Raw genomic sequence first — 56112 nt, 5'->3', positions numbered from 1 at the left:
ATTGAGCAGATGCGCACTGTTCGCCCGGATCAGCTCCTCCCGAGGCACCAACGCCGGCACCAACGTCGACGAAGCCGTCTCAGACAACAACGAAAGCACACCGGCAAGCACAGCTACGACGTACAACTGCCACAGCTGCAACACACCAACGACCGCCGCCACCGGGATGCATCCGAGCACCAGCGCACGCCCGACGTCCGTCATCACCAGCACTCGCCGGAGCGACCACCGATCCACCCACACCCCCGCCGGCAGTCCGAAGACAAGGTGTGGCAACACCGTCAGTGCCGCGAGCACTCCCATCTGCACAGCTGATGCCTGCAACGTCACCACCGCGACCAACGGCAACGCGACAGTCGTGATCGCACTCCCCGACGCCGACACCAGTTGCCCGACCCACAGCTTCCTGAACTCACCGCGAACGACCCACGCCATGTCCAGCAACCTGTCACCGAGCAGAGTCGCCCGGCTACACCTGTTCGCCCGGGGCCGATGCTGTTCACTGCACGCGAAACACCGGGCCGCGAGCAGTGAAGGGAAGCGTTGCGCCGGCAGGGATCAGCCACGCGTGCTCCCGCCGCACCCGCACCACGTCGCATTGGCCGTCCGTGATCAGCAGAATCGGCCCGTCCACCGGGAAGTCGTCAGCACGCTCCAGCAGCTCCACACCCGGCTGCAGCGCAGTCCCGCCCCGCCCACGCACCTGCACTCGCCCGGCTATCGCCTCAACCGGTACGTACCCCGCGTCGTACGCGGCAGCATCGCAGAACACCACCCGCGCCGCAGGCACGTCCCGAGCGACCGAGTACGACGCGATCGCGCCGAGTGCCTTACCGAGCAGCACCCGGTCCATCGACCCTGAGGTGTCGAGCACTACGCCGTACGTCGGCAATCGATCCACCTCGACCGGTCGGATCCACCCGGGCCGCGGGATGTCCGGCGTACTGGACTGGCGACGGGAGGCCCGAGCGTAGGTCCGCACCCGGGACCTGGCCGGCACGTGCTCCTCGAACCACCTGGCGAGCTGAGCGTCCCAACCGAGCGCGGGGTGGTCCAGAGCCCGGATCTCCTCGACAAGCCCCGCCGGTAGCAGACCACGTGCCGGGTCGTGGTACGCCAGCCCAGTGCTCAGTGCACGCCGGTAGATGTCGTCCAGTCCGGCGCCACGCTGCGACTCGCCTACATGCGGCAGCGGTTGGCCCAGTACGTCGCCGAGTCCGGCACCGCGCAACGTCGCCAACTTCCGGTAGCGGCGCAGGTCCGTCGCGATCCGGTCGTAGACAGTCTCGACGGACAACCCCTTCAGGACCGGGTCGTGCAGAGCCCCCGCCGGCATCATGCCGACGCCCATCTCCAGCAGCCAGCCGTTGATCACCAGGTCTGCCGCGACATTCCAGAGGTACGGGTCACGCCCGCTCACCCGGTCCCCGTGCCGCAGAGCGGCGTGGAGCATCTCGTGGGCAATCACGAACCGCCACTCGTTCTCGGTCAGCTGCACCAGGGGGTTCACGTAGATCTCGCCGGTTGCCGCGTTCACCGCCGCCACCTGGATGTCCCAGCCACGCGCCAGCTCCGCCTCGGCGACGACCGTCATACTCGACGCGATCGCACCCAGCAGCGGGTACGACGACACGAACCAGCCCAGCGCCAGGTCCCAGGCGTCTCGTCCGCCCCGCGCGTCCGACAGCGACGACCGAGCGCCACCGGCGACGTCCACGGCGGCCGCCGCTGCCGCGGAGAGTCCGGCCGCGAACAGCTCACTCCAGTTCGGCGGTGGACCCCATCCGTTCCACCGAGCCGTGAGTACGTCGGTAGCGGGGCCTGCCACGCCCAGACCGTCGTACTCCGCGGGTACGCCGGCTCCACGCCAGAGTCGCGCGAGTGCCTCCTCGCCGGTCCCGGGAAACGTGGGCGGCAACTCCACCACGGGTATGCCGAGCTTCAAGGACTGCAGATAGCGGTTGACCGCGACGTCACAGGCCGCAGCGAAGGCTCGGTCGGACTCCGGCCGGTCGCTGTCAGCGTGCCCGAGGCCGAGGTGGATGAGGAGATGAGCGAATACCCACGTCCACTCCTCCGGCGTCGCACGGCGCGTCGGATGGGTGATGATCTGCCCGTTGGAGTTGATCGTCGCCCAGCCGTCGGGCGGGCAGCTCTCACTCCGGTTCGGCGTACTGCCCCAGTGCACCATGGGTGCGAACAGCGGGTGCCGGGCGATCCGCTCCCACGCGACCTGGATCGCCTCCCACGCCGGGTCCTTGTGCGCTTTCCGCCTGGCCATCAGGCTGCCTAGGCGCGGGCCGCGACCAGACGCGGCAGATCGCGGCTGACCTCGACCAGGAACCAGGACGGCAGCACCGGACGCCCGTCCTGGTCGGCCGCGATCACCAATTGCGCGACCTCGAGCGAGATCTCGGCCAGCTCGACCAACAGCGCCTTGCCGCGATGGGCCAACTGCCGTGCCGCCGGGCTCGCCGATGTCTTGTCCGCGGACAGCTCCTTCACCAACCGCGCCCGGAAGGTCTCCGCCAGGAAGTACAGCAGGTCGCGGTCTTCCGGCGCGGCGGGCCATCCGGCCTCGCCCTTCAGGACTGCGTCCAGCCCGAAGGCGTTCCGCACCGTCTTCACGAACGCGCGGAACGCCGACGCGTGTGCCGCGGTCAACGTGCCGGAGGCGAGAACACGCACGGTCTCGTCGGTGATGCCGTTGCCGTAGGAGTGCAACGCGTCCGACAGCATGTGCCAGCTGCGGGGGGTCGAGAACGGCTCCTCCGTCTTCGGCGGCGCCGTCCAGAGGTGGTCCGGCCGGTTGCGCAGGTAGTCGAGCACCCACGGATGGATACCCGCCGTACCCGCCCAGCTCAGCCAGTCACGAGCCGACGCCCGCAGGTGGACGTGCACCAGCCGGTTGACCAGTGCGCTCGCCATCGGCCTCGCCAGGGCGTTGTCGGTCGCACGGTTGCCGGCGCCGATCACCACGGAACCCGCAGGCAGTTCGTACTCGCCGATCCGGCGATCCAGAATCAGCGAGTAGAACGCCTTCTGCACCTCGGCGGATGACGCGTTCAGCTCGTCGAGGAACAGGCAGTACGGCTCGTCCCGGGCGATTGCGACCGGCGGCGCGAACCGGCTCCGCCCGTCGACGATCTGCGGTACGCCGATGAGGTCCTCCGGCGCGAGCTGGGTGCCGAGCAGCGTCACGCACTCCAGATCGAGCGAGTCGGCGAAAGCTCGCACCAGGCTGCTCTTCCCGATGCCGGGTGCGCCCCACAAGAACACCGGTCGCACCACCGCGACGTGCAACAGCACCTCCGGCAGTTCCCCCGCCGACACCGTGATTCCCGCCTGCATCAGTCCCTTTCGCCGTTCGACCTGACCCCCGAGGGTCCTCCTCGACTGCCGTGCTGTCATCCGGTTTTCGACCGGTCCATACCGGTAAGCGCTTCCGTTGCCGCGCGTTACTGGCTAAGGTGCCGCCCTGTGTCGAAGGCGCCCTGGGGCGGGGTGTCGAGGGGGTTCTGTGGTGAGGTTGCGGGTCAGGGTGGCTGTGGCAGCCGTGGCCGCCTGTGCGTTCTTGCTCGTGCTGGCGGTCGCGAGTCACGTGATGGCGGCCGATCCGCCGGAGCATCTGGGCGAGGGCGTGCTGGTCACCGGTCGAACAGCCACGGCTCAGGTCGGCGAGGTCGGCCTGTCCGGTGCGCGGGTGGTGACGACGGACGAGACCGACCACACGCTTTGGGAGACCAGCAACAACGGCACCACTTGGACCGCGACCGGCGGGTCGAGCGACGCCAAGCCCTTCCAGCTCGAAGGGTCCAGTTTGCTCACCTTCGAAGGCACCACGGCCAAGGTCGGTGGCCTCACCTTCCCCGCGGCCGACGAGGTGATTCTGGGGAAGGGCGGGAAGCTCGTCTCCCACCGCATCCCGAACGGCGCCAGCGCCGAGGTGTACGACGTAGCGACCAACACCAAGCTGGCCGACTACGCACCGCCGTTCGCGATGTCCGACTCGACTGTCTGGAAGGTCACCGAGCCCGGCCGGCTGACCGGCAAGGACCTGGCCACCGGCACTGTCAAAACCATCCTGGTTGCCAGCAACTGCACGGTCGGACCGGACCGCGTCAACGGCCGCTGGGCACTGCTCAGCGGCTGCAATCAGGTCGTCGACGTGAGAGGTCCGGGGGCTCCGCGCAACCTGACCGTCGCGGCCGACTCCCAGCTCGGCAACGGCTTCACCGTCCAGATCACGCCCGAGCAGGACGTGCTCGTCACCGACCTGAACGATCATGGACTGGGCCAGCGCCGCTACGGACCGGTCCGCGGCGAGCCCACCAGCTTCCGTGCCGACGGATCGGGTCTGGCAAAGATCGTGTACGCCGACCCGGACTCGAAGCCGCGCGTAATCACTTTGAGCTGGCTCACCGCCGACCCGCAGCAGCGCCCGGACACCGTCGCACCTGTGCTCACCAGCGCCTCTGCGGGGGACCGGATCCGTGACAACACCAGCTTGTCGTTCGAGTGGGCGTTCACCGACCCGCAGGACCCCAACTCCCCCGCGACCGGAGTCGCCACCTACGACCTGCGTATCCAGCAGCGGCCCAACCGCACCTCGCCGTACGGCGCTTGGAACCAGGTCCCGGTGTGGCAGGGGCTGAAGGGGACCGCCGCCAGCACCACCGCGCCCATCGGCACCGACACCTGCTGGCAGGTCCGGGCCCGGGACTACGCGGGCAACCTGAGCGCATGGAGTACGTCGTACTGCAGTGAGGTCGACGGAACGGCGCCGAAGCTGGTCACCCTGCGGATCGGCGACCGGGTCGCCGTGACCGCGCCGGTCACCTTCCGCTGGGCGTACACCGAGGACACCGAGGTCGCGTCGTACGACGTCGTCTACAAGGTCGCCGCGCCAGGCGCTGCCCTGGGCAAATGGATGTACCCGCCTGCCTGGCAGAACACGCGAATCAGGTCGATCACCTGGACGCCGCGGCTGGGCTGGGACGAGTGCTTCCTGGTTCGGGCTCGCGATTACCTCGGCAACCTGTCCGCCTGGTCGCCGCAGATCTGTGCGGTCGCACCGCAGGACGACCGCGCGCTGACCTCGGCGGGATCCGTCACGCGTTCCACGAGCTCGCTCGCGTTCCAAGGCACCACGTCGATCCTCAAGGCGAACGGCGCCTACCTGACCAAAACGACGGAGGCCGGAGCCCGGATCGCCCTGGTCGCGATCCACGGCCCAGGTCAGGGACGGGTCGACATCTACCACGCGAACCTCAAGATCGGCACGGTCTCACTGGCAGCCGGCACCACGTCCCGGAAGGTGACCTACCTGCCGATCACGCCGTTCCGGACCGGCGCCGTGAAGATCGTCTCCACCTCGACCGCCCCGGCGATCGTCGACGGCATCGCGTTCCTCCGGGTGAACCCGTAGACCTATCACGAGTCGCTATCACTGTGAGCCTCGTCACCGCGTGGTGACGGGGCTCGCCTATTGCAACAAGAGGTAATTCATCACCAAGGAATGGAATTCGAGGGACAAGCGCTTACCCGTACGCGATACTGGAAAGTGCGCCGTTTTCCGGTCGCGACCCCAAAGACACGAGCATGATGGGAAGTGCGCCCGTCCAGATGCCCTCAGAGAGACCTGCCTCCGCGCCGTCGATCGCAGCCCCTACCACCAGAGCACCCGAACGCAGCCGCAACCTCTGGCGGCTCCGACCCTATCTCCGACCCCATCGATGGCGTCTGGCGGTGATGTTCTCCACCGCGATGCTGGGCGTCGGCGTCAGCCTCACCGTCCCTCTCGTCACCCGGGCCATCATCGACGGCCCCGTCACGCGTCGCGAGCTCGACCTGCTGGTTCCGCTCGCCTTCCTCGCCCTCGGTCTCAGCATCGGTGAGGTGCTGCTGGTCTGGATGCGCCGTTGGGCCCAGTCCCGGACCGTCAGCGACCTCGAGGCCACGCTCCGGCACGACCTGTACGTCCGGTTGCAGTCCCTCCCGATGGAGTTCCACACCCGCTGGCAGAGCGGCCAGCTGCTGTCCCGCGTCACCACCGACCTGTCCACGATCCGCCGGTTCATGGGCTTCGGCCTGCTGTTCCTGGTGATGAACATCCTGCAACTGGTGGTCGTCACCGCTCTGCTGCTGCAGCTGTACTGGCCCCTCGGTCTCGTCGTCCTGCTGGCGGCGGTACCGATCATCCTGCTGTCGCTGCGGTTCGAGAAGAAGTACCTGGTGATCTCTCGCGAGGTCCAGGACCAGCAGGGTGACCTGGCCACCCGGATCGAGGAGTCCGCGCTCGGGTTCCGGGTGATCAAGGCCTTCGGCCGGCGTCAGCACGTCCAGCAGCAGTTCGACGACGGCGCGGTCACCCTGTTCAACACCTCGGTCGACAAGGTCCGGCTGGCGTCGAGGTTCTGGAGCTTCCTCGGCGTGATCCCGAACCTGACCCTGGTCGTCGTCCTCCTGCTCGGCGCACTCGCCGTCGGCCGGGAGTCCATCACCCTGGGCACACTGGTCGCGTTCATCACGCTGATGCTGTCGCTGATCTGGCCGGTCACCTCGCTCGGCGCCATCCTGGCGATGGCGCAGGAGTCGATGACCGCGGCGGACCGGATCAGCGAGATCCTCGACACCTGGTCCACCATCCGGTCCGGCGAGGAGGAGCTGCCGAGCCCGCGCGGCCACCTGCGGTTCGAGAACGTCAGCTTCCGCTTCTCCCCCGACTCCCCCGAGATCCTGCACGACGTCAACCTCGACCTCACCCCGGGTACGACGCTCGCCCTCGTCGGCGCCACCGGGTCCGGCAAGACCACGCTCACGGCTCTGGTTCCCCGGCTGTACGACGTGACCGGCGGCCGGATCATGCTCGACGGGCACGACATCCGCGATCTGACCCTGCAGTCGCTGCGCGGTGCGGTCGCCTCCGCCTTCGACGACCCGACGCTGTTCTCGATGAGCGTCCGGGAGAACCTCGCCCTCGGCCGGCCGGACGCGACCGAGGCAGACATCCAGCAGGCCCTCCAGGTCGCCCAGGCCGAGTTCGTCAACGACCTGCCGTGGGGTCTGGACACCCGCGTCGGCGAGCAGGGGATGTCGCTGTCCGGTGGCCAGCGGCAACGACTCGCACTGGCACGGGCGGTGATCGCCAAGCCCGCCGTCCTGGTGCTCGACGACACCCTGTCGGCTCTCGACGTGCACACCGAGGCGCTCGTCGAGGAGGCGCTGCGCAACGTGCTCGCCGACACCACCGGCATCGTGGTGGCGCACCGTGCGTCGACGGTGATGCTGGCCGACAAGGTCGCTCTGCTCGAGAACGGGACGATCACCCACGTCGGCACCCACCACGAACTGCTCACCGACGTCCCGGCGTACCGGCTGCTGCTCGCGGCCGAGGAAGAGGAGGTGCACGCATGAGCACGACGCAGCAGACACCTCCGGAGTCCGAGGCCGAGGAGGGGAAGAATTCGCCGGAGGCCTCCTGGCGGGGGTACTTCGAGGACGAGGGCGACCGGGAGTTGTCGAGGGCGACGACCATCCGCCTGAAAGAGGACTCCCGCAGGCTCCTCGGCGAGTTGCTCCGGCCGTACCACAAGCTGATCTGGATTCTGGTCGTGATCGTGGTGGTCGAGAACGGCGCGCGGCTCGCGGTGCCGTACCTGGTCCACCTCGGCATCGACAACGGCATCCCCCCGATCCTGGCCGGTGAGGGCGCGTCGACGCTGATCACCGTCGTGATCACCCTGTTCGCGATGGCGTTGCTGCAGGCTTTCGCGCGGCAACTGTTCCTGATGCGGTCCGGACGGCTCGGTCAGACCATTCTGCTCGGCCTGCGCCGCCGCGTGTTCGACCACTTCCAGCGGCTCAGCCCCTCGTTTCACGACAAGTACACGTCCGGCCGGGTGATCTCCCGGCTGACCTCGGACGTCGGCGTGATCGACGAGATGCTGGCGAACGGCTTCGACAGCCTGGTCACGGCGCTGCTGACGCTGATCGGTACGGCGGTCCTGCTGCTGACGCTGGACTTCAAGCTCGGCCTGCTGGCCCTGCTGTCGTTCCCGGCGCTGATCCTGATCACGGCCTGGTTCCGGAAGCGGTCCGCCGTCGTCTACCGGCAGACCCGTGAGGCCGTCGTACTCGTCATCGTGCACTTCGTCGAGTCGATGACCGGGATCCGTGCGGTCCAGGCGTTCCGCCGGGAGCCGCGCAACGAGGAGATCTTCCACGGCGTCAACGACCGCTACCGGGCGGCCAACCTGGAGTCGTTCCGGCTGAACGCGATCTTCATGCCGTCGATCAAGGGCGTCGGCAACATCACCATCGTCGCGATCCTGGCGTACGGCGGTTACCAGGCGTACCACGGGCACGTGACCGTCGGCGTACTGACCGCGTTCCTGCTGTACCTGCGGCAGTTCTTCGAGCCGCTGCAGGACATCTCGCAGTTCTACAACACCTTCCTGTCCGCGAGCGCCGCGCTGGAGAAGCTGTCCGGTGTGCTCAACGAGAAGCCCGACGTACCGGAGCCGGTCAAGCCGGTCCGTCCCGGCAAGAGCCGCGGGCACCTCGAGCTGCGCAACGTGCGGTTCCAGTACGTCGACGGCGTACCGGTCCTGCCCGGACTCGACCTCGACGTGCCGGCCGGGCAGACACTCGCCCTGGTCGGTACGACGGGTGCCGGCAAGACCACGATCGCCAAACTGGTCGCCCGGTTCTACGACCCGACCAGCGGTCACGTCCTCCTCGACGGGACCGACCTGCGCGACCTGACCGAGGACGACCTGCGCGAGCGGGTCGTGATGGTGACGCAGGAGAACTTCCTCTTCACCGGCACGGTCGCCGACAACATCCGCTTCGGCAAGCCCAGCGCCACCGTCGACGAGGTCGTCGAAGCGGCCAAGGTGATCGGCGCGCACGACTTCATCATGGCGCTTCCGAACGGGTACGAGACCCAGGTGGAGAAGCGGGGCAGCCGGCTGTCGGCCGGTCAGCGCCAACTCATCGCCTTCGCGCGGGCGTTCCTGGCGGACCCCGGCGTACTGATCCTGGACGAGGCGACGTCCAGTCTCGACATCCCGAGCGAGCGGCTCGTCCAGCGCGCGCTCCGGACCATCCTGGCCGACCGTACGGCGATCGTGATCGCCCACCGGTTGTCCACGGTCGAGACGGCCGACCGGGTCCTCGTGCTCGAGCACGGCCGGATCATGGAGGACGGCTCACCGGACGACCTGATCACCACAGGCGGTCGGTACGCCGGTCTGCACCAGGCGTGGGAGGAGTCCCTGGCCTGAGTCTCGGGTCGATTGCGGGCGCGTGGGGTCCTCCCGGCGCGCCCGCTTTCGCGTGCTCTCGTGCCGCCGTGCCGGGGTGGCGAGAACCTGGTGCCGGCGTTTCAGGGAGTGTTGCCGATGTCAAGGATGTTGCCGCCGTGGGTGAGCCGGTCGTCGATGGCTCGCGCACAAGCCCGCGTCGGTTCGCGCTCGGTCAGGACCTGGACGAAGCCGGATCACGCTGGGGAGGGCGGCTTGTCGGTGCCCGGACCTAGGATGCGGAGCATGACGCGATATGTCGACGAGGACCTGCAGGGTGCGGAGTTCCGCGAATGCGATCTGACCGGCGCCCGCCTGATCGGCGTCGTCATGCAGGATGCCGTCATCGACGGGCTCGTCACCAACCTCGTGGTGAACGGTGTCGAGGTCACCGGGTACGTCGAGGCAGAGCTCGACCGGCGTCATCCGGTGCGGGTGCTGATCCGCTCCGGGGACCTTGCCGATCTGCGCGAGGCATCGCGTCAGCTCCATGCCGGCTGGGCCGCCACGATCGAGCGAATCCGCCGTACGCCCGGCATCGAGCGCCGCAGCGTGAACGACGAGTGGTCGGCGGTGCAGACGATGCGCCACCTGGTCTTCGTCCACGACTCGTGGTTCCGCCGCTGCTGCCTGGGCTCGACGGAGCTGTTCACGCCGATGGGCGTCGGGCCGACCGTCGAGCCCTACCGTGGCGCGCACGGGCTCGACCTCTCGCTGGATCCTTCCCTCGACGAGATCGTGAGCGTGCGTGACGCCCAGACCGCCGAGCTGGAGGCCTGGCTCGACGAGGTCACCGCTGTGCGGCTCGCAGCGCGAGCGCCGGTGCCCGACGACGATGTCTGGCCGCCGTACGCCCGGGGCCGCTCGGTGCGGCAGTGCCTCAGCACGGTGCTCAACGAGACCTTCGAGCACCACGGCTTCTGCGTCCGCGACCTCGACCTGATCGAGGCACAGGACACTCAGTAGGGCCGGCGACGGTTCTCGCGATTCGCGGCCCGGAGCCATCGCCGGAAGTTCGCGTGCAGGGGTCTGTGTGGCATGCCAGAACCCGAACGACGACCAGCGGGGAACCCGCGGTCATCCGAGGCGCCGTAGCGCTGTCTCGACAGCGGCCTCGACCCGGGAAGTCATGCCGGGCACATCGACGGGCCGCCGCCCAGCGACCTGGCCACGGATCCACTTCGGCCCGCTGTCGTCATAGTGCAGCAGGGCATACAGGTCCCACCACGGATCGAGAGTCACCCCGGCGATCGACTCATAGAGCGACCGAAGCTGCTCCGACCACTCTGGCGAGTAGAGCGCCGCCAAGTATCGCCGACAGTGCCCGACGTCAATCGCGCGCGGCCCCCGATGGATGGAGTTCCAGTCGGTCAGCCCGGTGATCCTCCCGCGCGACCACAGCATGTTGACGGGCAGGAGATCGCAGTGCAGAAAGACGGCTGTGTCCGTCGGCGGCGGCGCCGCCATGACCCCGAACGCCGCCTTCCACACAGCCGGGTTCTGTGCGTCGACCGGCACCTGAAACCCGTCGAGAGGAGCGATCCAGGAATCCGTCCAGGGTCTGAACATCTTCGCGGGAAGATCGAGGGAATGCAGCAGTACAGCAAGCTCCGCGATTCTCGTCATCCACGACCGAGGTTCCGCCGGATCGAGGTGAACATGCCCCGGCAAGCGTGTCATCAGCAACGATGGCGCGCCCCCGGTCGAAGCACCGGCGACGTCAGCAGCCAGGATGCTCGGAGCCGGGAGCACGCTGCCCGCCACCACGCCGAGGTTGGCGATCTCCTTCTCCAAGCTCTCCTGCAGGCCGAGCCCGCCCGGGTACTGCCGCAGTACGACGAACGTTCGCACCCCACGTCGCTCGACAGTCAACCGATGCACGGCGGAGCAGACGCCACCGGTCAGTCGGCGATAGCCGACGATGCGACTGCCCCGACCCATTGACGCCGCAACCCAGGCGAGAGTCTCCACGGAGGGCCGACGCTGCCTGAACCCGCCATCCCTCCAGTCGCCGTCGGTCATGAGTGCGAGCCTATTCGCCAGGGACCTGCGGCGTTAGGGGTTTTGGCCGGCCAGAGGCAGCGACCCGGCCGTTACCATACGCAACGGTTCGCGACGGAGCAGGCGGCTCAGGTGGACTACCCGATCACCCGGAGGGACAACGAGTCCCGTCGGACGGGTGAGTCTGTCCCGAGCGGTTCTGTCGGCGCAGGTGGGTAGCGTGAGCGCATGCTGACGACGCTGGCGGTGGAGAACTACCGGTCACTGCGCCGCCTGGTCATGTCCCTGCGCGGGCTCAACGTCGTGACCGGCGCGAACGGCACGGGCAAGTCCAGCCTGTACCGCGCACTCCGCCTGCTCGCCGACGCTTCGCGCAACGGCGCCGTCGCCGCCCTCGCCCGTGAAGGCGGCCTGCAATCGACGCTGTGGGCAGGCCCTGAGCACGTGCGCAAGGACAGACCAGTGCAAGGCACCGTCCGAACCGGGCCGGTGGCGCTCCGGATGGGGTTCGCGTCGGATGACTACGGGTACGCCGTCGACTTCGGCCTACCGGTGCCGACGAGCGGCATTCGCAGCGAGCCATCGGCGTTCAACCTGGATCCGGTGATCAAGCGTGAGTCGCTCTGGGCGGGCCCTTTCCTTCGACCCGCGGCGCTGCTGATGGAACGGGGCGGCGGCGGGGCACGCATCCGCGACAACGACGGTCAGTGGCAGGACGACGGGCACGTGCTTCAGCCGTTCGACAGCATGCTGAGCGAGTTCGCGGATCCGCAGCGCGCGCCCGAGCTGCTCGCGTTGCGCGAACGGATGCGTGCCTGGCGGTTCTACGACCATCTCCGTACGGACGCCGACGCGCCGGCCCGGCGGACGCAGATCGGCACCCGTACGCCGATTCTGGACCCCGAAGGCGCCGACCTGGCCGCCGCCCTGCAGACGATTCGGGAGATCGGCGCGAAGGGTGCGCTCGACGAGGCGATCGAGTTGGCGTTCCCGGGCAGTCGGGTGGAGATCGTCAACGCCGCCGGACGCTTCGAGATCGCCTTCCGCCAGCACGGTCTTCTCCGGCCGCTGTCCGGCGCCGAGCTCTCGGACGGCACGCTCAGATACCTCCTCTGGGTCGCCGCCCTGCTCACTCCCCGCCCGCCCGAGCTCCTCGTCCTGAACGAGCCCGAGACCAGCCTCCACCCCGATCTCCTCCCGGCCCTGGCGAACCTTGTCGTCACCGCCGCGAAAGAGGCGCAGGTCATCGTCGTCACCCACTCCCGCCCGTTCCTCGCCGCCCTCGACGAACTGTCCGACGGCCTCCACACCATCGAGCTCGTCAAAGACCACGGCGCCACCACCATCGCCGGCCAAGGCCCACTGGACGAACCACCCTGGAAGTGGCCGACGCGCTAGACCTCAGAGATGGGGTACCTCGCCGGATCCGCTGATGACGGCGACGATCGTCGTACCCCGGGCGAAGGCCCGGCGGAGCGGGCGTAGCGCGGCGTGCGGAGAACCTCAATCCTTGATCGATTCGAACCGCACGAGGATGAGCGAACCGACGGCGGAGAGCACGAACCCGGCGATCGCGCCCGGCCACCAGCCGTCGCGGACGGCGTCGGAGAGAACGAAGACGCCCACCGCGGCCGGGGTGATAGTCTGGAGGGCGATCATCGGGGTGGTTGCCAGGGTGACCGACCCCCGCTGCAACGCCAGCGAGTAGAGGATGAAGGCGACTGCGCCGCTCAGAGGCAGCGTGTACGTCGTGACGCCCTTGAGGAGTTCCCCGACCGACCCGTCCTGCAGCAACCGCGCTGAGATCGCGACCCCGGCGTACCCGAGTCCGGCCAGCAGACCGAGCAACGCAGTGGAGACGCCGTGTTGCGAGCGGCTCGCGATAGCGCCGAGGACGCCGATCACCACGAGCCCGGCGATGATGCCGACGGTGAGCCCGTGGTGCCGGGCGCTGTCACCGGCATGGCCCGCGGAGACCGCGAGCAGCCCGAGCCCAACGCAGACCGCAACCACCGCGGACCACTCCAACCCGCTCAGCTGATCAGACATCAGCCGGGTCGCGAGCAGGGCTGTGACCACCAGGCTGGCCGCGATACCAGCCTGGGCGAGGTACAGCGGGAGCAGCCGGAGGGCGACGAAGTGCAGCCCGAAGCCGACCAGGTTCAGCGCGAGCGCGGCGAGGAACGCGGGCTGCTTCAGCAACGCGATGACGAAGCCGCCGAGCCGGCGCGGGTTCAGTTCCGACTCGGTCGGGACCTTGCGCGAGCCGACGGCTTGCAGGATCGCGGCGATGCCGAAGACCACCGCGGCGCCGAGCGCCGCGCCGAGACCGAGGACCACTCAGCCGACCTTGCGCCGCGGCACCCAGAACGTCAGATACAGACTGAGAACGCCGTAGTAGACAAGGTAGGCGAGCGAGACGGCGACCACGATCGCGTTCGGGTCCGGCATCTGGGCGAGCAGTACGGCGTACGACGCGAGCCAGATCGCCGTCGTGAGCAGGTTCAGCGACCGGAACGCCTTCGTCCGGGACGGGTAGACGTACTTGACCGGGACGAACACCAGGATCGAGCAGACGACCAGGATGACGCCGGTCGCGACCGGGCCGAGGCCGAGGACGACGACGTAGAACGCGACCACGTTCCAGTAGCTGGGGAAGCCGAGGAAGAAGTGGTCGTCGGTCTTCGCGTCGACCCGGCAGAACTGGTAGCTGGAGGCAAGCAACGGCAGCGCGGCCAGGACCGCCCCCCAGGCGCCGGACGGCAGGTAGTCGCCGGTCCAGAGCAGCACGATCGGGGCGAACGCGTAGGTCAGGTAGTCGACGATGTTGTCCAGCATCGCGCCGTCGAACCACGGGATGGTTTCCTTCACCCGTAGCCGGCGGGCGAGCATCCCGTCGGTGCCGTCGATCACCAGGGCGGCCAGGCCGAGCCAGAGCGCGCGGACGGCGTCGCCGTCGATCGCGGCGATGACGATGAGCAGCGCGAGCACCGTTCCGCTCGCGGTATAGGCGTGCAGTGCCAGTCCGGCCAGACGCAACCGCGTCGACCCGACGAACGGTTCCCGCACCGCGTCGTGTGTGGTCAGGACGACTCCCAGAACTCGGTCGACGCAACGCGTCGCGCCAGGCAGATGAAACGAGGCCGAGCCCCAGCGTCTCACAACCCCTGGCCCGGCCAGGTCACCCTGTACCGTTCCGCGGTGGATCTGTTCACAGACCTTACGGACCTGGCCCAGACGTTCCCGCTGATGCGCGGCGGCCGGGCGCTGCTCGGCCCTGCGGATCCTGGCATCCCGTACCGGGTGTCGTGGGTGACCGGCGGCGCCCTGAAGATCGCCGCCGGCTCCGCGATGGTCTGGCTGACCTACTAGCCGATCGGCTCCAGGAGGAACTGCGGGATCTTGCGGGCCGTCTTCTTCTGGTACTCCGCGTACTGCGGGAAGGCGGCCACCGACCGCGGCCACCACTCGTCGTACTCCGCGCCCTCGAGCTCGCGGGCGACGTACTCCCTGGTGACCTCGCCGTCCTGCAGCGTGATCTTCGGGTCGGCCCTGAGGTTGTTGTACCAGACCGGGTGCTTCGCGGCGCCGCCGTCCGAGCCGACCGCGACGTACACACCGTTGTGCTCGACCCGCATCAGCGGGACCTTGCGGATCTTGCCCGACGTGACGCCACGCATGGTGAGCAGCACGACCGGCCGGCCCATGATGTCGACCGCCGCGGTCGTTCCGGCCGCTTCAATCTTCTCCACCTGGGTGCGGACCCACCCGGTCGGACTGGGGGCGTAGTCGTCATTGTTCGATGTCATGTCACCAACTCTAGAAGGTGACACGTCATCATCAGGAATCCTGGCGTGTCCTGTCCGCGAGCATCGCTTCCACCTGAGCGGTCTCGGCGATCTCGGCGACGATCGCCAGGCGGCGGTCCCACTGCGCCGCGACGTCCGCCATCCAGGCCGCCGTCGCGGTCAGTGCCGTCGACCGCAACTCGAATTGCACCTCGCGCCCCTCACGCCGGCTCTGCACCAGCCCGGCCGCCCGCAGGACGGCGAGATGCTGCACGACCGCCTGTCTGGTCACCGGCAACTCACTCGCCAGCGACGTCGCCGTCCGGCCACCGCCGACCGCGAGCAACTCCACCACGACCCGCCGGGTCGGATCACCCAACGCCTCCAGCACCCCGGCCACGCGGACGACGGGATGCTCGGCGCCGGTCACCTCGCTCACAGCGTCGGCGCCAGCTCCGTGAGCGCGGCCAAACCACCGTCCCAGCCCTGCGCCGATTGGTCGGCCCGCTTGACCTGCTCCTCCGCCGGCACCTCCAGCCGGTCGAACCCGCTTTCCACCACCCGCAACCGCGTGCCCTCACCTTCGGGGGTGAGGGTGAACTCCACAAGGTTCGAGTTGCCCGGCTTCGGCTCCACGTCGGGATCGACGGCGTACCGGTAGGCGAATCTCCGGCCGGGCTCGAGCTTCTCCACGAACCCGCGATACTCGCCGTGCTCGTCCCACCGCATCACCAGCCGGCCACCCGGGCGAAGGTCGATCTCCGCCCCGCCGAACGCGTACCAGCGGGCGAGGTTCTCCGGCTGGGTCACAGCCGACCACACCACCTCCGGCCGCGCCTCGACGTACACCTCACGCTCCACCGTGCTGTCCATGCCTCCACCCTGCCACTCCACCCAGCCAGGTGCAAGTGACCACTTGCACATCAGACAGGGTGCTCAGACCGCGCAGGACCGGAGCTGAGTCGCGGTGGCGATCGTCGCCTCGATCCACCGCCGCCGGAGGAAGTGCGCCTTGAGCAACCGGTGCACGCCGTCCAGGACGACCAGACGGCCCCGGTAGGCGACCAGGTTGACCGGGAGGTCGAGGTCGGCGTCCATCACCCGCTGGTAGTGGGCGCGGAAGTTCATCGGCGTCGCGGCGACCTGGTTCGGCGTGACCTTGAAGCGTTCGCCGTCGAGCTGCCACAGCGGCAGGTCGAACATCCAGACCAGGTCCGCCACCTCGACCGGCTCGACCTTCAGGTCCAGCTCCCACAGCTTCTCGAGCTGCCAGCGGTACGGCGGGAACACCTCGCGGACCGCGTCCGGCATCAGCGCGAGCAGCTCCTCGAACGACACGTCCGGCGCGGCCCGATCCGGAGCGGTCCCGAAGGAGACTTCTTTGTCGGTCGTCACGACCGTGCAGGCTACGCCATCCGGGGACCCCCGCGCCGCCGGCGGCTAACCGTGCGGCTTCCGGTGGATGATCACGATCGCGGAGTCGTCCCCCGGACCTCCGGCCGCGTCGACCAGCTCGTCGGCACCACCTTGGAAGCCCTGCGCGACCAGACGTTCCGCGTGCCCCGCGAGCCGGTCGGTTCCCCGGCCGATGTCGCGTCGCGGCGTCTCCACCATCCCGTCGCTGTACAGGAACAGCGCGTCGCCCGGCTTGAGCTGCCCGCGGTTCACCTCGAACTCCGGCGTCTCCATCAGCCCGAGCAGCGGACCGTCGGTGTCCCGGGTCTGCCACCGCCCCGACCACGCGTCGAACTGGATCGCCGGCGGGTGACCGGCCGTCCGTACGCCGAAGTCCCCGGTCTTCAGGTCGACGGCGACATGGACGACGGTGGCGAAGTCGTCGTCCCACTCCTGTCGCCGCATGTACTGGTTCGCCGACGGCAGGAACTCCTCCACCGGTACGACGCCGAGCAGCGCGCCGAACGCCCCGGACAGCAGAAGCGCCCGCGTGCCCGCGTCGATTCCCTTGCCCGAGACATCGACCAGCGCGACCTCGAGCAGGTCGTCGCGGGTCGTCGACACGACGAAGTCACCGGAGAACGTCGCCCCGCCCGCGGACCTGATCGCGGAGTCGGCCCACCACCCGGGCGGCAGGTCCGGCAGCTCGCCCTGGGCGGTGAGCGTGTCGCGCAGCTCCATCAGCATCGACTCTCCCCGGGTGCCCGGGACGCCGAGCCGGCTGCGCACCTTGGCGGAGGTGATCACGATCCAGCCGACGATGCCGAGCACCAGCACGAAGCCAGTCCTCGGCAGCTCGGGCGGCCGCGACATGATGACGTACGACCCGGCCGCCAGCGTGATCAGCGTCAGTGCGACGAGCTGCCGGAACCGCAGCAGCAGTCCGCCGAGCAGCAGCGGGATCACCAGCAGCGAGGCCGGCACCTGCGACGGCCAGGCGAGGCCGAACGCACTGCCGACCAGCGTCGTCAGCAGCAGCGCGGCGAACGCAAGCTGGTGCGATCTGCGCGCGCGTCGCACCAGCGCATCGACCCGGCGGCCGATCCGTCGTACCTCAGCGAGACCGCCGCTCGTGTTCATGGTGTGAAGAAGATAACGGCACTCCCCGGTCCGCGCATCCAGTCGTAACCCAACTGATGAATGTCAGCTCTTGCGAGCGAGCCCGGTCCGCTGGCATTTGGGGCACCAGAACAAGTTGCGTCCGGCCAGTATCTCGGTCCGGACGACCGAGTGGCAGACGTGGCAACGATGCCCCTGCCGGCGGTACACGTACACCTCGCCACCGTGGTCGTCCTGCCGAGGGTCGCGGCCCATCGCCTCGGGAGTGTGGTCGTCGGCAACGGTGTCGATCCGGCCGGTCTGGACGCCGTACTTCATCAGCTCGAGCAGGTCGTCCCACATGCCCTGCCACTCGCGCTTCTTCACCAGGTGGCCGCGCGTCATCGGGTGCAGCTTGGCCCGGAACAGCACCTCGGCGCGATAGACGTTGCCGACCCCGCTGAGCACCGCCTGGTCCATCAGCAGTTGCCCGATCGGCAGTTTGCTGCGGTGGATCCGCTTCCAGGCCAGCTCAGGATCGGCGTCGTCGCGCAACGGGTCGGGGCCGAGCCGGGCCATCAGTGTCTCGCGCTCCGGGTCGGTCAGCACCTCGCACACTATCGCTCCGCGCAGGTCGGCGTACGCCGTCTCGTTCTGCAGGCGGAGGCGGACCTGGCCGACCGGCTCGGGCACCGGCGCCGGGCCGAAGTCCACCTTGCCGATCAGGCCGAGATGGACGTGCAGCCAGCCGGCGCCCTCGAAGTCGGCGAAGAAGTGTTTGCCGTGGGCCTCGGTCTGCCGCAGCACGTGCCCGTTCAGCAGAGCGGCACCTTCGGCGAACCGGCCCTGCGGGCTGGATGCCTGGACCGGACGGCCGCCGAACGCGTCCCAGACGTCGTTCGCCAGCCGGTGCAGGGTGTGACCTTCAGGCATGATTCCTCTTATGGGTACGACAGGTGGTGCGAAAGGTGGCCGGAGCGGTCCGCCCACTCCGGCCGTCGTCGGGACCGGCCGGTCGATGCGCGCCCGCGACGTGTCCCGGCCGCGTCAGCCGGTCAACCGCCGGCCGGTGGTCCAGCCGGACCATGACAACGACCACGACAGGGACCACGACAGGGACCACGACAGGGACCACGACAGGGACACCGACAAGGCTCAGGACAACGGAGGCAGTTCACCGGTCGACTCGTAGGCGGACAGCATGTCGATCCGCCGGGTGTGCCGGTCCTCACCCGAGTAGTCGGTGGCCAGGAACGTCTCGACGAACCCGGTGGCCTCCTCCTCGGAGTGCATCCGCGCACCGACGCTGATCACGTTCGCGTTGTTGTGCTCACGGCCGAGCCTCGCGGTGTCGGTGCTCCAGGCCAGGATCGCCCGGACCCCTTTCACCTTGTTGGCCGCGATCTGCTCACCGTTGCCGGAGCCACCGATCACGATGCCGAGGCTGCCCTCGTCCTTGGCCACCCCCTCGCCCGCCCGCAGGCAGTACGGCGGGTAGTCGTCGACGGCGTCGTACACGGCCGGGCCGTGGTCGACGACGTCGTGCCCGGCAGCCGTCAGGTGCTGGACAAGGTGGTTCTTGAGTTCGAAGCCGGCATGGTCGGAGCCGATGTGCACTCGCATGGCCGAAGTCTCGCACCTCCTACCGACGGTCCCGCACGCCGGGCACGGTCAGCGACTCGGTCATCCGGGTCACCTCGGCGTACGCCTTCTCGTACGGCGTCCCGGGCGGATGCAGCGTGTACAGCGCGACGACGGTCCGGTCGGCCGGCCCGGCAGTGCCCGTGGTGTGCAGGGCATCACTGCGCAGGTCGACGGCGCTGTCCCGGGGTTCAACCCGGTCGGAGCCGTATCCGCTCGACCCGAGAAAGCCGGACCAGCCCTGCTTGATGCTGAAGTCCTCCGGGCAAGCCGACGCGATCCCGAAGAACTGGTCGAAGCCGTCGGTGCCGAGTCTGGTTGGCCGGTGCAGCAGCCCCATCACCAAAGTGCGCACTGGTGCAGGTGCTCCGTCTAGGAGGTAGCGGTAGATCCGGACCGTGTCCGCGGCCGTGATCGCGACGTACCCCCAGAAGCCCGGATGGGTGGCAGGCGGCCCGGCCGTGTGTGTCAGGCCGAGCCGCCGCACCATCCGGTCGACGATCGTGGCACCACCGAGCTCGTCCCAGTAGTAGCTCGCCGCGTCGTCGTCACTGCTGCGCAGCATCACGTCGAGCCGGGCCCGGTCCGCGGCCGGCACGTCGTACTCCGGCGCGCGGTCCCAGAGGTAGTCGAGCGCGATCAGCAGCTTGACCACGGACGCCGAACGAAACCGGTGATCGGCGTTGTGCTGCTGGACGAACCGTCCGGTACTTCGATCGAAGACGGCGTACCCGGCCGTCACTCCCGCGGGTATGGCAACGATTTCCGGCCGGTCGTCACGCAACGTCATCGGCAACCACTCACCACTCGACGGACTCTTTCGTGAGCAACCTTCACCCGCGCGCGCGGCCGGAGACAACCCCTGTACGAGAGACGGAATCAGTCGAAGACGGGCCCGCGGTCACGGGTCCGCTTGATCTCGAAGAAGCCGTCGGTGCCGGCCACCAGGCGGACGCCGTCCCAGAGTTTGCCGGCCGCCTCGCCCTTCGGGGCGGGCGTGACCACGGGACCGAAGAAGGCGGTACCCTCGACGGCGATCACCGGCGTGCCGACCTCCATGCCGACCAGGTCCATCCCGGCCTGGTGCGACTTGCGCAGCGCGTCGTCGTGGCGGTCGGTGCCGGCCGCCTCGATCAGCGACGCGGGCAGGCCGGCTTCGGCGAGCGATTCCTCGAGTACGCCGTCACCGCCGAGGCCGCGGCCTTCGACGTGGATGCGGTTGCCGAGGGCGGTGTAGAGGGGCAGCAGGACCTCGTTGCCGTGCGCCTGCTCGGCGGCGGTCAGCACCCGGACCACACCGAGTTTGCGCTGCCAGTTGGCATCGTGGTCGTCGCGGTCCGCGTTCAGAATGGCCAGGCTCATCACGTGCCAGGTCGTCGTCACGTCCCGGACCTGCTCGACCTCGAGCATCCAGCGGGACGTCATCCAGGCCCAGGGGCAGGCCGGGTCGAACCAGAAATCGGCAGAGGCAGTCATATTCACCATCATACAAAGTTGAAGAATCGTAGGTACCGGTCTGGTATCCAATACCCAATGTCGCGGGGAAACCCTCGGCGAAGCCGACAGCCAGGTGCATAGGATGCGGACATGCCTGGAACCAACCTGACGCGCGACGAGGCGCGTACCCGTGCCGGGGTGGTCAGCGACGTCGAGTACCTGATCGAGCTCGACCTGACCAACGCCCCGAGCGGCGCTCCGACCTTCCGGTCGGTCACCACGATCACCTTCGCCGCCACGGCCGGCGCGAACACCTTCGCCGACCTGATCGCGGAGCAGGTGCGGGAGGTGACCCTGAACGGCCGCTCGCTCGACCCGGACACGGTGTACGACGGCGCCCGCGTCCAGCTGGACGGTCTGGCGGAACGCAACGAGCTGACGGTGGTCGCGGACTGCACCTACTCGCGCACCGGTGAAGGGCTGCACCGCTCGGTCGACCCGGCCGACAAGGAGACCTACCTCTACACGCAGTTCGAGGTGCCGGACGCCCGCCGGGTGTTCACCACCTTCGAGCAGCCGGACCTCAAGGCCCGTTTCACTTTCACCGTGTCCGCGCCTGCCCGCTGGGTGGTCATCTCGAACGCGCCGACGCCCGAGCCCACGCCGTACACCGGGGACAACGGTGAGGAGTTCGCCCGTTGGGAGTTCCCGGCGACCGAGCGGATGTCGACGTACATCACCGCCGTCGTCGCCGGTCCGTACCACGTCGTCACCGACACCTACGAGGGACCGCACGGCAGCTACCCGCTGTCGCTGCTGTGCCGGCCGTCGCTGAAGGACGCCCTCGACGTCGACGACCTGTTCGAGGTGACCAAGCAGGGCTTCGAGCTGTTCGAGCGCGCCTTCGGGACGCCGTACCCGTTCCACAAGTACGACCAGGCGTTCGTGCCGGAGTACAACATGGGCGCGATGGAGAACGCGGGCTGCGTGACGCTGCGGGACGAGTACCTGTTCCGCAGCCGGACGACGCACGCGGAGATGGAAGCCCGCGCCAACACGGTCCTGCACGAGCTCGCCCACATGTGGTTCGGCGACCTGGTCACGATGACCTGGTGGGACGACCTCTGGCTGAACGAGTCGTTCGCGGAGTGGGCCAGCCACTGGGCCCAGGCGGTGGCCACCACCAAGTACGCCGGTGCCTGGACGACCTTCTGCAACGCGCGCAAGAACTGGGCCTACCGGCAGGACCAGCTGCCCTCGACGCACCCGATCGCGGCCGACATGGTCGACTTCCACGCGGTCGAGGTGAACTTCGACGGCATCACCTACGCCAAGGGCGCCTCCACGCTGCGGCAGCTGGTCGCGTTCGTCGGTGAGGAGACTTTCATCACCGCGCTGAAGGAGTACTTCTCCGACCACGCGTTCGGCAACACCGAGCTGGCCGACCTGCTCAAGCCGCTGGAGAAGGCGTCCGGGCGGGACCTGGACGACTGGACCGAGCGCTGGCTGCGGACGGCCGGGGTGAACACGCTGCGCGCCGACTTCTCGGTCGACGCCGAGGACGCCTTCACGTCGTTCGCGATCGAGCAGACCGCGGCCGAGAACTTCCCGGTCCTGCGGCCCCACCGGCTCGCGGTCGGTCTCTACCGCCGTACCGACGAAGGCCTCGTGCGGACCGAGCGGTTCGAGGTGGACATCGACGGACCGCGCACGGAGCTCGCCGAACTGGTCGGCGCGACCCAGCCGGACCTGGTGCTGCTGAACGACGACGACCTCACCTACGCCAAGATCCGGCTGGACGAGCGGTCCCGGGCCACACTGGTCGAGTCGATCGACCAGCTGACCGAGTCGTTGCCCCGGGCCCTTGCCTGGGGTGCGGCCTGGGACATGACCCGCGACGCGGAGATGCCGGCCAGCCAGTACGTCGGCATCGTGCTGCGCGGGATCAGGGCCGAGACCGACCTGACCGGCGTACGGTCCCTGCTGAACCAGGCGACCAGCGCGATCAACCTGTACTCCGCCCCGGAGAACCGGCCGTCCCTGCGGGCTCAGTTCGAGGAGGCAGTGGCGGAGCTGCTGGCCGCCGCCGAGCAGGGCAGTGACCACCAGCTCGCATTCGCCCGGGCGTACAGCTCCGCGGTGTACTCCGAGGCCGGCGCGGACCGGCTGGCCGCCTGGCTCGACGACCGCGACCTACCACCCGGCCTGGTGGTCGACACCGATCTCCGCTGGACGCTGATCGTCGCACTGGCCCGGCTCGGCCGGATCGGCGCCGACGAGATCGACGACGAGCTCACCCGGGACACCACCATCACCGGCCAGGAGCGGGCCGCCCAGGCGCGCGCCGCCCGACCGACCCCCGAGGCCAAGGAAGAGGCGTGGCGGATCGCGGTCGAGTCCGGCGACACCCCGAACGAGACCCAGTTCCGGACCATCCTCGGCTTCCAGCAGCCAGGCCAGGAGGAGCTCCTGCGGCCGTACGTCGAGAAGTACCTGAGCGCGGCCAAGGACGTCTACACCCGCCTCGGCTCGTCGATGGGTGAGAACGTGCTCGTCTACCTCTCGCCGCGCAACCTGGCCGAGCAGGCGACGCTCGACGCGCTCACGACCTGGCTGTCCGCGGAGGCGTCGTCGGTGGACGCTCCGACCCTGCGCTACGTCAGCGAGGCCCAGGCCGACCTGACCCGCGCGCTGGCCGCGCAGGCCCGCGACGCGAGCTGAACACGGCGCCGGCGGTCTCGTGCTGAGACCGCCGGTGTTGTGTTGGACCGGCCTGAGGTAAGACTGGTCGGGTGCCCGCTTCTGACCCCGCCCTCGCCGGTGCGGCAGCTGTTGCGCTGACCGGACTGGCTGAGGCGTACCGCCCTCGCCCCGTCACTCCCCTGATGCCTTGGCGCTACCCGCATCGCCTGGTGAAGCCGTACATCATCACCGCTCGCGGACGACAGTGGGACGACCAAATGGTCGAGGTCGCCGGGGCCACCGCGTCCCGCCAACTCGAGTTCGACGACGCGATGGGAGCTGTCGGGCTGGGCGTCGTCGTACTCCACCTCGGCGACGACGGGATCTACCTGGTCGTGCAGAGCTGGGCGAAGGACTTCCAGTCCCGGCTGAGCATCTTCAGCGGCATGGACGTCGACGACCTGCGACCCGCGCCGATCGGCGCGGCACCGTGCGTGTGGGAGCTCGAGGTGTTGAGCCACGAACGGACGTCGTACGTGAAACACATCCTCAGCGCCCAGGTCGACGTGGACGCGTGGCTGGACGACGCCCTCGACACGCGGCCCCAGCCCAAGCAGACCGGGATCCCGTCCGGCACCTAGCCAGAGCGGATTCGCGCCACCGCTCCGCGGACCCGGACCGTGCTGGCGCAAGTGCGGCCGGTAACCATCAAACGATTGTTCTCTGGCGGAAAGTGAAGCCGCGACTCCGGGGTGCGATTCCTTCTGGCGATGGGGATTCTTCATCGCGTGAGCACTACTCACCGACCGGATGGTTCGGTTTAAGCTGCACGCACTATCCGCACCAAGGGAAGCCGGGGAGGGACCCTTGCCGTGACACCCGTGGATCACCGGCGGCCGCCCACCCGCGCCGGCCGGAGCCAGCACAAAAGCCCCTCCCGAGGTCACAAGAGCACCGCCCGGCAGCGGACCGAACCTCCACACAGCCACTCACGCAAACCCCAGCGCTCGCACAGCGCGGTCGGTGCGGCGATCGTGGCCGCGGCCGCGATGATCGCCGTGTTCGCGCTCATCCTGACCCGCGGGTCGTCGGCACCGCCGACGGACGAGGGTCTGCGGATCGGCGCCGCCGTCGACGGTGGCGCGGCCGCACCGGCGCCGACCGTCCCGACCCGGAGCTCGGACCCGTCCCCCTCGGTCAACACCGCCAAGGCGGATCGCAAGCCGCCGGCCTCCTCGGCGGCGCCCAAGACCACGGCTCAGCCGACCTTGACCCCGGATACCGGCCCGGACTCACCGGTCTTCCGGCGCGGCCAATGGATCGTCGTGATGGAGAAGTATCCGACCGACGTCGGCATGGACGCCGAAGGGTTGGCCAGGGCCACCGCGGTCAGGATGATCACCGCCGGCGTCCCGGCCAAGGCGATGCTGGTCGACGGTCAGTACCCGGGAATCGCGAACAGCTCCATGGAGCCGGTCACCGACACGTGGATCGTCTACCTCGGCCCGGGCCGGTCATCGGCGCAGATGCTGGACCAGTGCTCCGCACCCAAGACCCAGGCCGCTCACAGCAACTCCGCCTGCCCCACCTTCGAGCCGGCGATCGCTCCCGCAGCGAGCCAGAACTAGCCGACCGGGTCGGTCGCCAGACGCGCGTGCAGGTGGGAGTCGTGCCGCCGGCCCGTAGGTTCGACGTAGTAGTCGCGCATCGTGCCTTCCAACGCGAACCCGGCGTACGTCGCCACGCGGCATGAGCCCTCGTTGACGAGTGCGTGATCGAGCGACAACCTGTGCAGGCCCAGTCCGTCGTTCGCGAAGGCCCAGCGGGCTGCCGCATCCAGCGCGCGAGCCGCAAGCCGGCGGCCGCGGGCGGCCGGGCTGACCCAGTACGCCACGACCGCCTGGTCGGGAACGCGGCCGACGTCGCGCACCGACACACTGCCGAGCACCTGATCGCCGTCAGCGTCCGCGACCGCGAACACCGCGCTGCCGCGGGCCCAGCCGTCGATCCGCGGCTCGAGCCACCGCTTCGCCCGCTGGTCTCCGGGCGTGCGGATCACCGCCGTACCCGCGGTCCAGCGGAGGATGTCCGGATCACGGAGCGCTTCCGCGACCGCAGGCTCGTCGGTCCAGACGAACGGGCGCAGGACGACGTCGCCCAAGTCCATGCGGTGCGGCTGGACCAGACGGCTCACTGCTTGTGCGGCTCGTTCGCGTGCAGCAGCGGCGCCTGGTGAGCGTGCTCGCCCAGCTGCTGGACGCCGGTGACCAGACCGCCGGTCAGGTCGCCGGTGGCGAACGACGTCTGCATGGACAGCGCGGCCAGCCCGGCCGCGGCGTCGGAGAGCTGACGCTTGGCGACCGCGCCGGTGACGATCTCCAGCCGGCGCCCGGCCGGGTCGACGTACACCAGGACGGTGTGGTCCGGGTCGTCGAGCTCGTTCAGCAGCTCCAGCGCGAACGGGCGCGTCTCGGAGTCGGCTCCACCGACGTACACGGAGAAGTGCAGGCCGGAGACCTCTTCGGCGTGCCGGACGGCCTTCTCGATGTCGTAGAGCTGGTCCGGGGTGAATGCGTCACCAGCTGGCACTTGCGCCTCCGGTCGAACGGGCGACGCCTGCACCGGCGCTCGCGGTGGCGCCCGGTGCGGCAGGCAGCTCGGGCAGACTGTGCTGGTCGGGGAGTTTGGCGGGGTCGGGCTTGGTGGCGGTCGGCCCGTTGATCCAGACCGGCGGCGCCCACCAGGACAGGCCCGGGCGGTAGCGCGGTCCGTTCGCGATGGACGGCGCGAAGACCAGCAGCGCCACCACCGCGAGGACCAGTGCGGGGATGCCGACGAACACCAGCAGGGTGTGGCCGGACACTTCAGTGATCACACCCAGAGCCTAGTCCCCCGGCATCCCACACCGATCAGTGCCTCGCACCACCAGCCACACTCCCCACGGAGCGCGGCTGGTCTCGTCAGCAGCCTCCGCAGTTGTAGTACAGGATGTCCCAGTGGTTGCCCTCGTTCGCGTAGATGTTGCCCGCGCCGGACCGCCACTGCTGGGCACCGTCACCGCGGTCCGCGATCCGGGTGAAGGTGTTGCGGATGTAGTTGCTGACACAGGTGTAGACCGAGATGTCGACCTTGTAGCCGTTGCGGTGGCTGTAGGTTCCGGACGCGTGCCCGACCTCGGTCCCGCCGGTGATGTTCACCGCGCACCCACTCGCCTGCTTCAGCGTGCGAACGCCGTACACGGTGCTGTCGTTGATGTTGGTGAACGACGTACAGGTCGGGTTGTTCCAGTCCGAGCACCCACCGCTGGACGACCAGGTGAGCCCGGCGGCCCGGAAGATCGACGCCGCCTGCGAGTGCGTCATCTTCGTGACCGCGGCGGCCTGTTCGACCGCGACCACACCGGGCAGCAGGCCGGCCAGGACGGCGACGACCGGGACGAGGGCCCGGCGGAGGACAGATCTCATGGGGACACTCCTTGAAAGACGGGGCGGATATTTCAAGGAGTGCACTTCCCGTGAAAAATATTGACGAAACGTCCGGTTGACTCAGAAACGAACATCCGAACACTGGTAGAAGGCGTTCGCCGTGTCGTGGATGGTCCAGACGGCGAGGATCATGTGCCGTCCGGTCCGGCCGCCCGGCACGGTGCCGGGATGGCTGACGTTGTTCGCCGGCCGCGCGCCGTTCATGGTGACGGTCAGGAACGGGTTGAGGTCGAGCGCCGACCGGGTCAGCGGGGCGTTCTGGTTCCAGCCCTGTTTGGTGATGTAGTACTTGAAGTCGGTCGTCGCGTGCGGCGCCGTCAGGTACCAGCGGAAGTTGTAGCTCTGACCGGCGGTCAACTGCTCGGCCGGCCACGCTCCCCCGCGCTGGTCGTCCAGTTCGGCGAATTGCGCCAGTCCGGCCGAGCAGAGCTTGCCGTCGGCCGGTCCGGCGGCCGGGAAGCCCTTGGGTCCTTCGACGCTCTGCGGTTCCCACTGGATCTGGCCGCAGTTCTGCACGGTGCCGTTCTGGCAGTGCTTGGCACGACTGGTCGGACCGGTCGTGTACCCGTGGCCGTACGCCAGCGGGACCGACGTGCTGACCGCGAGCGCGAGCGCGCCGACGGCGATTCCGGCCAGGCTGAGTTTGCGTAATCGGAGCATGCGGACAACTCCTTCACTTGTCGGGGCGGAAAGGCAGTGAAGGAAGGCGCCTTCTAGGCAAATAGAAAACAACCGTTCAAATCTATTGTCAACAGCTCGTGAGCGAGTGGTGACTAAATGTTGAGCGCACCGATCAGCCGGCGGAGCCGCTGGTTGTTCGGCAGGTCCTCGATTAGGATCGGCGAGCCGTCCGGTCCACTGAGCGGCACCCGCCAGTTCGGGTACTCGTCGGTGGTGCCCGGCTGGTTCTGCGTACGGCGTTCGCCGACCGCGTCGGTCAGCGCCACACCGACCAGCTTTGCCGGTGTGTGCGCGACGTACCGGTGGAGGGCCTCGACGATCCGTTCGACGTCGCCGTCGGTGTCGCTCAGCAGATGCCGCTCGCGCAGGGTGTTGAGCCAGGAGTCCCGCTCGGCCTCGTCCACCTCGAGCTCCTCGGCGACTGGTCGGGTCAGCAACCCGAGCCGGTTCCGCAGCTCGACGTGGTCGCCGGCGAGGTACCCAGCGGTCGGCGGCAGGTCATGCGTGGTCACCGTGGCCAGGCACAGCTCACGCCACCGCTCCGGCGCCAGTGGGGTGCCCTGCTGGTCCCGCTCGAACCACAGCACCGACGTACCGAGGACGCCGCGCTCGGTGAGGTAGTCACGCACCCAGGGCTCGACCGTGCCCAAGTCCTCGCCGATCACTGTCACGCCCGCCCGGGTGGCCTCCAGCACGAGGATGCCGACCAGTGCCTCGTGGTCGTACCGGACGTACGTCCCCTCGGTCGGCCGTTCCGGCGACGTCACCCACCAGAGCCGGAACATGCCGAGGATGTGGTCGATCCGCAGCCCGCCGCCGTGCCGCATCACCGCACGGACCAGGTCGCGCCAGGCGGCGTACCCGGTCTCGGCGAGCGCGTCTGGCCGCCACGGCGGCTGCGACCAGTCCTGCCCCTGCTGGTTGAACGCGTCCGGCGGCGCACCGACGTGGATACCCGATGCCAGCACGTCCTGCAGCGCCCACGCGTCCGCACCGTCCGGGTGTACGCCGACAGCCAGGTCGTGTACGACGCCGAGCGACATGCCGGCCGCCTTCGTCCGGGCCTGCGTGCGGGCGAGCTGGTCGTCCAGCTGCCACTGCAGCCAGCAGTGGAACTCCACCGCGTCCGGATTCTCGTTGCGAAAGGCCACGACGGTTGAAGAGGCCGGGTCGTGCAGTTCCTCGGGCCACTTGCTCCACTCCGGTCCGTGGACGTCGGCGATCGCGGCCCAGGTGGCGAAGTCGATGAGTCCCTGGCCCTCACGGTCGCAGTAGGCGCCGTACTCGGCGATCCGGCCGATCGACGGCCGTACGCCGAACAGGAGCTGCAGCGCCTCCCGCTTGGCCGTCCACACGGTGTCGCGGTCGAGTGCGGTCGGGTCCTCGCTCAGCGCGCGGGTCTGCAGGCTCAGCGCGCGGACCCGGTCCCGCTCCGCCGGCGCGAGGTCGCCGTACTCGTCGATGTCCTCGATGCGGAGGTAGATCGGGTTCCCGAACCGCCGCGACGCGGGCAGGTACGGTGAGGGCTCCATCCGGCCGGAGGTCTCCGCGGCGTGCAGCGGATTGACCAGCACAAACCCGGCGCTCAGGTCGGTCGCGGACCATGCGGCCAGGTCTGAGAGGTCGTGCAGGTCGCCGATCCCCCAGGACCGGCGGGAGCGAACGGAGTACAGCTGCAGCACCCAGCCCCAGGTGCGGTTCAGCTTCTCCGGCTCCAGCTTGCGCGGAGTCACGATCAGTGTGCCGGCCGACACCTCCGGACTACTGCCGATGCGCGCGCAGAGCCGGTGATAGCCGATCGGCAGGTCGCCCGGCAGCTGGAACGTCGCCTCACCGACCTGGACGCCGTCGACCCACTCCGGCTCGACCCAGCGGTCCTGCTGGGCGATGTCCCGTCGCTGGCCGCCGTCCTCCAGCTCCACCCACACCTCGACCGGCGATCCGTGCGGCAGGTGTACTGCGAACCAAGGCGTCCAGCCCACCCGCATTACCAGCGTGGCCGGCAGCGTACGACGCCAGCGCTCCTGCCGGTGCAGCTCGAGCGCCTCGGCAGCCTTCTCCGGGGTGGAGGCGTCCACACCGAGTGCCGCGAGTACGGCGGACACCACCTCGCTGGAGACGATCACATGCTCGCCCTGCCAGTTCCAGTACTCCGTCGCCACGCCATGGGCAACCGCTAGCTCGACAAGGGCCGGAGTGGGAGCTGTCACCTCAGCGAGTCTGCCGTATCAACTGCCCCAACGCGCAACGCCGCGCGCCGGACTGTTACCGGTTCGCGCGGCGGCGGATTGTCAGCGCTTCGTGCCGCGGCGGCTCAGCAGGAGTACGGCGATCAGTAGGACCGCGCTCGCGATCACCAAGCCGATGGCCACGCCGGCCATATTGTCGGTGAGCTGGTAGAGCGCGGTCGGCCAGATCACCAGCAGGATCGCGCAGCCCACCACCGCGTACGCCGACGCGTGCCGGCGGCCGTACGCGACCAGCAGCGCGGCCGGGCCGGCGGTGCCGACGGCGAGTGCCATGATCTCGCCCCGCTCCTGGATCAGCCAGCAGATCGACGAGCTGAACATCGCCGCCCCGGCCAGCGACCACGCCGTCACCTGGTCCCGGAACAGCCCGAGGATGGTCATCACGAACGCGACCAGGATGAACCCGGTCCCGGCGATCCCGGCGCTGTTCGTGGCACCGGTGTCCGGAGTCAGGACATCTGCCGTGATCACCAGCACACCGACGGCCAGGATCGCAAAGGTTGCCACGAGCAACGACGACCCGGCCAGCCACCACAGTCCGGCACCGGCGAGCGCGAGCGCGACGGCGACCCCGGCGATCCGGCCGGTCTCCCCCTCGATCGCGACGTACGTGGCGAAGCCGGCCACACAACACCCCAGCGACCCGAGCGCCGAACTGAGCTGCTCGCGGCGGCGGACAACGCCGAGGACGGCCGCGGCCCCGAGCAGGATGATCGCCGCGCTGGTGCCGGTGCTCACGCGGGCGGCACGCCCCATCTCGCCCCAGTTCGCGACCGTCAGCAGTGCGACCGCGCCGAGGAGTAGCGCCCCGCCGATGTATCCGAGCACCTCGGTCAGCGCGCTCGAGTGCGTCGCGGTCGGCGGGGTGCGCGGCTTCACGGACGCCGGCGCGGCCGGTTCCGGCGGTCGAGCCCGGCCCCGTTCGGACAGGGCCGCCGCGACCTCGGCGTCGGCCGCGTCCCGCAGTGCGTCGGCCTGGTACTGGCGCAGCACACCCGCGCTCACGAGCCTGGACAGCTCGTCATCCAGCCGGCTCGGCATGCGTCGCGTCTCCCTTGTCGGATTCACTAAGATCAGGCGGCGAGATGCCTATTCTGACCAGCTACCTTGTGTCCTTGTTCAGTCACCCCCTGTTTTCGCTGCCCGAGGCCTTCCCGACCTTCTTCCGGTACGGCAACGACGGCAAGCTGGAGGTGACCGACCAGATCGTCATGGTCCCGGCCCGGATCGCCGGGCTGATCGTGGGCTTCCTGATCCTCCGCTGGGTGCTCCACAAGGTAATCCGCCGGTTCGCCCGCCGGACGGGGAACGGCGCCGTCGCCGGAGTGCTGGCGAAGTCGAAGCTCGGCCAGGGCTTCGTCGAGAACACCCTGGCCAGCCAACGCCGGGCCCAGCGGGCGGAGACGATGGCCTCCCTGCTGTGCAGCGCGGTGACGATCGTGCTGACCGCCGTCCTGGTGGTGATGGTGCTGGCCGAGCTCGGCTTCAACATCCTCCCGGTGGTCGCGTCGGCGAGCATCATCGGCGTCGCCCTCGGCTTCGGCGCGCAGACGCTGGTGAAGGACTTCCTGGCCGGGGTCTTCATGATCTTCGAGGACCAGTACGGCGTGGGCGACCTGATCGACATGGAGAAGGCGACCGGTGTCGTCGTCGCGGTCGGACTGCGGATCACCACCCTGCGCGGCGAAGACGGCACCACGTGGTACGTCCGGAACGGCGAGGTCCTGCGGATCGGCAATCTGACCACCCGCGACCCGGACAGCTCCGCGCCGTCGGGTGTCGGCAGCGGCACCGAGAAGGCCGAGGAACCTATTCCGGCCGACGAAAATGAGGTGACCGGAACACCGGACGGAACCCGAGCCGCAGATACAGCCGCTCCGCGGCAGAGCCCTCGACCACCTGCAGGGTGAGCCGCCCGCCGGCCGCATCCCGCCGCGCCTGGCCGAGCAGCGTCGAGGCGAGACCTCGTCCCCGGTACGCCGGTTTCGTGGCCACCGCGTAGATGCCGAAGACGTCACCGGTGCGGAACACCAGCGTGATCGAGGCCGGCTCACCGTCGACCCGGATGAGGTAGAGGGACTGGTCCGGGCGGGCGTAGTTCCGCAGCGCCAGCTCACGGAGTTCCTGCCGCCACCACTCGACGTCCGGGTCGTCCTCCCCCAGGAAGGCGGCCGCCTGGACCTCGGCGAACGCGACCGCGTCCTCGGCCGTGGCGATCGGGGACAGCGGCTCCCCGGTCGCGTGCCCCGCCGGTGACTCCATGTGGACCAGCACCTCGGCTGGCTCGAACCCCGCTGCCGTCAGCCGGTTCTCCCAGCCGTCGCCGCTCCACGGCACCAACCGGACGGCAGCCGTACCGTCCGGGATGCCGGTGTCCGCGGTCAGCGGGATCCAGCAGGAGAAGAAGTCGTCCTCCCCGACCACCTCGATCCCCGCGGCCCCTCGCCGGACGACTCCCCGATGAGCAGCCAGGAACGCCAGATGGTTGTCGAGCAGCACAGCGTGATCCGCCACAGCGGCAGTATGCGCGTTCCCCCGCGACCTGTCTGGCGGTAACACGACGCCGCCCTCACAGACCAGCTGTGAAGGCGGCGTCGGAGACGGCTGTCAGGCGGTGAAGCTGACCTCGAGGGTGATCGGGGCGGACAGCGCCTGCGAGACCGGGCAGTTCTTCTTCGCCCCTTCGGCGAACTCGGCGAACTGGTCCGCGGTCAGGCCGGGGACGTTGCCGACGACCGTCAGCTTGATGCCGGTGATGCCCTCGCCCGGCTGGAAGGTGACGTCCGCCTGGGTGTCGAGCGCCGCCGGCGGGTTGCCGGCCTGGGCGAGCGCGTGCGACAACGCCATCGAGAAGCACGCCGAGTGGGCGGCACCGAGCAGTTCCTCCGGGCTGGTCCTGCCGCTGGCCTCGGGCTCGGTCCGGGCGGCCCAGGTCACGTCGAACGTGCCCAGACCGGACGACTGCAGGGCGACCTGGCCGGCCCCCTCCAGCAGCGAACCTTCCCAGTGGGCCTTGGCGGTACGGGTAGCGGCCATGCTCGTGTTTTCTCCTTCGATAGGAATTCAGCGGCCGGACACGTCGATCGCGCCCGGGTACTGCGGTTCGTCGGTGTTCACCATGCTGTGCGCCGCCATCACCATGTAGGTCCAGATCTCCTCGTCCCGATCCGGTGGCAGCGCGAGCTCGTCCAGTGCGGCCCGCATGTGGCCGAGCCAGCGGTCCCGGGCGCTCGGGGTGACGGCGAAGGGGGCGTGCCGCATCCGCAGCCGGGGGTGCCCGCGCTGCTCGGAGTACGTCCGTGGACCGCCCCAGTACTGCTCCAGGAACATCCGGAAGCGCACCTCGGCCGGGCCGAGATCCTCCTCTGGGTACATCGGGCGCAGCTTTGGGTCGGCGGCGACGCCGCGGTAGAAGGCCGCCACCAGCCGGCGGAACGCGTCCGCACCGCCGACAGCGTCGTAGAAGCTCTGTTGCTCAGTCATAACGGGACCAGTGTCTCAAGCCGTCACAACGTGCTTGCGCAGGGCGTCTCGTTCTGTGTCCGCGAGCGGCCGTTTGGCGTGTGTCTCGCCGTCCACGGTGACGATCACCGACACCGCTTTCGCGTAGACGTCCTCGCTCTCCCCGCTCCGGTCGACGATCCGCGAGCCGAGCGTGTACGACGTCGTACCGACGGACTCGACCCACACGTCGACGTCGTACGGCGGGTGCCGCAGCAGGATCGGCCGCAGGTAGTCGACGGTCTGGCTGACCAGGACACACGGGTGGTCGGCGAAGAAGTCGCCGGTCGTGCCGATGATCTGCGACAGGAAGGCGATCCGGGCCTCCTGCAGGTAGTCGAAGTACCGGACGTTGTTGACGTGGTCGTAGGAGTCGATGTCCGACCAGCGGACGAGAACCGGATGGGCGAAGGTCATGCGCCCACCAGTTTCGACAGCGCCGCGCGCTCGACCGGGCTGATCCGGCGGAGGCGGTTGGCGGCGAAGTCGAACGGGACCAGCCGGGTGCGCGCCTCGACGTACGTCCGCCGCTGCGGCTCGGCGTCCAGGATCTCGTAGTCGACGGTGAACGAGGCGGCCTTGATCTCGCTGATCCACAGCTCGATCCGGACCGGCTCGGGCCGGAAGTGCAGCGGAGCGCGGTACTGAACCTCGTGACGGGCCACCAGCAGGCCGGTCTCCAGGTCGTCGGCGCCCAACTCCTTGGCGGTCCGGAACAGGAAGTCGACCCGGGCGTCCTGCAGGTAGTCGACGTACCGTCCGTTGTTCACGTGGCCGAGAGCGTCCTGGTCACCCCAGCGCAGCGGGCAGAGGTAGACGTGGCGGTTGTGATGATCCACACGGCGATCATCGCATCCTGGGTACTTCCGGCATGACTGAGCGTGGGTAATGTCATCCCCGGCATCACCGAGCACCGAAGGAGCACGCGGATGACGCAGCAGCGGGTGGCGATCGTGACCGGGGCGGCCCGGGGAATCGGCGCGGCCGTCGCGCAGCGGCTCGCCAAGGACGGCAACGCGGTCGCGGTCCTCGACCTGGACGAGGGCGCGTGCGCGACCACGGTGAAGGCGATCACCGAGGCCGGCGGGAAGGCGGTCGCGGTCGGCTGTGACGTCAGCCGGTCCGACCAGGTGGCCGCCGCCGTCGAGCGGGTGGTGTCCGAGCTCGGCGCGCCGACCATCCTGGTGAACAACGCCGGCGTGCTCCGCGACAACCTGCTGTTCAAGATGTCCGAGGACGACTGGGACACGGTCATGTCGGTGCACCTGAAGGGCAGCTTCCTGATGTCTCGCGCCTGTCAAGCGCACATGGTCGAGGCCGGCTACGGCCGGATCGTGTTCCTGTCCTCGACCTCGGCGCTGGGCAACCGCGGCCAGGCGAACTACGCGTCCGCGAAGGCCGGCCTGCAGGGCCTGGCGAAGACGCTGGCGATCGAACTGGGCAAGTTCGGCGTGACCGCGAACGCGATCGCCCCCGGGTTCATCGAGACCGACATGACGGCAGCCACCGCGGCCCGGGTCGGCGTCGACTTCGAGGAGTTCAAGAAGGCGACCGCGGCCGCGATCCCGGTGCAGCGCACCGGCAAGCCCGAGGACATCGCCGCGGCGGCGTCGTACTTCTGCAGCGAGGAGGCCGGTTTCGTCTCCGGCCAGGTCCTGTACGTCGCCGGCGGACCGCGGAACTAGACACAGGACCGAGGGCGAAACAAGATGGCGCAGTCCTTCACCGGCATCGACCAGGTCGTGCATGCGGTCGGCACCCGGTTGGGTGAGTCCGAGTGGCTCGAGATCACCCAGGAGCAGGTGAACCAGTTCGCCGACGCGACCGGCGACCACCAGTGGATCCACGTCGACGTCGAGCGCGCGAAGACGGGCCCGTACGGCGGCACGATCGCGCACGGTTACCTCACCCTGAGCCTGATCGCGCGGTTCGGTGAGGAACTGTTCTCGGTCCGGGGCGTCACCGCCAAGCTGAACTACGGCGTCAACAAGGTCCGCTTCCCGGCCCCGGTCCCGGTCGGCTCGCGGGTCCGGGCCGGCGCCTCGATCTCGAGTACGGCGGCGACGCCGGCCGGCGTCCAGGTCTCGCTCAACTGGGTGATCGAGCTGGAGAACTCGACCAAGCCCGCCTGCGTCGCCGAAACCGTCGTACTGCTCGTTCCCTAGTGTCCCGACTCAGGACACTAGAGCGGGCAGATCAGGACGGCGTGAGTGGCGACGCGGTAGTAGCCGAGCCACTCGTTGACCGCGATCATCGGGGCGTTGCCGTCGTAGTTGGCGGTGTACGCGACCTGGACTCCCGCGTCGGCGGCCCGGTGCAGCGCCGCACACTTCACCAGCTTCGCCAGACCACGACCGCGGAACTCCGGCATCGTCCCCGTCATCGGCGACCTGATCCGCGTGTGGTCGCCGTGGCAGAGCGTGAAGCAGGCGACCTGGTCCTGGTAGACGGCGGCCATGCCGAGATCGAGCATCATCGCCGGAGAGTTCCACACTCCGGCGAGCCAGTCGTCGTACGGCCGGGTGGTGATCCTCGCGTCTCCCGGCTTCGTGCGCTGGGCGACCAGGTCGGCCTTGTAGAGGAGGCGGGGATCGACCTCGGCCAGCGACACCAGGTGCACACCTGACGGCGCTCCCGGGATGTCCGGTGCCTTCCGCGGATCGGCCCCCGCGTAGTAGACCTGCCGGGTCTGCCGGTAACCCCACCGGCCTGCCCAGCCCACCGTCGACGGGTCCGCGAACACCCGCGCGCTGGTCGCACCGGCCGACCGCAGTTCCTCGTGGGTTGCCTCCAGCAACTTGGTACCGATGCCCCGGCCGCGGTGGTCCGGCCGGACCAGCACGCCGAGCTGCCCGTCGAGCGGATCCGATCCGGCGATCAGCGCGGTCGACGCCCAGCCGACCACCTCGCCCGCCTCCACCGCGGCGAAGATGCCACGGTCCGGAACGCGACCGGCCGTGAGCTCGCGCCGGAGCGACGAGGCCGTGAGCGCCAGGTACGGCGCCTGCGCGTCGTGCAAGGCGATCGCGCTGTCGACGTCCCCCGGCTCGGCACGCCTGATCTCCATCCGGACTCCTTCGGCGAGGTTCCCCGGAAGATAACCCGCGCCGGGCACAGACCGAATGCGGGATCGATTACAGCTCTGTCTCAGCGGCGTTCTCGACGTACCTCGAAGATCAGCCCAGCGGGCGGAGCAGGCTCAGCTCGGTCTGCACCCGGCGGTAGCCGAGCCAGTTGTTGACGGCAAGCATCGGACCGTTCCCGTCGTCGTTCGACGTGTAGGCCGAGGTGATCCCGGCCGCGGCGCAGCGACGCAGCGCGACCGACTTCACCAGCTTGGCGAGCCCTCGGCCCCGGTACGCCGGGATCGTGCCGGTCATCCCCGACCAGGCCCGGTCGCCATCGGTCTCGATCGCCGTGAAACAGGCCACCTCGTCGCCGGCGACCGCGGCGACGCCGAGTACCTTGTCCAGGCCCGGTGCGTTCCACACCTGCTCGAGCCAGACGCCGTACGCGATCGCGTCGAGCGGCGAATCGCCCGGCTCGTCCAGCGAGGCGATCGAGTCGGCGGCGTACGCCTGCCGTGGGTCCAGCTCATCCATCGTCACCAGCTCGATGCCGTCCGGGGTCGGCGGCTGGTCGGGCAAGGTGCTGAGGTCGAGGCCCGCGTAGTGCATCTGCCGCGTCCCGTCGTACCCGCGGTTGCGCGCGAACTCCAGGCCGTCCGGGTGTACGAAGGTCCTGGCGCGGACGGCACCGACCTCGCTGAGGTGCTGGTGCAGCCGGTCCGCCAGTATGCTCCCGATGCCCTGCTTGCGGTGGTCCGGATGCACGTAGATCGAGGTGTCGCTCTGGCCCTGATCGGTGGTCCAGACGTTCAGCCCGGCCGATCCCCAGGCGACCACCTCGCCGCCGGCCTCCGCGACCAGAGCGAGGAAGCGTTCCTGCGGGGACGACACGGTGATCATGTGCCGGGCCGCCGCCGCGGACATCACCTTGTACGAGTAGACCGCGCGCCGGACCGCCGCCACGCCGTCGGCGTCGTCGGCTACGGCCTGCCGGATCGTCACCGGTGTCGTCATGCCCGGACCCTAACCAGCACCCGGTCCTCCCGCCACGGAATAACGACCGCGGACGAACAGCAACGCGATCGCAACAGGTGCGCGCTCACTGTGATTCTGCCGTGTACCCGACTGCCACTAGAGTGGCCCGGTGTTGTCGGACTGATCGCCCCGACCGCCGGAAGTGCCATCGTGCTGGGACACGACGTGGTCACCGGCGGCGGGCAGTCCGATACGCCTCCCCCGGCTCTTGACAGCCCCCTAGGCCGTCAGGAGTAAATAGCGGTTATGCAGATTACAGATGGGGTGGCCGCTGCTCGGGTCCTCGCCGGCTTGATGGTGTCCGAGGAGCCGCGGCCGGAGCTCGCCGACGCGTTCTCGCCGTTCGCGCCGCTGATCGGCAGCTGGGATCTCGACGTCAGCTGGTACGACGACGACGGCAACGTCACCCGGCAGACCAAGGGCGAGTGGCACTTCGCCTGGGCGCTCGACGGTCGTGCGGTCGCGGACATCTGGATCACGCCCAGCCGGGCCGTGCGCGCGACCGACGGCGACGGCGAGTGGGGGCTCACGATCCGCATCCACGACCCGGAGTTCGGCGCCTTCCGCTCCACCTGGATGGGCCCGAAGCACGCGTTCGTGATGACCTTCATCGGCACGCCCGGCGAGAACTCGATCACCCTCGATTCCCGCGAACCACTGTCGGCCAAGACCCGCTGGATCTTCACGGACACCGGCGAGACCGGCTTCCGCTGGCGCAACGAGGACGAGGACGCGGACGGCAGCATCACCGTCCGCCAGCGCTTCGTCGCCACCCGGCCGGCCGCGCCGAGCCAGACTTAGCCGACGATCCCGCCGGTGAGGGTGAGGCCGCCGTCGATCGTGATGGTCTGGCCGGTGATCCAGGACGCCTCGTCCGAGAGCAGGAACCACACCAACGAGGCCACGTCCTCCGGCGTTCCGAGCCGTTGCAGTGGGTACGTCGACGCCACCTTGTCCTCACGGCCCTCGTACAGGGCGCCGGCGAACTTGGTCTTGACCACGGCCGGAGCCACCGCGTTGACCCGGATCTCCGGGGCCAGCTCGACCGCCAGTTCGGCCGTCACCCGGGACAGCATCGCCTTGGTCGCGCCGTACCAGCCGATCCCCGGCGACGGCGCCAGGCCGGCGACCGAGGACAGGTTGACCACCGCACCGCCGTGCGCGCGCATCCACGCGTCCCGGCAGGCCTTCACCCAGGCGATCGTGGCCAGGACGTTGGTGTCGACCATCTTGGCCGCGACCGCTTGGTCGACATCGAGCAGCTTCCCGTAGATCGGGTTGATGCCGGTGTTGTTGACCAGCAGGTCGACCGACCCGTACGTCGCCACCGCAGCCGCGACGACCGTCGCCCGGTGCTCCGGGTCGGCCGCCTTCCCGGCGACCGCGAACGCGCGCTCCCGGCCGCCCAGGGACGCGACCGCCTGGTCGAGCGTCTCCTGGGTGCGGCCGGTGATGACGACGCGCGCGCCGTCGGCCACCAGGCGCCGTGCGATCGCCAGCCCGATCCCCCGGGACGCCCCGGTGATGATCGCCGTACGGCCGTGCAACGACATCAGCTGAGACGCTCGAGAACGACCGCCATCCCCTGCCCACCGCCGACGCACATGGTCTCCAGGCCGAACTGCTTGTCCTCGAACTGCAGCCCGTTCACCAGCGTCGTCATGATCCGCGCACCGGTCGACCCGAACGGGTGGCCGAGCGCGATCGCGCCGCCGTGCACGTTCAGCTTGTCCTCGTCGACGCCGAGCTCACGCGCCGAACCGATCACCTGGACCGCGAACGCCTCGTTGATCTCGACCAGGTCGATGTCGCTGATGCTCATCCCGGCCCGGGCCAGCGCCTGCTTCGACGCCTCGACCGGGCCGAGGCCCATGATCTCCGGCGACAGCCCGCTGACACCGGTCGACACGATCCGCGCGAGCGGGGTGAGGCCGAGTTCGCGCGCCTTGGTGTCGCTCATGATCACGACCGCGGCTGCACCGTCGTTCAGCGGGCAGCAGTTGCCGGCGGTGACCGTGCCGTTCTCCCGGAACACCGGCCTCAGCTCGCTGACCTTCTCCAGCGTGGTGCCGGCCCGCGGACCGTCGTCCTTGCTGACCACGGTCCCGTCCGGCAGCGTCACCGGGACGATCTCACGCTCGAAGAAGCCGTTGTGGATCGCCTTCTCGGCCAGGTTCTGCGAACGGACGCCGAACGCGTCCTGGTCGGCGCGGCTGATCCCTTTCAGCGTGGCCACGTTCTCGGCGGTCTGGCCCATGGCGATGTAGATGTCCGGGACCAGGCCGTCCTGGCGCGGGTCGTGCCAGGTCTCATTGGTCTCGGCGTACTTCTCGGTCCGCTGCACCGCGTCGGCGAAGACCTCGTTGAACGAGCTCGGGTCGCCGACCCCGGCCGAGCCGAAGTTCTTGTACCGCGACACGCACTCGACGCCGGCGCTGACGAAGATGTCGCCCTCACCGGCCTTGATCGCGTGGAAGGCCATCCGCGCGGTCTGCGTCGACGACGCGCAGAACCGGTTGACCGTGGTCGCCGGGGTGTCGTCCCAGCCGAGCTGGACGGCGATCCGGCGGGCCATGTTGCCGCCGTGCTCGTCATGCGGCTCCGCACACCCGACCGCCAGGTCCTCGATCCGGTCGCCGGTCAGACCCACCTTGCCGACCGCGGCCTGAATCATCTGGACAGCGAGGTCGTCCGGCCGGATGTCCTTGAGCGACCCTTTGTACGCGCGGCCGATCGGCGACCGGGCGGTGGACACGATGACTGCTTCAGGCACAGCTGTTCCTCTCTACAGGCCGAGGTCGCGGCCGATGAGTTCCTTCATGATCTCGTTGGATCCGGCCCAGATCTTGGTCACCCGGGCGTCCCGCCAGGCGCGCGCCACCCGATACTCGTTCATGTACCCATACCCGCCGTGCAACTGCACGCACGCGTCCAGGACCTCGTTCTGCACCTGGGCGCTCCACCACTTCACCTTCGCCGCGTCGACCGCGGACAGCCGGTCCTCGTCGTGCGCGACCACCGCGTTGTCGACGTACGCCTGGGTGACCTCGACCTTCGTCACCAGCTCGGCGATCACGAACTTGTTGTACTGGAACGAGCCGACCGGCCGGCCGAACGCTGTGCGCTGCTTCACGTAGTCGATCGTCTCGGCGAGGATCTGGGTCGCGTGCGCGATGTTCGAGACGCCCGCTCCGACGCGTTCCTGCGCCAGCCGCTCCATCATGTGCACGAAACCGCGGTCCAGCTCGCCGAGCACGTTGCCGTCCGGGACGAACAGGTCCTCGAAGAACAGCTCCGACGTACCCGACTCGGTCTGGCCGACCTTGTCCAGCTTGCGGCCGCGGGCGAAGCCCTCCATGCCATCCTCGACGACGAACAGCGTGATGCCCTTCGCCCCCTTCGACGGGTCGGTGCGCGCGGCGACGATGACCAGGTCGGCCATGTCGCCGTTGGTGATGAAGGTCTTCGACCCGTTCAGCACCCAGCCGCCGTCGGCCCGCTGCGCGGTCGTCTTCAGCGCGGCCAGGTCCGACCCGCCGGACGGCTCGGTCATCCCGATCGCGGCGACGTACTCACCGGCGCAGAACTTCGGCAGCCAGCGCTGCTTCTGCTCCTCGGTGCCGAGGTCGACGAAGTACGGCGCGCAGCAGTCGTAATGGATGCCGAAACAGCTCGACAGCGACGCGGAGACCTTCGATACCTCCTCCGCGAAGACCGCGTTGAAGCGGTAGTCGCCGACACTCGAGCCGCCGTACTCCTCGGGCACGTCCAATCCGAGGAAACCCTGCTTGCCGGCCTCGATCCAGGCGGCCCGGTCGATGGTCTTCTCCTCGAGGAACTGCTCCATCCGCGGGACCAGCGAGCGGTCGCAGTACTCCTTCGCGCTCGCCCGGAAGGCGTGGTGGTCCTCGCTGAAGATGACGCGTTCCATCGGGCCTCCCGTGGAGTGAGACAACTGGCTAAGCGCTTGCTTAGCTTCGCCAATCTGAGGCAGGGTGTCAACGTGTCCGCAGTCACCAGCCCGCTCGTGTGGGAGCACGTCCAGCCGGCCGCCGCGCGCCGCCTGCTGACGGGTGCCATCGACGCGTTCGCCGAGCGGGGGTTCCAGGCCACCACCACCCGCGACATCGCCTCTCGCGCTGGGATGAGCCCGGCGGCGCTCTACGTGCACTACCCGTCGAAGGAACGCCTGCTGTTCGAGATCAGCCTGTACGGCCACAAGGCCGCCCTCGACGTACTGCGCTCCGCCGACACCGGCCCGACTCCCGCGGATCGCCTCCGCTCGCTCGTGTCCGCGTTCACGGCGTGGCACGCCCGGCACCACACCATCGCGCGGGTGGTCCAATACGAACTCGCCGCCCTCTCCCCGGAGCACTTCGCCGAGGTCGCGACCATCCGCCGCGCCATCTCGGCCCAGATCGAACAGGTCCTCACCGACGGCGCGACCACCGGCGACTTCACGGTGAACGACCTCCCGGGCACGACCCTCGCCGTACTCTCGCTCGCGATCGACGTCGCCCGCTGGTACACGCCCCACCGCGCCGACCCGGAAGCCCTGGGAAAGCTGTACGCCGACCTCGCCCACCGGATGGTCCAGGCATAGCGAAGGCCCCGCACCGTGGTGGTGCGGGGCCTTGTGCCTGCCGGCGGCTCAGACCTGGAGCGCGGCCTGGACGTCGAGGTGGATGTCCACCTTGTCGCCGATCAGCAGCTTGCCGCCCTCGAGCGGGACGTTGAAGTCGATGCCCCACTCCTTGCGGCTGATCTGCGCGGACGCCTCGAAGCCGATGATCGTCTGGCCGTAGGCGTTCTGGTCCACACCGAGGAACTCGACCGCGAGCTCGAGCGGCTTGGTCACGTTCTTGATGGTCAGCTCGCCGGCCAGGATGTAGTCGTCACCTTCCGGCTTGAGGGCGGTGCTGACGAAGGTCATCTTCGGGCTGTTCTCGGCGTCGAAGAAGTCGCCGGACCGCAGGTGCCCGTCGCGCTGCTCGCTGCGGGTGTGGACGGACGCCAGCTCGACGGAGACGGCCGCCGCCGACTCCTCCAGGGAGTCCTTGACGACGATCTCGCCGGCGAACTCCTGGAAGGTGCCGCGGACCTTGGTCATCAGGTGCCGGACGGTGAAGCCGATCTCGCTGTGCGTCGCGTCGATCGCGTAGGTACCGGCGACCAGGCCGGGGATGCTGCTGGTCGGGGTGGTGCCGGTGGTCATGGTCTCGCTCATGGTTTCCTCTCGGGGGTCTTGCAAGGGACGTCACTGGTCTGGGGGACGCAGTCAGTGGATGATTAAAGTTTCAACCTGTTAACTACGACAGTAGGGATCAACAGTTTAAAAGTCAACTACATTCCCGGTACACTGTCTTCGTGACGATGACGACTGAGACCCGGTGGCTCAACGCCGAGCAGCAGGTGGCGTGGCGCGCGTACCTGCTGGGCACTGCGCGCCTGATGGCGAAACTGGACGACGACCTGCGTCAGTTCGGCATCGGCATCAACGACTACGAGATCCTGGTTCGGCTTTCCGAAGCGCCCGACCGGCGCCTCCGGATGGCCGACCTGGCCGACCGGCTGCACCAGAGCCGCTCCCGGCTGACCCACACCGTGGGCCGCCTCGAGGCCGGCGAACTGGTCCGGCGGACCTCCTGCACCAGCGACAAACGTGGCGTCTGGGCCGAGCTCACCGATGCGGGCTTCGACCTCCTCGAGCAGGCCGCGCCGACCCATGTCGCAGGCGTCCGCGCCAACCTGGTCGACCTGGCCACGGCCGACGACTTCGCCGCCATCGGCCGGGTCTTCGACACCGTCTCCGAACACATCGGCCAGCGGTAGGCCGCCACTGGGTAGCCGTTCGTCAACGGCCGGCCGGGAACTCCGAGCCGCGAACGCGTCCGGCGGCCGGGTCGAGGACCTGACCGGCCGGCACGCCCAAGCCTTACCGCCGCTCCACCTGCGCCGGTCGGCGCCGCCTGGATCGCCGCGGCGCCGTTCGACCCTCGGTGAAATCCTTTGCGATCCCCGAGGGCCGCCGGAAGAATCGCGGCCTGTGACCGACTACCACCGAGACGGCCGGGCCGGTATCGACGCTGACCTGGTACGCCGCTTGCTCGCCGACCAGTTCTCGCAGTGGGCCGACCTGCCGGTCGCCCCGGTCAAGATCGACGGCTGGGACAACCGGACGTACCGGCTGGGTGCGGAGCTGACCGCACGCCTGCCGACGGCCGAGAGCTACACCGCGGCCGTCCACAAGGAGCACCAGTGGCTACCGGTGCTGGCGCCGGCGCTGCCCGTGCAGATCCCGGAGGCGGTGGCGAAGGGCGAGCCGGGCCAGGGTTATCCCTACCACTGGGCGATTCGTCGCTGGATCGACGGCGAGACCGCGTCACCCGATACCGTCACCGACCTGTCCGGTTTCGCCCGTTCGATCGCCAAGTTCGTCGTCGCACTGCAAGCCTGCGACGCGACCGGTGGGCCGGGGGCCGGCGCGCACAGCTTCTACCGCGGTGCGCCGCCGGAGTATTACCACGAGGAGACCGTCGGGGCGCTCGACGTAATCGAGGGCCGCATCGACACCGACCTGGCCCGCGAGGTCTGGGAGACGGCGCTGGCGAGCTCGTGGGACCGGCCGGCGGTGTGGTTCCACGGTGACATCGCAAGCGGCAACCTCCTCGTCCGAGACGGCCGGCTGTCCGCCGTCATCGACTTCGGAACCTCCGGCGTCGGTGACCCGGCCTGCGACCTGGTGATCGCCTACACGTTCTTCAGCGGCGACTCCCGCGACACCTTCCGGTCAGCGGTGGCGCAGGACGCCGACACCTGGGCCCGGGCCCGCGGCTGGGCGCTCTGGAAGGCCCTCATCACCCTTGCCGGCGACCGGGACGTCGACATCAACCAGCGGGTGATCGACGAGGTCCTCGCGGATCACGTCGCTACACGAACGCCGTAACGCCCTCGTACTCCGCGACCGCAGCGGCGCCAACGGCGTCGTACTCGAGCACGACCAGGCCGCTCGGGGTCACTTCCTGCTCGACGAGCCGCAGTCCGACGGCCTCGTTCGGGTGGTCGAGCAGCCGGCGCCCGGATCCGACGAGAGTCGGGGCGACGACGAGCCGCAGTGTGTCGACGAGCCCGGCGGCCAGCAGTGAGTTGCCGAGTCGCGCGCTGCCGTGGATCTGGAGCTCGCGTCCTGGCTCGGCCTTGAGCGCACCAACGGCGTGGAGGTCGCGCAGAACTGTGGTCGGGCGCCAATCCCCTTCGCTGAGGGTGCTGGTCACCACGTACTTCGGCAGCGAGTTCATCCGCACGGTGTACGGGTCGTTCGGGTCGGTGATCTGCGGCCAGTCCCGGGCGAACGCCTCGTACGTCCGCCGGCCGAGCAGGATCCCGTCGGCGAGGTCGAGCCAGGCCGACGTCCGCCGGACGAACTGCTCGTCCAGGAAAGGCACGAGCCAGCCGCCGCGGGTGAAACCGTCGCTCGTGTCCTCGGTCGGTGATCCCGGCCCCTGGCTGACCCCGTCGAGCGAGACGAACTCCGTCAGCACGAGCTTCATCGCGCAACCTCGCTCTCCACCACGCCGGCGAGCTGCTGGGTGACCGTCCCCCAGCCGTCGGCGAAACCGAGCCGCTCATGCAGCGCGCGGGCCGCCGGATCGGCATGCCGTACGACGATCCGGTAGTCGGTGCCGTCCGAGTGGTCGGCCAGGGCGATCTCGGCCGTCATCGCGATCGGCGCGGGATTCACCGGCCGCCAGGTGCTGTCGATCGCGTTGGTGAACACGAGACGCTCGAGCTCGTCGACGACCAGGAAGGCGGCGTCGAGATGTGGGCCGAACTGCACGCCGTCCTCACTCAACCGGGTCACGAGGGCGCCGCCGGGGCGAACATCGAGTCGCTCCACCCGGCACACGGCCGGCGCGGGCACCCACCACTGCGCGAAGCGGTCCGGATCGGTCCACGCCCTCCAGACGGCGGCGCGCGGCGCGCGGATGACCCGCTCCACGGTCAGGTCGAGCTCCGGGTTCATTCCTGTTCCTCCAGAGAGTCGGTGACGAAACGTTCGAGCCGGTCGGTGCGGTCCTCCCAGATCCGCCGCTGCTCGGCGAGCCAGTCGTCGACCAGCGTCAGCCGCTCCCGGTTGAGCACACAGGTCCGCACCCGGCCGACCTTCACCGTCCGGATCAGCCCGTTGCTTTCCAGCGTCCGCACATGCTTCATGAACGACGGCAAGGTCATCGGAAACGCCCCGGCCAACTCCCCCACGCTCGTAGCCCCTCGCCCGAGCCGCTGAATCACCTCACGCCGCGTCGGATCAGCCAGCGCAACGAACACCCGGTCAACCTCCCCCGAATACTGAGCCATAAGGCTAAGTATTGCCCGGCTCCGATACTTAGCGCAAGGGCTAAGTATTAGGTTGCGTCCCCACCTTTGGTCGTCGGCTTCCGCGCGAACAGCAGCGCCTCACCTCGCCGGCGACGAGGTGGGGCGCTCGAGCTGCGGTAATCAGTCCCGCGTCAGCTTCCGGTAGGTGACCCGGTGCGGCCGCGCCACCTCCGGCCCCAGCCGCTCGACCTTGTTCGCCTCGTACGACGCGAAGTTCCCCTCGAACCAGAACCACTGCGCCGGGTCCTGCTCAGTCCCCTCCCACGCCAGGATGTGTGTCGCCACCCGATCCAGGAACCATCGGTCGTGGGACACGACCACGGCACAGCCCGGGAACTCCAGCAGCGCGTCCTCCAGCGACTGCAGGGTCTCCACGTCCAGGTCGTTGGTCGGCTCGTCGAGCAGCAGCAGGTTGCCACCCATCTTCAGCGTCAGCGCGAGGTTCAGCCGGTTCCGCTCACCGCCGGACAGCACGCCGGTCGGCTTCTGCTGGTCCGGCCCCTTGAAGCCGAACGAGGCGACGTACGCCCGGCTCGGCATCTCGAAGTTCGCGACCTTGATGTAGTCGAGCTCGTCGGACACCTGCTGCCAGACCGTCTTCTTCGGGTCCAGGCCGCCGCGCGACTGGTCGACGTACGAGATCTTGACCGTGTCTCCCAGCTTCAGCGATCCCGCGTCCGGCTGCTCCTCGCCGACGATCATCCGGAACAGGGTCGACTTGCCGACACCGTTCGGGCCGACGATGCCGACGATGCCTGCCCGCGGCAACGAGAAGCTGAGGCCGTCGATGAGCTTGCGGTCGCCGAAGCCCTTCTCCAGCTTCGAGACCTCCAGCACCGTGCTGCCCAGACGCGGGCCGGCCGGGATGTTGATCTCGTCGATGTCCAGCTTCTTCGCCCGCTCGGCCTCGGCCGCGAGTTCCTCGTAGCGGGCCAGCCGGGCCTTGCTCTTCGTCTGCCGGGCCTTCGCGTTCGACCGGACCCACTCGAGCTCGCGCTCCAGGATCTTCTGCCGCTTGGCGTCCTTCTGGCCCTCGACCACGAGCCGCTGCTGCTTGGTCTCGAGGTACTTCGAGTAGTTGCCCTCGTAGCCGTACGTCCGGCCGCGGTCTAGCTCCAGGATCCACTCGGCGACGTTGTCCAGGAAGTACCGGTCGTGGGTGATCGCCATGACGGCGCCCGGGTACTTCTGCAGGTGCTGCTCCAGCCAGAGGACGGACTCGGCGTCCAGGTGGTTGGTGGGCTCGTCGAGCAGCAGCAGATCGGGCTGCTGCAGCAGCAGCTTGCACAGCGCGACCCGACGGCGCTCACCACCGGAGAGGTTGTCGACGAGGGCGTCCGGCGGCGGGCAGCGCAGCGCGTCCATCGCCTGCTCGAGCTGAGCATCGATGTCCCACGCGTTGCGGTGGTCGAGCTCGGTCTGCAGGTCGCCCATCTCGGCCAGCAGGGTGTCGTAGTCCGCGTCCGGGTCGGCCAGCTCGGCGGAGATCTCGTTGAAGCGGTCGAGCTTCTGCTTGGTGTCGCCGACCCCCTCCTGGACGTTCTCCAGCACGCTCTTGCCCTCGGTCAGCGGCGGTTCCTGCAGCAGGATCCCGACGGTCGAGTCGTCAGCCAGCCGGGCCTCGCCGTTGTTCGGCTGCTCGAGCCCCGCCATGATCTTGAACAGCGAGGACTTGCCGGTGCCGTTCGGCCCGACCACGCCGATCTTCGCCCCGGTCAGGAAGTTCAGCGTGACGTTGTCGAGAACGACCTTGTCGCCGTACGCCTTCCGGACGTTGCGAAGGGTGTAGATGAATTCCGCCATACCCCAGAGCCTATGTGCTCGCCCCCGGCGGACCCCAATCCGCCCTCCCAGTTGTCCACAGATCAGAAGTCCGGCGTTCGACGCGTGGACGAGCCGTGCATCTTCTCCGACGACAGCGACATCGCGATCGGACGGAAGGTGGCCATCATGAGCCTCGGGGAGACCTATGTGACGGTGCAAGGCTGGGTCGGCAGCGAGCCGGACTTCAAGGAGGTCGGCGGGAACACGCCGCGGGCGACGTTCCGGATCGGCTCGACACCACGGCAGTTCGACCGGAACACGGGGCTGTACGTCGACAAACCGACGACCTGGTTCAACGTCGAGTGCTGGCGCGTCCTGGCCCAGAACGCCTTCGAGTCGGTGCATGTCGGGCAACCGGTGATCGTGACCGGCCGACTACGAACGCATGAGTGGACCGACGAGGCCGGTGAGTCTCGCAGCCGCGTCGTCCTCGAGGCGTTCTCCCTCGGCCACGACCTGACTCGGGGTACGGCGACCTTCACCAAGACCGCCGCCCGTCCGTCCGGCGCATCGGGCCCTGCCGGCGGACCGCCGGGCGCCGCGCTCAGCGCCGTACCGTCAGCGGGCCCGGTCGAGACGACCGCTTCCCCGTTCCCGGCCGACGAGTACTCGACAGCTCCCCTGCCCCTGACCGCGACGTCCGACGCGGCATGACTATCTCAGCCTTGACTTATATAAGTCGTGAGCGGCATTCTGGGCAGCACCACAGCCGGAGACGAGAGGGACACAGCCGTGATCGACATCCTCGAGCACATCAACGCGGTTCGGCGAGAGGTCAGCAGGACCGGGGAGACGGCCACGGTGGTGATGCGCCGGACGTACCGGGCCGAGCCCGAGGAGCTCTGGGACGCGCTGACGAACCCGGAGCGGATGCGGCGCTGGTTCTGGCCGGTGAGCGGCGACTTCACGGTCGGCGGCACGTACCAACTGGAGAACAACGCCGGCGGCGAGATCCTGGAGTGCGAGCCGCCCAAGCGGTTCAAGGTCAGTTTCGGCGGTCCGACCAGTCTGCTGGAGCTCCGCCTGCAGCCGGGCGCCGACGCGTCGACCGAGCTGGAGCTCGAACACACGATGAGCGAGCCACCCGCCCCCGGCGGATCCGGCGCACTCTGGGTAGGTCCCGGCTGGGACGGCGGCCTCCTCGGCCTCGCCCTCTACGTCGACGGGGAGTTGCCCGAGGACACCAACCCGGTCGAGATGGCCGAGTCACCCGAGGTCCTCAGGTTCAACGAGCAGGCCGTCCGCGCCTGGATCGAGACCGTCCGCGCCTCCGGCACGACCACCGAGGAGGATCTCGCCGAAGCCGCCAAGGTCTCCATGGCGCAGTTCGCCCCCGACGCCGAGGTCTGACCGCGTCTCGCGACTTGGCACCAGCTCGCGGGTCCGCACCAGCGCCTACCGACGGTGGAGCGTCGGTAGGCGCGTCAGGTTCAGCGGCGGGCAGTCGCGAGGTTGTCGCGGCAGGTGGTGTAGGCGTCGAGCTCCGCGCGGGCCGGGGCCACAACGTGGCTGTCGGCAACCTTCTCCAACTCCGAGCGCAGCGCCTTCGCGACCAGACGACCGCGACGCGCGGCTCCACTGGTGGCGAAGAGGCGACAGGCGAAGGACACCGCGACTCCGAGCAGCGCGCCACCGATCAGCATGATCGTGGCGTACGGGATGCCGTTCCACCTCGGCAGCGGCGGGTCGTCCAACTGCAGGAAGCCGAAGACGGCCAGCGCGGCGAGCCACAGTCCCCCGCCGAGCGCCACCAGGAACAGCAGCCACTGGATGAACCTGACCGCACTCCACCAACCGGGGCTGTTGCTCGCACCGAGATCGGTCCGGGCGACCGCCTGGTCGAGCTCGTCACCGAGCGACTCTTCTCGCCGGCGGACTGCCGAGCGGACCGAGTCGGCCCACGGGCGCGACAGCCCGTCGGCGGCCTTGTTGGTAATGGTGCGGACGGCGGTGTCCATCCGGGCCCGCTGCACCGGCGTTGCCGCAGGCAACGAAGACCGGGCGATCGCGACCTCGTGCGAGGCGGACTTGCGCAGCGCCTTGTTCTGTTGCTTCGACACCTGATCCAGGTGCAGTCGCCGCAGTGGATCCGGGCGGAAGCGGCCCAGCCACTTGGTCACCGGCCATCCGGTCGCGGCGCGCGCCCGCTGCAGGTAGGACCGGCGTACGGCGTCGACGACGACCGGGACGCCGCTCGCGTCGGACAGTGCGTCGACGAGCTCGGTGATGTCGCGCCTGGCGATCTCCGGCGTCTTGGCGTTGCCGCACTGGCTCGCCATCCGGTCCGCGACGCGGTCGACGTCGGCGGCCAGGCGTTCGCGGGCGGCCCGCTTGTTGTTGACCCGCTTGACCAGCAAGGCGCGCAACTCGTCCAGGCCGTCGCCGCTCACCGCGGACGTGGCCACGACGTTCGGCGACTTGAGGCCGTCCGACTTGAGCAGCCGGTCGAGGTCGTTCAGGCAGCTCTTCCGCTGGTCCGGCGTGAGCTTGTCGATGTGGTTCAGCGCGAACACCATCACACCCGAGTGCGAGGCGAACGGCTTGATGTAGCGGTTGTGCAGCGCGGCGTCGGCGTACTTCTGCGGGTCTACGACCCACACGAGCATGTCGACCAGCTCGACGAGCCGGTCGACGATCAGCCGGTGCTCGACCTCGGTCGAGTCGTGGTCCGGCAGGTCCAGCAGGACCAGACCGTCCAGGTCTTCCGACTGCGCCTCCTCCAGCGAGCTCCGGTGCTGCACCTGGTGGCGCCGCGGGATCCCGAGCCAGTTCAGCACTTCACCGGCCGGCTCCTCGCCCCAGACACAGGCGAGCGGCATCGAACTCGTCGGCCGGCGGGTGCCGATCGCGGCCAGGTCGAGCCCGGTCATCGCGTTGAACAGCGACGACTTGCCCGATCCGGTCGCCCCGGCCAGCGCGACCACGGTCAGCTCACCGGACATCCTCAGCCGTTGCCCGGCGCGCTCCACGATCTGCGTCGCCTCGGTGAGCACCACCGGGTCCAGCCGGCCCTGGCCGGCCTCTGCGGCCGCCTCCAGCGCCTCGATCTTCGTCAGGACATCGGTCGAGCCTCTCACCAGGCCCTTGACCGTATCCACAATTCCCGTCACGTGCAGTCCTCCACCGCGCGCGCGGCCTCCGTCAGTTGCCTGGCCGCCTCGGGGTCCACCGGATGCTGGTCGAGGAGAGCCAGGTAGCGGGCGAATTCGGCATCCATCAGGGCATGAACCCTACCGTCAAGGTCCTCGCGAGCCTTAGTCACCAGGGTGCGAACCGCCTGATCGCCGAAGACGGCCTCGAGCAACTTCTGCCCGACCACCGCGGTTCCGGCGCCGACACCCACCTCGGCACCGGTGATCCCGGCCGTGCTGGCGAAGATCACCACCATCAGCGAGAGGCCCAGGCCGTTCACGCCGTACGCGAGGATGCGCGCGGTCGAGCGCTTGTCGGCGCCCTCCTTGCGGACCAGGTCGAGCACGTAGCCCTGCCAGTCGCGAACCGCGCGTCCGGCCGCTGCCGGGAAGTCCTTCGACATCCGGCCGAGGTCGCGGTCCCCGGCGGCGAGCAGTTGCCGGCCAGGGGCCGTCGACTGCCACGACTCCTCGGCCCGTTCGGCGGCCGCCTCGGCGTGCTCACGCAGCAACGACTCCAGGCCGGACTCGACCGCGTCGTTGAGGTCCCGCGTCGGCGGCGGCTTGCCGACGACCGTCGCCTTCATCTTGTCGCGCAGCCGGCCGACGTTGGTCTGCAGTCCCTTCAGCAGTTCACCGGTGCCGACGAACTCCTGCCACCGGGCCAGCACCTCGCCGCGCAGCAGCGTGCCGTCCTGCGTCGCCTTCGAGATGTCCTTGACCGCCCGGTCGTACGCCGTCTCCGCCGTCGACCGCAGTTCGACCACGGCCTCGGCCTGCGCCTTCACCGCGGCCGCGAACGGCGGGGTCTTCTTGACCATCGCGCTCACCGCGCCGTGCAGCGTACGCCGGACGACCGCCGCCCGGGCCTCCGCGTCAGCGGCCAGGTCGACCAGCCAGTCCTTGATCGAGGCAACGGTCTCGGCCGGCAGCATCCCGTTGCCGTCGACAACCGTCTCCTTGATCGAGAACAACGGCGAGTCTCCCAGCCCGCGCTCGAGCAGCATCTGCGCGAGGTGACCGGTGATGTCGTCGATGGTGTCTTCCGGAGCCCGGTCCAGCACGACCGCGACCGCCGTACTGCGGTCGGACGCGCTCTGCAGGAAGTCCCACGGCACGGCGTCGGCGTACCGGGCGGCCGTGGTGACGAACAGCCAGAGGTCCGCCGCGGCGAGCAACTGGGTGGCGAGGTCCCGGTTCGCCTCGACGACGGAGTCGATGTCGGGCGCGTCCAGGATCGCGAGCCCCTGCGGAACGGTGTCGGCGGCAACCAACCGCAGCTGTCCCGGGTCCTCCATCCCACCCGGCTTGTCCCCACTGGACCGCGCCATTCCGGGCAGCACCCGGTCGCCGGAAAACCAGTCCGCGTCGGCCGGGTGGTGAATCAGCACCGGCGACCGAGTCGTCGGGCGCAACACACCCGGTTCACTCACCACCTTGCCGATGATCGTGTTCACCAGCGTCGACTTACCGGCCCCCGTCGACCCGCCCACAACAGCCAGCAGCGGAGCCTCGAGCTGCACCAGCCGCGGCAGGACGTAGTCGTCCAGCTGATCCAGCATCGCCTTCTGCTGCTGCCGAGCCTCGTCCGCCCCCACCACGTCGATCGGCAACTGACTGGCCGCCAACGCCCCCCGCAGCCGCATCAGCGCCGTAATCAGCGCCATAGCCGCCTGCTCGGCCGCCACCCGCTCAGCCATCTGCTCAGTACTCAACTCCTCAACGGCCCCACCAGCCACCTCAGAGTCCTCACCGGCAACCTCGTCATCTGCGGAATCACCAGCACCGCGACTGGCCGCCGCGGACCCTTCCCGCGCCTCGTCACCAGCCTCGGCATCGCCAGCGTCCGCCCCGTCGCCGCCAGCGTCCGCCCCGTCGTCGCCAGCGTCCGCCCCGTCGCCGGCAGCCTCCGCCTCCGCAAAGGCACGCTCGGCTTCGTCTTCCTCCGCCGCAGACCTCTCAACCTCATCGGCGTCACCGACAGCATCAGCACCCGCAGCAGCCACGGAGCCATTACCGGCAGCCGTGGACTCCGCAGGCCCCTCGTCAGCCACCTCGGCATCCTCGGCAGCCCCTCCGTTGGCTGCCGACTCCTCAGCCGCGTCGGCGTCACCGGCGGCGGCAAGCTGCTCCACCGGGTCCTCGGCAGCCGCGTCATTCGCGTCATCCGCCCGCTCGCTGTCGGCCTCTGCACCGTCAGCCTCCGCGCGAGGCCCGTCCGTGCCGGCAACGTCGTCGCCGTCGTCCCGCTCCGTCGCGTCGGCCCGCTCACTCGCAGACGCCTCCGCTGTCGCGTCCGACGGCTCCGGGCGGGCGCCTGCTGACTCAGCCTCAGCCGACTGCTCGGACGAGCCCTCGGCCGCCGCATCCGCCGACTGACCGTCGCCGTCCTGTGCTTGCGGGTCGGAACGGTCCGGGTCAGGCTCGTCGGAAGCGTCGCCCGTCACCTCAGCCGCCGTTACAGCCTCCTCAGACGTTGCGTCGGCGTCGTCGGGGCTCCCGGGCTGGTCGACTGCCGGGTCAACCTGCTCAGCCGCCGGAACAGCCTCCTTGGCCGTCTCAGGCTCCTCCGGTGAGGACTCGGCTGTCTTGTGGTCGGCAGACTCGGGGGCCGCGTCCGCGTTGTCGTCGCCTACCTCGGGCGAAGCGTCTGCCTCGTCGCCTGCCTCGGAGGCCGCCTCCGCGTCGTCGTCGGCTGCTTCGGGGGACGCGTCTGTCTTGTCGTCGGCTGACTCGGGGGGCGAGTCCGACGGGTCGGCCTCAGGCTCCTCGTCCGCGGGCGTGGCGTCGTCCGTGGCCGTGTCGGAGTTGGTGGCTGGGTTCTTCGGGAGGCCGACGATGATGTCGCCGTACTCCATCGGGAAGCCGTCCGGGGATTCGTCCGGCTCGTAGACAACGCCTACGGTCGGGCGCTCCGGGTCCGTCTCCGCGGGTTTGGAGGCGGGGGACTTCTCCGCCTGGTCGTCTGCAGGTGATTCTGCGGCGGTTGCTTCTGCCGCCGGGCGTTCCTCGTTGGATGCTTCCGTGGCAGCGGACTCCGCAGGCTCGGAGCCCTTGGTTCTCAGTTTACCGTCAGGTGCGTCGTTGTCGGGTGGTTCCTCACCGGTCACAGCACCCGCGCGCTGGTCGCGGCGGTCGGCGGCAGCCTCGTCAGCGGCAGGCTCGCGGGCGGTCGCCTCCGCGGCCACCTCGTCTGCGGACGGCTCGTCGGCAACCGGCGTACCGCTGGACGGCTCACCGATGGACTGCTCGTCCGCAGTCGGCTCACCGGTGGACCGCTCGTCGGTGGGTGACTTGCCGGTGGTCGGCTTGGCGGTCGACTGGTCAGCATCCGCCGTCGTCTCGGTGGCAGCCGGGGCAAGCTCGTCCGTCGTCGGCTCGGCGGTGGGCTCGGCGACAGGGGTGGCCGTCTTGCGCCGGCGGCGGCGCCAGAAGCCCTTGCCCTTGGCATCCGGTTGGGCGATCAGGTTCGCCAGCTCCTGGGCAGGCTGATCCCGGTCCGGAACCTGCGGCTCCGAACCCTCACCTGCTGCTGACTTGATGTCAGCCACGACGTCCGCCCACGAGCACAGAGTGCCCGGTCGGACAGCGCAGAAGCAAAGTCATCGTCATCCCCGTTTGGCGGCGTGGACGGGTGGCAGTCACTGCGGTGGTGGATACGGACCGTATCCTCCCGGCGGTCCTGGTTGACCAGGGGGTCCCGGTGGGTAATCAGGTTGGCTCGCTGGGTAACCGGGCTGCCCGGTGGGTTGACCCGAGGGATACCCGGGCTGAGCGGGCGGATAACCGTCCTGCGGCGGCGGAGATCCACCCGGACCCGGCGCACCGGCCCCGGCTCCCGGTCCACCGGCACCGACGCCAGGTCCGACGCCAGGACCGGGACCGATACCAGGGCCAACTCCGGGACCACCGGGCCCCGGTACCCCCTGGAACTGAGGTCCAGCCTGGGCGAACGCCGGCATCGGCGGGAACGGCACGCTCGGCCGCCGGGCCCGCAGCTCGTCGAGGAGCCGTTTCTCGGTCTTCAGGGCGTCCGGTCCGATCACCTGGCGGACGATCTTGTCCCGCAGGTACGCCAGGTCGGTCGCGTTCTGCTGGAACGCCTTCGCGGCCGCTTCCGCCTCGGCGCCGTACCGCTTCGCGTTCTGCCGCAGCGCCTTGCGCCCGCGCAGCGTCGCGATCAGCGGGACGTCCTGCGCGACCAGCCAGCCGAACCGCACGTAGTCGTACAGCCGGGACGCGATCATCTTCCCCTCCCGGGACCGCATCACCAGGGCGAAGACGACCATACCGATGAAGATCGGGACCATCAGGAACAGGTAGGCCATGATGAAGCCGGTGCCGTTGGCCCAGCTCGCCACCGCGTTCCAGAGGCCGTGCGCCAGTACGGCGGTCAGGTAGCCGACGATCGGGGCGAGGAAGCGGACCGCCGTACTCCGATGCCGTACGGCGATCCCGATGCCGATCGCGGTGAACGACGTGAAGAGTGGATGCGCGAACGGCGAGAGGAAGCCGCGCAGGAAGAAGAGGACGAAGACACCGCGCAGACCGGCGTCGTTGCCGGCCTCCTCGGAGAGCTCACTGAAGATGCGGCCGTAATAGAGGATGTTCTCGGTGAAGGCGAAGCCGACACCTACCATCCCGGCGTAGACCAGGCCGTCGATGATCCCGTCGAACTCCTTGCGCCGGATCAGCGCGAGCAGCAGAATCACCGCGCCCTTCGCGAACTCTTCCACCGGCGGCGCGACGAACACCGCGGACCGGAATCCGCCGCTGCCGGTCTCCTCCAGCAGCATGGACACCTTGGTGTTGATGAACAGCGCCACCAGCGTCGCGATGAAGGCACCCCAGCAGAGCGCGAACAGAATGTACTTGGTCGGCTCCGGTTCGTAGCGGTCCAGCCAGAGGTACAGCGCGATCACCGGGATGACGGGGACGAACGCGAACACCAGCCCCCAGGTGAAGCCGCCCGCGCCGGTCGACCTGGCCACGATGCTGAAGATCACCAGACCCGCGATCGCGAAAATGACCGCGATCACGATGCCGATCAGGATGCCCTGGTTGCGCCGCTGCCCCGGGACGGGGTGACTGCCGAGCACGTTCGGCTGCGGGTAGGGTCCGCCGGGCGAGTACGCCGACCCCGCCGCGGGTTGCGGCGAGCCGGCCGGGCCTGGTGAGGGGTAACTCATGCCCGCAGCCTAGTTGGAGAGCCGATCCGAGGGCAGGAGAGCCCACGCAGCGTTACCGGGATGGAACGACAAGCCTGTACTTCGACCCGCCCACCGGTAACCCACGCGCACGATCCACCCGCCATCTGAGAGACTCTTCCGTGCCACGCGCCCGTAGCTCAGCTGGATAGAGCGTCGGACTTCTAATCCGTTGGTCGCAGGTTCGAATCCTGCCGGGCGCGCC

58 protein-coding genes and 1 tRNA gene (1 of these 59 only partly in view) are annotated in these 56112 nt (G+C 69.1%); 19 read left to right on the top strand and 40 right to left on the bottom strand.

Annotated features, from left to right (window positions below; translation table 11 throughout):
* The 3 genes from E1218_RS07305 to E1218_RS07295 form a co-directional block, all read right to left on the bottom strand.
* Window positions 1–435 carry the start of an MFS transporter gene (locus E1218_RS07305; protein WP_132317584.1) on the bottom strand. 774 nt of this gene lie to the left of the window's left edge, so only the first 435 of its 1209 coding nucleotides appear in the window; it begins with the start codon at window positions 433–435; its stop codon lies off the left edge, out of view.
* A gap of 64 nt (window positions 436–499) precedes the next feature.
* A complete protein-coding gene (locus E1218_RS07300; RefSeq protein WP_132317582.1) occupies window positions 500–2281 on the bottom strand; it encodes a vWA domain-containing protein in 1782 nt (593 codons plus the stop codon).
* An 8-nt stretch (window positions 2282–2289) separates the two neighbouring features.
* Window positions 2290–3351, bottom strand: coding sequence for an ATP-binding protein (locus E1218_RS07295; protein WP_132317580.1), 1062 nt, complete (start codon window positions 3349–3351; stop codon window positions 2290–2292).
* Window positions 3352–3541: 190 nt separating this feature from the next.
* Between E1218_RS07295 and E1218_RS07290 the strand changes: the two genes are divergently transcribed.
* From E1218_RS07290 to E1218_RS07275, 4 genes are all read left to right on the top strand, one after another.
* Window positions 3542–5428 (top strand): hypothetical protein, encoded by a 1887-nt coding sequence (locus E1218_RS07290; protein ID WP_132317578.1) that lies wholly within the window; start codon window positions 3542–3544, stop codon window positions 5426–5428.
* Between the two features lie 323 nt (window positions 5429–5751).
* Window positions 5752–7416, top strand: coding sequence for an ABC transporter ATP-binding protein (locus tag E1218_RS07285; RefSeq protein ID WP_233712072.1), 1665 nt, complete (start codon window positions 5752–5754; stop codon window positions 7414–7416).
* On the top strand, window positions 7413–9287 hold the full coding sequence (locus E1218_RS07280) for an ABC transporter ATP-binding protein (RefSeq protein ID WP_132317574.1): 1875 nt from the start codon (window positions 7413–7415) through the stop codon (window positions 9285–9287). Before E1218_RS07285 ends, E1218_RS07280 begins: the two co-directional genes overlap by 4 nt.
* Before the next feature lie 264 nt (window positions 9288–9551).
* Window positions 9552–10271, top strand: a complete 720-nt coding sequence (locus tag E1218_RS07275; RefSeq protein ID WP_165949156.1) for a DinB family protein — start codon at window positions 9552–9554, stop codon at window positions 10269–10271.
* A gap of 111 nt (window positions 10272–10382) precedes the next feature.
* Here the strand turns inward: E1218_RS07275 and E1218_RS07270 are convergent, their stop codons facing one another.
* Window positions 10383–11327 carry a phosphotransferase family protein gene (locus tag E1218_RS07270; RefSeq protein WP_132317570.1) on the bottom strand — a complete coding sequence of 315 codons (945 nt, stop codon included), beginning with the start codon at window positions 11325–11327 and terminating at the stop codon, window positions 10383–10385.
* A gap of 207 nt (window positions 11328–11534) precedes the next feature.
* Between E1218_RS07270 and E1218_RS07265 the strand changes: the two genes are divergently transcribed.
* Window positions 11535–12704, top strand: coding sequence for an AAA family ATPase (locus E1218_RS07265; RefSeq protein WP_132317568.1), 1170 nt, complete (start codon window positions 11535–11537; stop codon window positions 12702–12704).
* Window positions 12705–12809: 105 nt separating this feature from the next.
* Here E1218_RS07265 and E1218_RS07260 read toward each other — a convergent pair whose 3' ends face one another.
* Together E1218_RS07260 and E1218_RS07255 are read right to left on the bottom strand one after the other, a co-directional pair.
* Complete coding sequence (locus E1218_RS07260) at window positions 12810–13646, bottom strand: hypothetical protein (RefSeq protein WP_132317566.1); 837 nt, start codon at window positions 13644–13646, stop codon at window positions 12810–12812.
* Entirely contained in the window at window positions 13647–14375 is a 729-nt protein-coding gene (locus tag E1218_RS07255) for a CDP-alcohol phosphatidyltransferase family protein (RefSeq protein WP_132317564.1), read from the bottom strand.
* Between the two features lie 132 nt (window positions 14376–14507).
* Here E1218_RS07255 and E1218_RS35920 point away from each other — a divergent pair, with 132 nt between their 5' ends.
* A complete protein-coding gene (locus E1218_RS35920) occupies window positions 14508–14678 on the top strand; it encodes a hypothetical protein (RefSeq protein ID WP_165949155.1) in 171 nt (56 codons plus the stop codon).
* On the opposite strand, the gene E1218_RS07250 is transcribed toward E1218_RS35920, so the two are convergent.
* The 9 genes from E1218_RS07250 to E1218_RS07210 form a co-directional block, all read right to left on the bottom strand.
* Window positions 14675–15115 carry a nitroreductase family deazaflavin-dependent oxidoreductase gene (locus E1218_RS07250; protein ID WP_132317562.1) on the bottom strand — a complete coding sequence of 147 codons (441 nt, stop codon included), beginning with the start codon at window positions 15113–15115 and terminating at the stop codon, window positions 14675–14677. The two genes, E1218_RS35920 and E1218_RS07250, sit on opposite strands and share 4 nt — an antisense overlap.
* Window positions 15116–15146: 31 nt before the next feature.
* A complete protein-coding gene (locus tag E1218_RS07245; protein WP_233712070.1) occupies window positions 15147–15533 on the bottom strand; it encodes an ArsR/SmtB family transcription factor in 387 nt (128 codons plus the stop codon).
* Window positions 15530–15967 (bottom strand): SRPBCC domain-containing protein, encoded by a 438-nt coding sequence (locus E1218_RS07240; protein ID WP_132317560.1) that lies wholly within the window; start codon window positions 15965–15967, stop codon window positions 15530–15532. Before E1218_RS07240 ends, E1218_RS07245 begins: the two co-directional genes overlap by 4 nt.
* A gap of 63 nt (window positions 15968–16030) precedes the next feature.
* A complete protein-coding gene (locus tag E1218_RS07235; RefSeq protein WP_132317558.1) occupies window positions 16031–16489 on the bottom strand; it encodes a hypothetical protein in 459 nt (152 codons plus the stop codon).
* A gap of 45 nt (window positions 16490–16534) precedes the next feature.
* Window positions 16535–17629 (bottom strand): PP2C family protein-serine/threonine phosphatase, encoded by a 1095-nt coding sequence (locus E1218_RS07230; protein WP_132317556.1) that lies wholly within the window; start codon window positions 17627–17629, stop codon window positions 16535–16537.
* A gap of 63 nt (window positions 17630–17692) precedes the next feature.
* On the bottom strand, window positions 17693–18520 hold the full coding sequence (locus E1218_RS07225; RefSeq protein WP_132317554.1) for an Fpg/Nei family DNA glycosylase: 828 nt from the start codon (window positions 18518–18520) through the stop codon (window positions 17693–17695).
* 222 nt (window positions 18521–18742) lie between these two features.
* Window positions 18743–19210 (bottom strand): ribose-5-phosphate isomerase, encoded by a 468-nt coding sequence (locus E1218_RS07220; RefSeq protein ID WP_132317552.1) that lies wholly within the window; start codon window positions 19208–19210, stop codon window positions 18743–18745.
* A 19-nt stretch (window positions 19211–19229) separates the two neighbouring features.
* Window positions 19230–20018: a serine hydrolase gene (locus E1218_RS07215; RefSeq protein ID WP_132317550.1), complete on the bottom strand. Its 789-nt coding sequence runs from the start codon at window positions 20016–20018 to the stop codon at window positions 19230–19232.
* A gap of 89 nt (window positions 20019–20107) precedes the next feature.
* The gene (locus E1218_RS07210) at window positions 20108–20704 is read right to left on the bottom strand and encodes a mycothiol-dependent nitroreductase Rv2466c family protein (RefSeq protein WP_132317548.1); all 597 of its coding nucleotides are present in this window, start codon (window positions 20702–20704) and stop codon (window positions 20108–20110) included.
* 111 nt (window positions 20705–20815) lie between these two features.
* On the opposite strand from E1218_RS07210, the gene pepN reads away from it, so the two are divergent.
* The 3 genes from pepN (at window position 20816) to E1218_RS07195 (ending at window position 24975) form a co-directional block, all read left to right on the top strand.
* On the top strand, window positions 20816–23386 hold the full coding sequence (gene pepN, locus E1218_RS07205; RefSeq protein ID WP_132317546.1) for an aminopeptidase N: 2571 nt from the start codon (window positions 20816–20818) through the stop codon (window positions 23384–23386).
* A 71-nt stretch (window positions 23387–23457) separates the two neighbouring features.
* Complete coding sequence (locus E1218_RS07200; protein ID WP_132317544.1) at window positions 23458–23988, top strand: hypothetical protein; 531 nt, start codon at window positions 23458–23460, stop codon at window positions 23986–23988.
* Between the two features lie 393 nt (window positions 23989–24381).
* A complete protein-coding gene (locus tag E1218_RS07195) occupies window positions 24382–24975 on the top strand; it encodes a hypothetical protein (RefSeq protein ID WP_165949154.1) in 594 nt (197 codons plus the stop codon).
* Here the strand turns inward: E1218_RS07195 and E1218_RS07190 are convergent.
* The 7 genes from E1218_RS07190 to E1218_RS07160 form a co-directional block, all read right to left on the bottom strand.
* A complete protein-coding gene (locus E1218_RS07190) occupies window positions 24972–25514 on the bottom strand; it encodes a GNAT family N-acetyltransferase (protein ID WP_132317540.1) in 543 nt (180 codons plus the stop codon). The two genes, E1218_RS07195 and E1218_RS07190, sit on opposite strands and share 4 nt — an antisense overlap.
* Before the next feature lie 23 nt (window positions 25515–25537).
* Window positions 25538–25936 carry a DUF5130 family protein gene (locus tag E1218_RS07185; protein ID WP_233712069.1) on the bottom strand — a complete coding sequence of 133 codons (399 nt, stop codon included), beginning with the start codon at window positions 25934–25936 and terminating at the stop codon, window positions 25538–25540.
* Window positions 25923–26222, bottom strand: coding sequence for an aa3-type cytochrome oxidase subunit CtaJ (ctaJ, locus tag E1218_RS07180; RefSeq protein ID WP_132317536.1), 300 nt, complete (start codon window positions 26220–26222; stop codon window positions 25923–25925). Before ctaJ ends, E1218_RS07185 begins: the two co-directional genes overlap by 14 nt.
* Before the next feature lie 85 nt (window positions 26223–26307).
* Window positions 26308–26811: a hypothetical protein gene (locus E1218_RS07175; RefSeq protein ID WP_132317534.1), complete on the bottom strand. Its 504-nt coding sequence runs from the start codon at window positions 26809–26811 to the stop codon at window positions 26308–26310.
* Window positions 26812–26892: 81 nt separating this feature from the next.
* Window positions 26893–27492 carry a lytic polysaccharide monooxygenase auxiliary activity family 9 protein gene (locus tag E1218_RS07170; protein WP_132317532.1) on the bottom strand — a complete coding sequence of 200 codons (600 nt, stop codon included), beginning with the start codon at window positions 27490–27492 and terminating at the stop codon, window positions 26893–26895.
* Between the two features lie 113 nt (window positions 27493–27605).
* Window positions 27606–29723 carry a 4-alpha-glucanotransferase gene (malQ, locus tag E1218_RS07165; RefSeq protein ID WP_132317530.1) on the bottom strand — a complete coding sequence of 706 codons (2118 nt, stop codon included), beginning with the start codon at window positions 29721–29723 and terminating at the stop codon, window positions 27606–27608.
* Between the two features lie 81 nt (window positions 29724–29804).
* Window positions 29805–30803 carry a DUF2157 domain-containing protein gene (locus tag E1218_RS07160; RefSeq protein WP_132317528.1) on the bottom strand — a complete coding sequence of 333 codons (999 nt, stop codon included), beginning with the start codon at window positions 30801–30803 and terminating at the stop codon, window positions 29805–29807.
* A gap of 68 nt (window positions 30804–30871) precedes the next feature.
* On the opposite strand from E1218_RS07160, the gene E1218_RS07155 reads away from it, so the two are divergent.
* The gene (locus E1218_RS07155; protein ID WP_233712071.1) at window positions 30872–31672 is read left to right on the top strand and encodes a mechanosensitive ion channel family protein; all 801 of its coding nucleotides are present in this window, start codon (window positions 30872–30874) and stop codon (window positions 31670–31672) included.
* Here the strand turns inward: E1218_RS07155 and E1218_RS07150 are convergent.
* From E1218_RS07150 to E1218_RS07130, 5 genes are all read right to left on the bottom strand, one after another.
* The gene (locus E1218_RS07150; RefSeq protein WP_132317524.1) at window positions 31572–32276 is read right to left on the bottom strand and encodes a GNAT family N-acetyltransferase; all 705 of its coding nucleotides are present in this window, start codon (window positions 32274–32276) and stop codon (window positions 31572–31574) included. The genes E1218_RS07155 and E1218_RS07150 overlap by 101 nt on opposite strands.
* Window positions 32277–32369: 93 nt before the next feature.
* Window positions 32370–32798: an OsmC family peroxiredoxin gene (locus E1218_RS07145; RefSeq protein WP_132317522.1), complete on the bottom strand. Its 429-nt coding sequence runs from the start codon at window positions 32796–32798 to the stop codon at window positions 32370–32372.
* Between the two features lie 27 nt (window positions 32799–32825).
* Window positions 32826–33245 carry a globin gene (locus E1218_RS07140; RefSeq protein ID WP_132317520.1) on the bottom strand — a complete coding sequence of 140 codons (420 nt, stop codon included), beginning with the start codon at window positions 33243–33245 and terminating at the stop codon, window positions 32826–32828.
* A 15-nt stretch (window positions 33246–33260) separates the two neighbouring features.
* A complete protein-coding gene (locus tag E1218_RS07135) occupies window positions 33261–33680 on the bottom strand; it encodes an acyl-CoA thioesterase (RefSeq protein WP_132317518.1) in 420 nt (139 codons plus the stop codon).
* A complete protein-coding gene (locus E1218_RS07130; protein ID WP_132317516.1) occupies window positions 33677–34102 on the bottom strand; it encodes an acyl-CoA thioesterase in 426 nt (141 codons plus the stop codon). The genes E1218_RS07135 and E1218_RS07130 overlap by 4 nt, the downstream gene beginning before the upstream one ends.
* Before the next feature lie 90 nt (window positions 34103–34192).
* Here E1218_RS07130 and fabG point away from each other — a divergent pair, with 90 nt between their 5' ends.
* Complete coding sequence (gene fabG, locus E1218_RS07125; protein WP_132317514.1) at window positions 34193–34948, top strand: 3-oxoacyl-ACP reductase FabG; 756 nt, start codon at window positions 34193–34195, stop codon at window positions 34946–34948.
* Between the two features lie 24 nt (window positions 34949–34972).
* Window positions 34973–35428 (top strand): MaoC family dehydratase, encoded by a 456-nt coding sequence (locus E1218_RS07120; protein ID WP_132317512.1) that lies wholly within the window; start codon window positions 34973–34975, stop codon window positions 35426–35428.
* Window positions 35429–35445: 17 nt separating this feature from the next.
* On the opposite strand, the gene E1218_RS07115 is transcribed toward E1218_RS07120, so the two are convergent.
* Window positions 35446–36330, bottom strand: coding sequence for a GNAT family N-acetyltransferase (locus tag E1218_RS07115; protein ID WP_132317510.1), 885 nt, complete (start codon window positions 36328–36330; stop codon window positions 35446–35448).
* A 109-nt stretch (window positions 36331–36439) separates the two neighbouring features.
* Entirely contained in the window at window positions 36440–37345 is a 906-nt protein-coding gene (locus E1218_RS07110; protein ID WP_233712068.1) for a GNAT family N-acetyltransferase, read from the bottom strand.
* Between the two features lie 267 nt (window positions 37346–37612).
* Between E1218_RS07110 and E1218_RS07105 the strand changes: the two genes are divergently transcribed.
* Window positions 37613–38167, top strand: a complete 555-nt coding sequence (locus E1218_RS07105) for a hypothetical protein (RefSeq protein ID WP_132317508.1) — start codon at window positions 37613–37615, stop codon at window positions 38165–38167.
* Here E1218_RS07105 and E1218_RS07100 read toward each other — a convergent pair.
* The 3 genes from E1218_RS07100 to E1218_RS07090 are packed head-to-tail and all read right to left on the bottom strand — an operon-like array spanning window position 38164 to window position 41297.
* The gene (locus E1218_RS07100; protein WP_132317506.1) at window positions 38164–38919 is read right to left on the bottom strand and encodes an SDR family oxidoreductase; all 756 of its coding nucleotides are present in this window, start codon (window positions 38917–38919) and stop codon (window positions 38164–38166) included. The genes E1218_RS07105 and E1218_RS07100 overlap by 4 nt on opposite strands.
* Entirely contained in the window at window positions 38919–40139 is a 1221-nt protein-coding gene (locus E1218_RS07095) for an acetyl-CoA C-acetyltransferase (RefSeq protein WP_132317504.1), read from the bottom strand. The genes E1218_RS07100 and E1218_RS07095 overlap by 1 nt, the downstream gene beginning before the upstream one ends.
* A 12-nt stretch (window positions 40140–40151) precedes the next feature.
* Entirely contained in the window at window positions 40152–41297 is a 1146-nt protein-coding gene (locus E1218_RS07090; protein ID WP_132317502.1) for an acyl-CoA dehydrogenase family protein, read from the bottom strand.
* A gap of 72 nt (window positions 41298–41369) precedes the next feature.
* On the opposite strand from E1218_RS07090, the gene E1218_RS07085 reads away from it, so the two are divergent.
* Window positions 41370–41969 (top strand): TetR/AcrR family transcriptional regulator, encoded by a 600-nt coding sequence (locus tag E1218_RS07085; protein ID WP_132317500.1) that lies wholly within the window; start codon window positions 41370–41372, stop codon window positions 41967–41969.
* Between the two features lie 48 nt (window positions 41970–42017).
* Here E1218_RS07085 and E1218_RS07080 read toward each other — a convergent pair whose 3' ends face one another.
* The gene (locus tag E1218_RS07080) at window positions 42018–42593 is read right to left on the bottom strand and encodes a YceI family protein (RefSeq protein WP_132317498.1); all 576 of its coding nucleotides are present in this window, start codon (window positions 42591–42593) and stop codon (window positions 42018–42020) included.
* Between the two features lie 146 nt (window positions 42594–42739).
* Here E1218_RS07080 and E1218_RS07075 point away from each other — a divergent pair, with 146 nt between their 5' ends.
* Both E1218_RS07075 and E1218_RS07070 read left to right on the top strand, forming a co-directional pair.
* Window positions 42740–43198 carry a MarR family winged helix-turn-helix transcriptional regulator gene (locus E1218_RS07075; RefSeq protein WP_132317590.1) on the top strand — a complete coding sequence of 153 codons (459 nt, stop codon included), beginning with the start codon at window positions 42740–42742 and terminating at the stop codon, window positions 43196–43198.
* Between the two features lie 214 nt (window positions 43199–43412).
* Complete coding sequence (locus tag E1218_RS07070) at window positions 43413–44312, top strand: aminoglycoside phosphotransferase family protein (protein ID WP_132317496.1); 900 nt, start codon at window positions 43413–43415, stop codon at window positions 44310–44312.
* On the opposite strand, the gene E1218_RS07065 is transcribed toward E1218_RS07070, so the two are convergent.
* The 4 genes from E1218_RS07065 to ettA form a co-directional block, all read right to left on the bottom strand.
* A complete protein-coding gene (locus E1218_RS07065; protein ID WP_132317494.1) occupies window positions 44296–44916 on the bottom strand; it encodes a dihydrofolate reductase family protein in 621 nt (206 codons plus the stop codon). The genes E1218_RS07070 and E1218_RS07065 overlap by 17 nt on opposite strands.
* Window positions 44913–45389: an SRPBCC domain-containing protein gene (locus E1218_RS07060; RefSeq protein WP_132317492.1), complete on the bottom strand. Its 477-nt coding sequence runs from the start codon at window positions 45387–45389 to the stop codon at window positions 44913–44915. Before E1218_RS07060 ends, E1218_RS07065 begins: the two co-directional genes overlap by 4 nt.
* A complete protein-coding gene (locus E1218_RS37725) occupies window positions 45386–45724 on the bottom strand; it encodes an ArsR/SmtB family transcription factor (RefSeq protein ID WP_132317490.1) in 339 nt (112 codons plus the stop codon). Before E1218_RS37725 ends, E1218_RS07060 begins: the two co-directional genes overlap by 4 nt.
* Before the next feature lie 141 nt (window positions 45725–45865).
* Window positions 45866–47548, bottom strand: a complete 1683-nt coding sequence (gene ettA / locus E1218_RS07050) for an energy-dependent translational throttle protein EttA (protein WP_132317488.1) — start codon at window positions 47546–47548, stop codon at window positions 45866–45868.
* 84 nt (window positions 47549–47632) lie between these two features.
* Between ettA and E1218_RS07045 the strand changes: the two genes are divergently transcribed.
* Window positions 47633–48223, top strand: coding sequence for a single-stranded DNA-binding protein (locus E1218_RS07045; protein WP_165949153.1), 591 nt, complete (start codon window positions 47633–47635; stop codon window positions 48221–48223).
* A gap of 78 nt (window positions 48224–48301) precedes the next feature.
* The gene (locus tag E1218_RS07040; RefSeq protein ID WP_165949152.1) at window positions 48302–48919 is read left to right on the top strand and encodes an SRPBCC family protein; all 618 of its coding nucleotides are present in this window, start codon (window positions 48302–48304) and stop codon (window positions 48917–48919) included.
* 80 nt (window positions 48920–48999) lie between these two features.
* Here the strand turns inward: E1218_RS07040 and E1218_RS07035 are convergent, their stop codons facing one another.
* The 3 genes from E1218_RS07035 to E1218_RS07025 form a co-directional block, all read right to left on the bottom strand.
* Window positions 49000–50679 (bottom strand): P-loop NTPase family protein, encoded by a 1680-nt coding sequence (locus tag E1218_RS07035; protein WP_132317484.1) that lies wholly within the window; start codon window positions 50677–50679, stop codon window positions 49000–49002.
* On the bottom strand, window positions 50676–54251 hold the full coding sequence (locus E1218_RS07030) for an AAA family ATPase (protein WP_132317482.1): 3576 nt from the start codon (window positions 54249–54251) through the stop codon (window positions 50676–50678). The genes E1218_RS07035 and E1218_RS07030 overlap by 4 nt, the downstream gene beginning before the upstream one ends.
* Window positions 54252–54341: 90 nt before the next feature.
* Window positions 54342–55889: a PrsW family intramembrane metalloprotease gene (locus E1218_RS07025; RefSeq protein ID WP_132317480.1), complete on the bottom strand. Its 1548-nt coding sequence runs from the start codon at window positions 55887–55889 to the stop codon at window positions 54342–54344.
* A gap of 147 nt (window positions 55890–56036) precedes the next feature.
* Here E1218_RS07025 and E1218_RS07020 point away from each other — a divergent pair.
* Window positions 56037–56110: transfer RNA gene (locus E1218_RS07020), tRNA-Arg, on the top strand.
* Window positions 56111–56112 lie beyond the last annotated feature (2 nt).

Source organism: Kribbella turkmenica (assembly GCF_004348725.1).
Taxonomy (GTDB): Bacteria; Actinomycetota; Actinomycetes; order Propionibacteriales; family Kribbellaceae; genus Kribbella; species Kribbella turkmenica.
Note: the sequence above shows the minus strand (reverse complement) of the source record. Positions and strands in the feature narration are given on the sequence as shown.

Excerpts from the sequence above, each read along its gene's own strand:
- E1218_RS07300 (WP_132317582.1), bottom strand. The coding sequence starts at position 2,281 with ATGGCCAGGCGGAAAGCGCACAAGGACCCGGCGTGGGAGGCGATCCAG.
- E1218_RS07295 (WP_132317580.1), bottom strand. The coding sequence starts at position 3,351 with ATGCAGGCGGGAATCACGGTGTCGGCGGGGGAACTGCCGGAGGTGCTG.
- E1218_RS07285 (WP_233712072.1), top strand. The coding sequence starts at position 5,752 with ATGTTCTCCACCGCGATGCTGGGCGTCGGCGTCAGCCTCACCGTCCCT.
- E1218_RS07280 (WP_132317574.1), top strand. The coding sequence starts at position 7,413 with ATGAGCACGACGCAGCAGACACCTCCGGAGTCCGAGGCCGAGGAGGGG.
- E1218_RS07275 (WP_165949156.1), top strand. The coding sequence starts at position 9,552 with ATGACGCGATATGTCGACGAGGACCTGCAGGGTGCGGAGTTCCGCGAA.
- E1218_RS07270 (WP_132317570.1), bottom strand. The coding sequence starts at position 11,327 with ATGACCGACGGCGACTGGAGGGATGGCGGGTTCAGGCAGCGTCGGCCC.
- E1218_RS07265 (WP_132317568.1), top strand. The coding sequence starts at position 11,535 with ATGCTGACGACGCTGGCGGTGGAGAACTACCGGTCACTGCGCCGCCTG.
- E1218_RS07250 (WP_132317562.1), bottom strand. The coding sequence starts at position 15,115 with ATGACATCGAACAATGACGACTACGCCCCCAGTCCGACCGGGTGGGTC.
- E1218_RS07240 (WP_132317560.1), bottom strand. The coding sequence starts at position 15,967 with ATGGACAGCACGGTGGAGCGTGAGGTGTACGTCGAGGCGCGGCCGGAG.
- E1218_RS07230 (WP_132317556.1), bottom strand. The coding sequence starts at position 17,629 with ATGAACACGAGCGGCGGTCTCGCTGAGGTACGACGGATCGGCCGCCGG.
- E1218_RS07225 (WP_132317554.1), bottom strand. The coding sequence starts at position 18,520 with ATGCCTGAAGGTCACACCCTGCACCGGCTGGCGAACGACGTCTGGGAC.
- E1218_RS07220 (WP_132317552.1), bottom strand. The coding sequence starts at position 19,210 with ATGCGAGTGCACATCGGCTCCGACCATGCCGGCTTCGAACTCAAGAAC.
- E1218_RS07215 (WP_132317550.1), bottom strand. The coding sequence starts at position 20,018 with ATGACGTTGCGTGACGACCGGCCGGAAATCGTTGCCATACCCGCGGGA.
- E1218_RS07210 (WP_132317548.1), bottom strand. The coding sequence starts at position 20,704 with ATGACTGCCTCTGCCGATTTCTGGTTCGACCCGGCCTGCCCCTGGGCC.
- pepN (WP_132317546.1), top strand. The coding sequence starts at position 20,816 with ATGCCTGGAACCAACCTGACGCGCGACGAGGCGCGTACCCGTGCCGGG.
- E1218_RS07190 (WP_132317540.1), bottom strand. The coding sequence starts at position 25,514 with ATGGACTTGGGCGACGTCGTCCTGCGCCCGTTCGTCTGGACCGACGAG.
- E1218_RS07175 (WP_132317534.1), bottom strand. The coding sequence starts at position 26,811 with ATGAGATCTGTCCTCCGCCGGGCCCTCGTCCCGGTCGTCGCCGTCCTG.
- E1218_RS07170 (WP_132317532.1), bottom strand. The coding sequence starts at position 27,492 with ATGCTCCGATTACGCAAACTCAGCCTGGCCGGAATCGCCGTCGGCGCG.
- E1218_RS07160 (WP_132317528.1), bottom strand. The coding sequence starts at position 30,803 with ATGCCGAGCCGGCTGGATGACGAGCTGTCCAGGCTCGTGAGCGCGGGT.
- E1218_RS07145 (WP_132317522.1), bottom strand. The coding sequence starts at position 32,798 with ATGGCCGCTACCCGTACCGCCAAGGCCCACTGGGAAGGTTCGCTGCTG.
- E1218_RS07140 (WP_132317520.1), bottom strand. The coding sequence starts at position 33,245 with ATGACTGAGCAACAGAGCTTCTACGACGCTGTCGGCGGTGCGGACGCG.
- E1218_RS07135 (WP_132317518.1), bottom strand. The coding sequence starts at position 33,680 with ATGACCTTCGCCCATCCGGTTCTCGTCCGCTGGTCGGACATCGACTCC.
- fabG (WP_132317514.1), top strand. The coding sequence starts at position 34,193 with ATGACGCAGCAGCGGGTGGCGATCGTGACCGGGGCGGCCCGGGGAATC.
- E1218_RS07120 (WP_132317512.1), top strand. The coding sequence starts at position 34,973 with ATGGCGCAGTCCTTCACCGGCATCGACCAGGTCGTGCATGCGGTCGGC.
- E1218_RS07115 (WP_132317510.1), bottom strand. The coding sequence starts at position 36,330 with ATGGAGATCAGGCGTGCCGAGCCGGGGGACGTCGACAGCGCGATCGCC.
- E1218_RS07110 (WP_233712068.1), bottom strand. The coding sequence starts at position 37,345 with ATGACGACACCGGTGACGATCCGGCAGGCCGTAGCCGACGACGCCGAC.
- E1218_RS07105 (WP_132317508.1), top strand. The coding sequence starts at position 37,613 with ATGCAGATTACAGATGGGGTGGCCGCTGCTCGGGTCCTCGCCGGCTTG.
- E1218_RS07100 (WP_132317506.1), bottom strand. The coding sequence starts at position 38,919 with ATGTCGTTGCACGGCCGTACGGCGATCATCACCGGGGCGTCCCGGGGG.
- E1218_RS07090 (WP_132317502.1), bottom strand. The coding sequence starts at position 41,297 with ATGGAACGCGTCATCTTCAGCGAGGACCACCACGCCTTCCGGGCGAGC.
- E1218_RS07080 (WP_132317498.1), bottom strand. The coding sequence starts at position 42,593 with ATGAGCGAGACCATGACCACCGGCACCACCCCGACCAGCAGCATCCCC.
- E1218_RS07075 (WP_132317590.1), top strand. The coding sequence starts at position 42,740 with ATGACGACTGAGACCCGGTGGCTCAACGCCGAGCAGCAGGTGGCGTGG.
- E1218_RS07065 (WP_132317494.1), bottom strand. The coding sequence starts at position 44,916 with ATGAAGCTCGTGCTGACGGAGTTCGTCTCGCTCGACGGGGTCAGCCAG.
- E1218_RS07060 (WP_132317492.1), bottom strand. The coding sequence starts at position 45,389 with ATGAACCCGGAGCTCGACCTGACCGTGGAGCGGGTCATCCGCGCGCCG.
- E1218_RS37725 (WP_132317490.1), bottom strand. The coding sequence starts at position 45,724 with ATGGCTCAGTATTCGGGGGAGGTTGACCGGGTGTTCGTTGCGCTGGCT.
- ettA (WP_132317488.1), bottom strand. The coding sequence starts at position 47,548 with ATGGCGGAATTCATCTACACCCTTCGCAACGTCCGGAAGGCGTACGGC.
- E1218_RS07025 (WP_132317480.1), bottom strand. The coding sequence starts at position 55,889 with ATGAGTTACCCCTCACCAGGCCCGGCCGGCTCGCCGCAACCCGCGGCG.